The following is a 57,671-nucleotide window of genomic DNA, read 5'->3' as shown; positions in this document are numbered from 1 at the left end:
TATATTTAATCTTGTAATTATTGGGTTAGTGTCTATACTCATAGAGTCTCGCCCCATATTTCTCCCTGTACCATTTGGTCTTGGTAGATCATAGGAATATTTAAGTACATTTTCATGTTTCTCTGTTAACATGAAGCCTCCCTCAAAGGATATTTGATTAGGTACATTTTCTACATAGTTATAGTCCTTAGTCTTATTATAGGAAGCTTCTACTATAGCAGTACCTTCCCAGGTATTATCCTCTTCTAGTTTGTTTTCATATTCTATTATATGTTCTAGGGTCTGGGTTTGGGTTGCAGACCAAGGGCTATCATAGCCTACTAAATTCCCTTTAGTTTGAACCGTTACCCTTTCTACTCCCCTATCTACATTATAGGTCTTCCTTGCAGACCAGTCTCCTGCATAATATTCTAATAATCCTGTTTCATGGAGTATATGTCCTTGGTTCCATTGGTAGTCTTCCGTTTTTACCTGATAGGTTTTCCCATCTATCCTAAGGGTCTCGTTATAATTATCTAAGGTCTTTTGAGAGGTAGTCTGCTTCCCGTTGGTATCAAAGGTTTCTGTAAGCCTAATGGTTCGCTTTAAGGTAGCTCCTAGTTTAAAATTGTTTAGATTATAGGTATAGGTATAGTTCTTTTCCTGAACGCCTTTCCTATTTCTTTCCTTTATATTTATCTTTAAGGTTCCTTCTAATTCTATGGGTTCGCCGGTGATAAATATTACTTCTTTATAATTGTTTTCGTTATTTATTCCTCCTTCATAGCCTGGTAGTTCTACTGCTAAAGAAGAGGAGGATGCTAAGACTAGTGTTAGGATTATTATTAATGATGTTATTTTAATTTTCATTAGTTAATACCTCCAATGCGTGTTACGCAAATTTTTTCGTATCCTAATATTCTATCAATAGTATATAGGGTATATTTATTGATGAATCATTGTGTTTTACTATATAGGCTTGACTGCCTTTTCTTAGTTTGTATAGTTCATCTGGGTTTAATGGTTTGTCGTTAACTAGGATTACTGCTTTATTTAAGTTTAATTCTTCATCTTTTCCATAATCCCATCGCCCTGTTAGGTTGTTGTAGGTTCTTGTTTTAGTTAAGGTTAAAGTGTTTTCATCAATATTCATATCCCCTATTTCTCCTACAGCGCTATGGTCTAAGGTTACAGTTTGGTTATACTTGTTTAGGTCTTGAGGTATTAGGTTAATAGCCAATACTTCTTTTCCATCAGGAGTTTCCTTGGCTATTAAGTATGCCGGTTTGTTTTTATAGTATTCTTTTTCTATTCTATTCCTTAAATCCCTATCCTTTATATCTATTAAATCTATAAATCTAGAATCTAGGAAGGATTTAGTTGGGATTAATTTTTCCAATTGGCTATCGTATATCAATGTATCTAAGGTTAAGGTAAATTCTTCAGAACCTGAATTGGATTTAAATCCTGAGGAAGTCAGTACTTCCTTGTCCATTCTATAATTATACCTACCTAAGGTCAATCTATAGTCGAATATATCCTCTATCTTCCCTTTATAAACCCATAGCCTTGTACCATCTATTCTATCGTCTATTATACCTGAATCCTCTATGGAGATAACGCTGGCCCCTCGACTGCCATATCTATAATCGGAAACCAGGTATATGTTTTGGTTAAGGTTTAAATTTAATGGATCTACCAGTCTATTGTCTTTAATGACTATGGTGCCTTCATGATAATTAAAAGAATTAGTATCTACTACCATCTGGCCAGTACCATAGTCTATATCCTGGATTTTATCCTTATATTCCATAGATGAGCCGGATTTCAATAACATTTTAGATATGTTCATAGTTCCATAGGAGTTTTCATAGGCAATATAGGCTTCCTCTCCCCTTCGCTTGTTAAGGCTTTGAAGGGTGGTCTTCCGTCCTCCTTCATATATGCTGCCAGTACCTAGTTTAATCTTTTGATTAGATTTAGATGATGGTACCCATTGGCCTTGGTATAGTTCATAGGGTTCCGATATGAGGATTTCCTTATTCCTCTCATCTACCAATTGGATTTTACCCTTTATTACTCCCCCTATATGTTTTTCTTCGTCTTCCACCTTTATTTCCCCTACTTGGGGAGAATATATATCGTCAAAGGTTAGGAGCACCCTATCCCCTTCCTTTACCTGGAATAACTCTATCCTCTGGTTTCTTCTATATATGGTGGTATACATTGGATCTATTTGGAACCTTTCCCTACCGTTTTGGGTTTGGATTTGGATTTCATCCTTGGATATGGATAATAGGGTACCTACCCTAAATCTAGAACCAGGAATTATATATCCGTCCCTTGCTGGATCTATGTCATTAAAGGAGGTAATTTTAATTACCTGCCCTCCCTTAGTGGTAATGGCTACTTCCTGTTCAAAATATAGTTCATCCATATCTATGTAAGGGTCTAATTTAAATCTATGGAGTTTATTATTAAAATCCCATACTGTAATCTCTCTATCCTTTAGATTTATTTCTCGAATGGTGCCTTCTAGGGTACTTTCCTTTTTAGTATTTATTTCCCCGTATAGGGCCTTTCCATTAGAGTCTATATAATAGGTAATAAAATCTCCAGATTTTATTATATTTGCATTATAGATTTTTTTGTCCTTCTGTACTGGGAAAGTATTTTCTCCTTTATAGCCTATTATTTTGCTGGTACCATCGGTATTATATATGGTTATATTTCCCAATTCCATATTGGATACTTGTCCCGTTTTTTTAGTTATACTCCTATGATGGATTAGATCATCATTGGCATTGGAGAGGATTTTAGCAAATTCTCCCCTAGTAATATAGCCTTTTGGGTCTAGTATATTGGCATTTCTACCCTTCATATAGCCTTTTTGTAGGATTAGCTCTACATAGGGTAATCGGTGATGGGCTATTTTATTATAATCCTTAAATTTTTTAGCTTCCTTTATATTATGGCCTAAAGGGGGTTCAAGGCCTAAGGCTCTCCCCAATATATTGGCTGCCTCTTCCCTAGTTACTTTGGTATTTGGTGAAGGGATTAGTTGGTCTTTATCTTCTCCTTCTATTAGCTCCAAATCATAGGCTAATTGGTATATGCCCTTTAAATGGTTCTTTGGTTCTAATTTTTGGGCTTCCCCTTCTTTCCCTAGGGCTCTAATGGCTATGGTGAGAATTTCTCCATAGTTTAGATTCCGGTTAGGGTAAAACTTTCCTCCACTGCCTTCCATATAGTCTAGGGCAGATACTTCTAATATTTCTCCTTTTGCCCAATGTTTGTTTATATCGGAATAGTTTAGGTTTTGGCCTTGGGCTAAGGTAAGGGGCATCATAATATTTAATAGGAATATAAATGATAGTAAGATTGCAGTTTTTCGCTTCATTGGCTTTTCTCCTTCTTTTTCAATTTACAATTGGGCGACCAAAGGCCGCCCAGATTCCTCGACTTCGCTCGGAATAACAATTGCATGTCATCCTATCTATCTGACAATAATATATATTTTCCTTTACTATTAAAGGAAGTAGTCCTATTATTGGATATTTTAACATATTTTCCGGTGGGTATGTCAAATTTATATAGGGCTACATTTTTAGCATTGTTATAGGTTATGGTATCTAGGTTTAAGGTTAGCTTACCAGATCTTAGTAGTTTATCTATATCCATAATATCTTTACCCCTTTGGAATCCAAAATGGAAATCATAGGCTCTGGAAGCAATCCTCTTCCCTCTTGGGATATGGGATTCCCCTTGTCTCTTTATATGGACTTGAAGGTTTGAATCCTTATCCCCTTTGTCGGCAGATGAAACCCTATAGGTATATAGATCCTTTGGATTTATGGTCATCTGTAGTTCTCCATATTTTATATTCAATGTAGAGTCGGTTCTTGCCAAGGCTAATGGTATATTTATTACAAGTTCTGTAGTGTTCTTATATTTGGATTGGTTAAAGTCTAAATTCCCCACCTTGTTTTTAATATCTTCAGTTCCTAAGGTTTTGATTGTTCTATTCCCTATTATTTCTTCCTTACCCTTTTCTATTAGTTTCTTCTGTTCTTCTTTAAGCCTTTCTTCCTTCTCCCTTTGTTTATAATCTTCCTGTAGACTTAAAGTCCTTACCTTAACTTCTGCAAAGTCTAGAGCTGCACCGTGCTCGTTTAAAGCTCTTACTAGAAATACATATTCTGTATTTGGTTCTAAACCTTTTATCAGATACTCTGCATCGGTGGTAGTGCCTATGAAGGTATTAGTGCTTTCAGTAGCCTTTCTACCATATATCTCATATTTAGTAGCTCTATTTAATAGATCTGGATCCGATTCATTCCAGATTAACATTACAGTTGATTCATAGCCTGGAATGGCCTCTAATACCATTGGTTTTAGCGGTACTGGTTTCTCATATTTAAAATCATTATAGGGATCGGAGATTCCTCCATCTGGGTTGATTATTATTATACTGCTATTTTCCAGATCTGTAGCTTGATTAAACCTTACCTTTATTTCATTATCGCTTACCACAGTAACACTAGCTGCTTCCATTCCATCTATGACGGCAACTTCCCTATTGTTCCCTTGAGGATCTACTCCTGTAATCCCTTGTCCCTTTACATCCATTCCAGATTTCAAATCCCTAATAGGTATTATCCTTCCTCCTACAATTACCTTAGCCCCCGACATGAATTGGCTTCCTGTAATGGTTACCTCTGTTTCTGTATCGTTGGTGAATAGTTTTTTAGGATTTATATCGTCTATTCGTGGTTTGGATATATAGGTAAACCTAATATCTCCTTGAGACATAGAACCATCGGGATTCTCTATCCTTACCTGTACTGGGCCTAGAGTGTTGGATGGTGGTGCTATTACTTCTAAGGTTTTGTAGTCGATGAATGTGATATTATTGTCATCTACTTTAGCATCTCCGAAATATACTTTTAGCTTCCCATTTGGATGTTTTTCCATTTCCTTCCTGAAATCTGCTCCTGTTATTTTAATCTTAGTACCTCCTGTTGCCGGTCCCTTGTCTGGTTCTATAGTATATACTTCCGGATTAGATTCTCCTACAACAAACTCTATATAAATTGGTGGATCATTCCTATCAGATGAAGCAGTACCCCCATCCTTGTTTTCAACTACAACTCTGTGAAGTTTATTAGCCTCTCCTGCTGGAACTGAAGGCATTGTAAAGGTTAATTCGTTAGGTAGTCTATATTCTATATCCTTTTCTGTTATGGTTAACAAATCAGCTATTTTAATAATTGCATTTTCTCTAAAATCAGTACCATGAATAGTTACTCTATTGCCGCCTTTGTAATCTACTTTCAGAACTTTAGCCTTTCCATTTATCTCTTCTCTATCCTCCAGTATTGGTTCCTGGTCACCTTCCTTTGTAATATTTGTAATTTTAGGATTGCTGTCTGGATATTTATACTCAAATTCTCCTTCACCTTTGCCCTTATCTGGATTTATTATAAATATAGGCGTTCTACCTATTTTATAATATGCTGGTGTAGTAATAACTACATGAGTATTGTTCCTAAACTGGGAATTAGGAGCATAGTTTCCAGATACAAGGAGTCTGTTATTTGCTACCACTAACCTTATTAATTGCTCGTAAGGATAATTTTCATCTCCATTTTTTAAGTCTTTAGTATTAATAAATATTTCTTCACCATTATAGTCTTCGTAAGTATTGGTGTATTTTATCTCATTTTCTTCCAAGGTAACGGTTACTGTCTTTCCTAAGGCATCATATGTTATTTCTATACCACCATCGAGTTTTACTCTTGTCCTATTGGAACGTATAACTCCACTATTAGAATGTTCTCTTGGCAAATCTTCGTTTAAATTATTCCCAAATCTAACTAATGGCATATGTTTAACTTCTTTTATTGAATTATTTGTATTATCCTTTTTGACTAGAGTAATTTTATTGTTTTCAAGATTTTCTCCATGAATATCTACTTTTTCTCCACCTCTAACGTTTCCTACATTGGGTACTACACTGTTTATTCTTGGGTCTGAAGAAAGATAGTTAAACCTTACTTTATTGGATATACCTGAGTCGTTGTTTACTACGTATAAATCTACTGGGCCTGGATCGTTTGGTGGAACTATTACTTGTAGATACCCAGTTCCAAATTCTACTATCTCAGATTCCTTATTGCCAAAATATACTTTTGGTAATATGGGAGATGTTAAGTATTCATATTCTGGATTATATTTTGATTTAGCTCTAGTATCGGGGGCTTTACGGGTATATCTTCCATTTCCGTCTATATCATCATAGGGTTCACCCTCACTGTATTCTCCATTTCCATCAAGGTCTACAAAAGGTTCAAAATCTCTAAAATCTGAACCAAATATTTCTAATATATATCCTCCAGCTGCCGAGCCTTCCCTCGGATGGATTTCAGTGATCCTAGGATTACTAGTAGGTACTATATAGGTATATCCTCTTATGGTTTTCTTTATTGTATCTTCTCCCCTCTGTCTATCTACTTCTAAAGGATTTTCGTAGGATATACTAAAGGTCCCACCATCAGGGTTTACCAATACTAGAGATACTGTTATTCTATCGGTACCCTTTTCTTTAATATTCTCTATGGTAGGAGGAACTTTTACCTCCATCATCCTGCCACCTGGCAGTATGGTTACATCTCCATCTGGTACTTTTTGTCCTCCAATAAACACTTGAGTCTTTGTCACCCCTGTGTCTACAAAGCCTATTCTATCATTATGCTCATCCTCCGGGTCTGGTTCTGGCCCTATTATATGGATTATATTGCCTCCCTTTTCTGGTCCTCTGTCGGGGATTACATCTACAATAACTGGTCTAGTACTAGATGATGCATAGAAATAAAATCCATCTTTTATAGTCTGTTTCTTAGTATCCGGATTTACTACTGACACATCATATCTACCTTCTCCTGTCCAAGGAGACATGTTTAAATTTGGCACCTTAAAGGTTAAAGTATTGGAATCAATGAACTGTACTCTATTTCCTATTATCTTATTCCCCTGAATTTTAAATGGAGTATAAGCTTTTAGCTCTAGACCATTAAATTTCAAAATTCCATCTTCGGTCATGTCTATATCATAGTCATTGGCTTTAAAATTACCATCAACATAGGAAATCTTGTATCGTATGCCTTCCCCACCTTCAATATAGTAGTCGTTTCTTACATCTCTGACTATACTATAGAACTTATTATTAGTTTCATCATATAATATGGTAGAATCATAACTTTCTCCTAAAGTAACTTTTTTATCTGTAGAGCCATATTTAAATATTTTCCCTACAGCAAATTGCTCCAGCTTTATCCTGTTTTGTTCTCCTTTATTGTATTCATTTATATCATGACCATCCATAAATATTCTGGTGCCTATAAGCCTATATATTAAAGACTCATCTACATTTTCAATACTACTAATTACTATAGTAGGGTCAGGAGCTAAAAAGTTCTCACCCTTTACCGTCACTAAAGTATTTGTAGTTCCTTCTTTAGGATTTATATAAGTTAACTTTGGTTCTGTATAGGTCTGAGTATAGGTAAATACATGAGTTGCTATTCCCCCCTCTGGATTAATTACCTGAAGTAATGTCTCTCCCGGTCTAGAACCTGCTGGTGCTTTAAAGGTTATAACCTTACCATCCCCAGAAATATTTACACTTGGAACCAATCTATTTTCTATATATACCCTAGCTCCTGGTCTAAAGTTTGAACCTGTAACCGTTACATCTTCACCACCATCAATAGACACTAAGCTAGGTCTAACATTGTCTATAACTGGAAAGTCATTTTTATTTATCAATTCAAATCTAACTTTATCTTCAAATATCCATTCCGTAGCAAAATCTTTACTTTGTCTATTAGGGTTACTAATATTTACATTTCTACTATCCTTATTTATAAGTTTAAAGCCTTCCTTACCGGCTTTTAATTCAATCAGTATCCTATTACCTATTTCATTACCCAAGGTTCCATCTACAACAATGCCATTATTTAATACTTCATATTTTAGTGGTTTATGTTCTCCTTCGGCTTTATTCTCATTTGGATTTATAACTACCCCACCTATGGTAATCTTTGGGAAATTCATCCTTTCTACCCCATTTTCGTCAATATAGCGGGTAACTAAGAAGTTTTCCCCCTCTATGGACAATAAGAGTCTTCCCATACTGCTATCTAAGTAGAATGAACCATCTATTTCTTCAATAGGTATTACATTTGGTACTACTTCTTTTATATTAGGTATTTCTGTGGCAGGATAATAGGTAAATCCATTCCTAACTGTAAACTCCTGCACCATCTCAGCACTAAATCCACCTTCCGTAGTACCTATAATGTTAGTAGTGACCCTTATGATTACATCTTCTACCTGGGCTTCTGTTAAAGGGACATTTTCTGTTTTAACTACAAAAGTATTTGGATCTCTATTATCAGTCAAATTATAATCAAAACCTTCTATCCCTAACACCCGTCCTATATCTACTTCAATTTTTCTTTCTACATTCACATCATGTTTTACAGGTTTTCCAGTTTCATCTGGTAATTCTAGCTCACCGGAACCATAGTTAATAGTTATTACTTTATCCCCTATATCTATGTTATCTGATATTAAATTTTCATTAGGATTAAATCCTGGAATATTATGTTTTGTAAAAAAGTTTCCATTTATTTCAACTAAGGTCGGTGTCATTGCAGGTGCTCTATTAGGCTGAACACTATCTATAGTAGGCTTTTGAGATATTGTGACTACTTGATATTGTTGAGGTAAAACATAGGTACTGTCTATTCCATATTTTTGAGATTCTTTATTAGTAAACACTACATAATAAGGACTAGATCCTAAATTCGGTACTTCTACAGTTATTACAGTTTCTTTAGTATTATCATGGGGTAAACTTATACTCTGATTTTTTGCCATATTTTCTTCGGTAAATTCTGGATTATCTATATCCTTAATAAAATAAATATCATATCCTTCTTGGCTAGGGAAGGTACTTCTTCTAAATGTAACTTTAGAACCAGGTTCTCCCATTGTAGGAAACATGGTTACGCCTTCTATACCAAGTTCACCAGTTATACGGATAGCATTTTTATATACTGACGTGGTTCCCAAATCATATTCCCCTGAAGTATCCGTACTTCTTATTACTATATCCCTAACCCCACCGGGAAACTGACCTTGACCAGCCTTTGGATATAATTCAACTTGGTTTTTCCCAACTACCTCTTTTACATCAGCTTCTACTCCACCTACTGTTATAGTATATTTACTATCTTTTAATTCCTTTATATTATCTTTCCCGTTTAAAATAATGGGTTCGTTAATTTTAACTATAGATTCATTTACATTCAATATTTCAGGTATTCCCTTTTCATTTATGTTCGAATACCTAGTCTCTACGTCTTTATACACTGGCGGATCTCCATCTAGGATCCTTCCCCATACTAGCGCCTCCATTATTATTAACTGGGGGTCTAATTCAGCTTGTATTATGGATTGCCCTACTAAGTTAATATTCCTAGGTTCATGCCACTCGTCGTCATGAGTTTGAACTTTTAACTTTTTATTTTCATAGTCTTTTATGGATTCATCATCTATAGTAATTCGTTTTTCTGTCCTTCTAAAATTTGTATATACATTAGTTATAGTAACTTTTCCTCTTGATTGTGCATAGCTAATTGACATATTAAATGCTAATCCATTTAATAATAAACAAAATAATAGCATATATGAAATGATCTTTTTCAGCTTGATACCTCTATAATTCACACAGTCCACCCCTTGTCCTATTTATTAAGTCTAATTATATTTATCGGCAAAAAACTGTTTTTCTTGAACTTATTATACATTATAATCTAAGTTTTTTCACTGATATGCCGATAGATATAATAGATTATATCTTTTGTATTAAAGAGGGGGAATGGTTTTGAAGAATAGATTTATTATATTTACATTGATCATACTCATTTTACTTCCATCCCTTCCTAGGCCTAGTCATGGAAAAGGCCAGGTGATGGAAATTGATGCTTTGTTTGGAGATTTTAAACTTCAGGTGGAAGGAAAGTATTTCCCCCATAAGGAAACCTTTATATATGATGGAGAACTTTGGGTACCTATGAAGGAAATAGCCAAGGCTTTAGATATGGGATATGCTTTCGACCCCAATAAGAGGAGTCTAAAGTTGAATTCCCATGGGAAGTTGAATATAGATGATATTTCTAAAGAGCCTGTGGCTTATCAAAGAGGATACGAGATACAAGCAAAGGAAAAAAATATTGCCGAGTTAGATAGACAGATTCGAACATTTGAAGGTAGATGGACTAGTAACCCTAGTGAAGTAGAGGGTGTAATTCGAAATATTAAAGTGGGGTTTTCTGATATAGATGTACTATTAGATGGTAAGAAAATCTCTTTAGATAGGGACCCTTTGTTATATAAGGATGATGTATATATTTCTCTAGTAGCCCTATCACCTATATTATACATAACTCCAGATCTTGAAGGGAATATAGTTAATATAGATGGTAATGGTATATTAGCTAAAAAACCAGGATTTAATAATGTGGCAAATTTGACTAATTTTAGAGACTCCCTTAGTTTAAGGCGAGATAGAGAGTTGGCTGAATTAGAGAAAAAGAAAAAAATCCTTATGGACGTGAAAATACCCTATGAAGAAGTAGATAGTATAGGGGATATGGAAAGGTATTTAAATAGACATTTAGGATATATAGGAAAATTACCAGTAGATATTGGTCTTAGATCTGGAGGAGGTTCTTGGTACTATCTAGATATAGAGTTTGGAACTAGGAATATTTCTAGATGGAGAAACCTAACTAGACGGGATGTAGAAGCTTATGTATGGGATATATTTGTGGCTATAACCAGCTTATATGATGAGGAAGCTAAGATTCAAGGCCAAATAATAAATCCTTATAGATCTAGATATAATTATGTAGAATTTGATACTAGAATAAGGAATATAGTCTTTAAGTTTATAGATAGTAAACTGGATATGACAGAGAAGGTAGATCCTCAGTTTATAACAGATCTGCTTGAAAAAAGGCTGGGTAGATATTATAAAGAGTATTTTGATTTTACGGCTAGAATATCTGGCTATGATTTAGAGCTTATAATCTATCCTGACAGTAGATATTTTATGGATAGATGGAATGTCCATAATAAGCTTAGTTTCTTAAAGGAGATAGATTATATAATAAAAGAATATTATCCAGGGTTACGTATAAATGGAGTTATTGAATATCCGGGCAAGGATAGTATCCAATTCCTTATAGATGATGGAAAGGTCCGTTCCCCCGATTTGGAAAGGGAGACGGAGGAATTTCTAAATGATAGATATGGATTATTTAAATCTGGAACCCTTAGAATTCCAATGGAATATAAATTACATCCTACCAATTTGGATGATTATAAACTATTGGTATATATGGATTTTGATATAAATGATGATAGATGGAATAAAACTGTAGAGGGTGCTTTAGAAGCCTTTTTACAAGATGTAATATCTGAAGTAATCGGCCTATGGGATATGAATATATTCCTTCAAGCCTATGACAAGAATCAATATATTGTAAAAGAGGTAATAAAGACACCATAATCCGAGCCTATGCCACAAAGGCAGGCATGAATGATAGCCCTATCTCTACCTTTGAATATAGGGGCATAGATGAATAAAAAATGTCATCCTGAGCAAAGTGGAGGATCTATAAAATCAGGATCCTTCACAGTGTTCAGGATGACAGTTCTGCTCATTCACTAATATTAACTGTCTCCTATTTAATTTTAATCTGTTCTACTGTTCTAAACTATATTCAACTCCCTCACAATAATGCTTTCAATATCATTTATATCTATTAATTCTCCAAAAATTACGGTGTTTACAAAGTCCTCTTCGCCACCTCCATGAAACAATTAGAAAGTTTTATTGCAGAGGTTGATTCCTCAATTTCTATTTTTTAATCCCAAAGTTCCTCATGTTTTATTATTTCACCGTTTTTAATTTCAGTATCTGCCTGCCCTATCAAAATGAAAATTCCAATTATCTTTTAAATTTAATTTCCACATTTTTTCTATACATATATCTTCATATATAAGTGAAAATGCAGTAGGACAAGGGGTCTGACCCGGTGTCCTAATTACATCTTTATCTCAGATATAAGGGTTTGAAGCCCTTCTGCAAGTATTGCCAAGCTTTCACTGGCAGATGCTATTTCTTCCATGGAGGCTGTTTGTTCTTCTGTTGATGCTGAAACGTTTTGTACGCTTTCCGATATTTCTCTTGACATCTGTTCAATGGAGTTTACAGAACCTACTACATCTTCAGTACCTTCAGCTACTTGTGCTATGGCTTGAGATATGCTTTCTATCTGTTTGGATATTTCGTCTATTGAATTTATAATGGCCATAAAGGTCTCTTTGGTTTCATCTATTGACACTAACCCTTTGTCCACCTCTTCTTTGCTTAGATTCATGTTTTTATTTGCCTTATCAATTATATCTTGATTTTTCTTTATTATTTCATATATATCTTCTGTGGAGTTGTGGACTTCTTCTGCCAATTTTCTAATCTCCTCTGCTACTACTGCAAATCCACTTCCGTATTCACCTGCCCTCGCTGCCTCTATAGCTGCATTTAATGCAAGTAAATTAGTTTGTTCCGCAACTTCCTGAATTACCTGTATTATATTGTCCATCTCCTGGGAGCTATTGTCTACATCTACTAGGGATATTTGTACCTTTTCTGTACTTTCAACTATATTGTTCATCTGGGATATGACTTGTTCAATCTTGTTTCTTCCCTCATCTGAACTGTTAGAAATACTTTGACTTAAGTTGCCTATACCTTCTGCATTTGCTGATATCTCTTGAATCTGTGCTGATATTTCCTCTATTGCAGATACGGCATTTAGTATGTCTCTTTGTTGATTTTCTGAATCTACAGCAATCCCGCCAGCTGATTCAGCTACGCTATTGGAAGCAGAAGCAGCTTCTTGGGAGACAGATGTCAGTTCTTCCGAAGATGATGCCACCTGCTCTGATGATTGGCTTACTTTTTTTGCAAAGTCCTTGAAATGATCTATTATAGATTGAAGAGATGCTGTCATCTGACCAATTTCATCTTTCCTCCTTAAAGTCTTTTCATCTACGTCCTCTGTCAAGTCTAAGTTTTCTATTTTGGCTGCTAGTTTTACAGATTCTCCTATGGGTTTGGATATTGAATTCCCAATGATAATGGAAACTACTACTGCTATAATAACTATTATTGCAGTAGTTATAATAGTCATCTTTATGGAGTTTCTAAATGGCCTTTGTATTTCATCAGTAGGTATTGCCACCCCAATCTTCCAATTGGTTTCATTCATATCCTCAATAAAAAAGGTCCTTTCCACCTTATCATAATCCTTTAACTCCCCATCTAATATTTCAGCTATATTTACATATCCCTTTTCCGCATCAGGGTTAAACTCTTCATCTTTATGAGTTATAATATCCCCTTCTCCATCTAATAGAAATCCATAGGAGTCTTCGCCTAATTCTAAGTTTGAAACTATTTCCACTAGATGGTCAATGAATATATCTGAGCCTAAAACCCCAATTAACCTATCGCCTTCTTTAATAGCCTTGGAAAGAGTAACTGTGATATCACCAGTTCTAAAGTCTATATAAGGCGAAGACACGACTACATCATCAGTAGTTTGTGCATCTATGTACCAATCCCTCTCAGTACAATCAAAATCATCTGGTGGTATATAGTCAATTCCAAATATTGCAGATCCATTAGGAAATCCAAGATAGTATACATTCTCTCCATTGGTTTCTCCTTGCTTTTCTAGATATTTATGTACATAATCAAATTCAAATTCATCATTATATATTAGTGCATCACCTATTTCTTTCAGAGAACTTTTTTGGATGCTTAGCCACTGATCCATTTCTCTTGCTGTAATCTTAGCGGTATTCCTAGCATTCTCTTCTATCTCATTTAAAAGTTCTTTTGCTGTAAAATTATAATTAACTAAAGATACGAGGAAAATGCTTAGAATGCATAAGATACATGTGAATAACACTATTCTTGTTTTAATCTTCATATGAACTCCTCCTCGGTATATAATTACCCCTCTAAAGATATTACCGTCTGAATTTTCTCAATCTAAATATATATTTCTGCAAAATCTAACACATTCCTCTAATTTCTTTGAAGTTTTTATATAAAAAGGATCTATTTCATCTACTATGGCCTTCAGTCTTGCAGTTTCTCGAGATGTTACTATACAATATATAACCTCTGGTTGCAGTTAATAATAATGAATATAGGAATATTGATTAAGAATAGAGATATACCAGTCTGCACCTAAAAATTTTAGGGACGGTTTTCACCGTCCCCATTGTACTACTATTTCCCAAAAAAGTCAGTTTTCAATATATAATCGGATTTGTTTATTTCTTCTATTACCATTTTATGTTCTTCTATATAATCCTCTGGATTGAGGGCTGCTCTTGTTTTTATATTGTAGACTCGGCTGTTTTCAAATACTCCGTCTCTGGACATTTCTAGTAGTATTTCATCGGTTATGATAGAGCCTTTCAAAGCGTAGGTTTGGGGGGCTACGAAGTTTTGTCCTTCATAATTGATTAAATCCCTGCCAAACATGAGGCCTTTTTCGTTTTCATAACCCATAATGTTCAATATAGTTGGCATAAAGTCCAACATACTGCCTACCCTATTTATGGTTTCATTGGTCTCTAAGGCTGGTATATGGATTATTAATGGCACTTTCATCATCTCGTCTAAATCGTAAGTATATCCTAAATAATCCGTCATTAATTTTTGGTCCTCTTTGTTTAAACTATTTATGGCAAAATGGTCGCCGTATATTACCAATAGGGATTCCTCATATAGTCCTTCCTTCTTTAGTTCTTCTATAAACTCACCTAAAACCTTATCTAAATATTGGACAGACTGAAGGTAGTTTCCTAATAAAGTATCCTTATGCTCTTTCTTTATATCTAAATACTCGTACTTTTCCGGCATCTTAAAGGGATTATGGCTAGTTAAAGTAATCATAAAGGCGTAGAAAGGATTATCATCTATACTATCCAATTCCTTTAGATAATCCATAGATTGTTTAAAAAACTCTCCATCGGTAATTCCAAAACCTATGGTCTCCACCAGTTCATAGTCATCTTGGGATATGAATCTTTGGAAGCCTTGATTTACATATGCCTTATCCCTATTCCAAAACTCCTTTTCATACCCGTGTAAAGCCCAAGCCGTATAGCCTTGGTCTCTAAGGATCCAAGGTAGTCCATAAAAGGTATTGTCCACATATTGGGTATAGGTAGGTTCTTCCATAGAAGGATATAGGGAGTTATGGGTGACGAATTCTGCATCGGAAGTATTTCCCCTACCTATTAATTGATAGTAATTGTTAAAATAGAGGCTACCCTGTTCTTTAATTAATCCATTTAGATTTGGAGTTACCTCCTGGCCTTCATAGTAATGATTTATAACGAAGTTTTGTAAAGATTCCACCTGGATTACTATTAGATTCTTCCCTTTTCCTAGGCCTGTATATTTTCCTTCTACCAATTTAGTTCGCTGTTTCAATTCATCTAAATCCTTACCAGTTAAAGATACAGTCTCCGTTATGTCTTCCTTCATTATAGTCTTCTTAATATCCTTAGCATGGTAGGTGAATATTTCCTGATTGGTTACTGGCCCAAATAAGCTGATCTTACTCAGGATTATTAAGGTAATAATTAAAATCAAGGCTAAACCCCCAGGAATTCCCCATCTTATATATTTATTATAGTTCTTGGTTCTTTTTCTTTTTCTTGAATATATATAGGTTAAAGGTAGGTCAAGTAAAAACAATAGATTTCTAATGGATAGTAATGTTTTAACGCTATCCCCTACTGCTGTTACCTGTCCCATCTGTTTTATCATCCTTATGGAGGGCAAGGTGTTAAAATAGGTATAGTAGACCACATCTGCAAACATGATCGCAGATACTACCGCATAAAATTTAAAACCTCGTCGGTATTTTTTCTTATTATTGCTTAGATATATGAAGGTGAAGCAAAATAGTATTACTAATAAACTTATTAGGAATACTAGTCCTCTATTGTATTTCACCCTAGTAATATTCATAAACAATAGGATTTTTAGTATTAGTAATAGTGGTAACATAAATATTCCTCCATCTATGTTTTGACTTCTATTGAATTTTTTTAGATAGGAAGAGGGTGTTAGAACGACTATCGAAGGGTCTCTTTCCCTCTACTGCCCTATAAAAAAACCGTCTATATTCTTGTATCTTCTTGTATTTAATCCTTTATCTACTCCATCTAAATATACGGGTATGTTTAGATTTTTCAATCCTTTTATAAAGGATTTTTTGGCTGATTTTTTATCCATTATGACTCCAGCTAAAGGATGTCTCTTTAGAAAATCCATTATCTCTTTTCTACTATAGTTTCCTTTAGATATATTGAGCATTATATTTTTAAAGGCTTTGTTGGATAATTTATTATATTGTTCAAATTTGGTCATCTCCACTATAAATCTGTCCTTTAAAGTTGGGCAATCCTCTTTCACCTTTAAAAAGATGGATTCATCTTCTTCATTAGATCGAAGGATTACATAGGCTTCCTCATGTTTTTCCATCCAATTGACCAAATCCTCCATATCCTGTTGGCCTTTTAATAGTATTTCTTCATTTCCTCTAAAATGGAGTTCGACTGCCAATAGGCGACTTCCCTTTTCATAGCTTTTCCTTAGCTGTTCTAGTGGATTATCATAACATTTAATTATTAGTTTGTCATCAGGTATATTTTCCCCCTCTAGTTGAGCTAAATCTATCTGGCCTTGGTTTTCCATTAGAAGTTTTATCAAATCCCTTTTCAGTATATAATCGGATTTATTTATTTCAGATATTATATTCTCATATCTTTCTTTAAAATTTTTCACATCTAAAGGTTCTCTGGTCTTCCTATCCAAGGCTTTGCTATTTTCAAACAATCCATCGTTAGACATATAGAATAAGGTATCATCGTCTATATAGGAACCTTTTAATACATAGGTTTGAGCTGCAACAAAGTTTTCCCCTTCGTAATTTGCTAAATCCCTGCCAAACATTAGGCCTTTCCCATTTTCATAGCCCATAATATTCAATATGGTAGGTAGAAAATCCAATTGGCTACCTATTCTAGATATGGTTTCATTGACTTCCTCACCTGGTATATGGATTATCAATGGAATTTTAAACATTTCATTTACATCATATTCTATGTTTAGAAAGTCCTCCATTAATTCTACCCCAGAAGGATTGAAACCAGTGATAGCAAAATGGTCTCCATAAAAGGCTATTACAGAATTATCATAGAAGCCTTCCTCTTTTAAATCCTCTAAAAATTCTCCTAAGGCCTTGTCCGCATAATGGATAGACTGTAGATAATCCCCTAATATAGTGCCTTCATGTTCTTCTTTTATGTCCAGATATTGATATTCTTCCGGCATTTTAAAAGGGGTATGGCTGGTTAGAGAGATTATAAAGGCGTAGAAGGGATTATCATCTATACTGTCTAATTCCTTTAGATAATCCATAGATTGGCTATAGAATTCTTCATCGGTAATTCCAAAACCTATGGTCTCTATTAAATCAAAATCCTCTTCTGATATAAACCTTTGGAAGCCTTGATTTACATAGGCCTTATCCCTATTCCAAAACTCTTTTTCATATCCATGGAATACCCAAGCAGTATAACCCTGGTCTCTAAGAATCCAGGGCAGTCCATAGAAAGTATTTCCTTCATATTGACTGTAGGTTGGTTCTTCCATAGATGGATATAGGGAGTTATTGGTTACGAATTCTGCATCGGAAGTATTCCCTCTGCCTATTTGTTGATAATAGTTGTCAAAATAAAGGCTACCTTTTTCCCTTATCAATCTATTTAAATTAGGAGTTATCTCCTGTCCTTCATAGAAACAATTTATGACAAAATTTTGTAAAGCTTCTACTTGTATTACTATTAAATTTTTATCTTTCCCGATTCCCGTATATTCACCTTCTTTTAACTTACTCCGCTCTATTAATTCTTCCAAATCCTCTTGGGTAAATATGCCCCTTCCCTCAGCTATTTCATCTTCTGCTAAAGTAGTTTTAAAATCCTTTATATGATAGGTAAATAGTTCTTGATTGCTAATTGGTTCCATTAGTCCCTTAAAGTTTAAAAGGGATAAGACTATTACAAGTATTAACCCTATACTAGCAGGGACTCCGAACCTTATATATTTATTATAGGTTTTACTTTCTCCTACCTCTGGATTTTTCCTATGATTTATCATATGGAAGGGTATGTCCAATAGAAACATTAAATTTTTTATATCCAATAATGCTCTGACGCTATCTCCTACTGCCCCTAATTGATGAAACTGTTTCATCATCCTTATAGATGGCAATGAATTGAAATAGCTATAGTACATCACATCTGCAAACATAAAGGCAGATACTATATTATATAGAGAAAACTCTATGGTTCTCTTCCTTTTAAAATTGCTGAAATGGATTAAGGCGAAAAGGAATAAGATTATCAATGTACTAGTAAATAGTACTAAAGATTCATTATGTTCAACTTTGGTTATATCCATAAATAATAAAATTTTCCATATCAATAATGCTGCAAACCACATTTTTATTCCCCCAACTAATCATTAAACTTTTATATAATATTAATTTACACCAATATGGATTCCCTTGCAAGTTTTTGAGAAATATATGGCTAAAATGTTGGAAAAATCCTAAAAAGATTGTATAATGTATAGGCATACTTCTATTTTTTTGAGAAAGGAGATCGACTATGAGATTTAGGACAAAAGATTTAGTAACTGCTGCTGTGTTGATAGCTATTGGTATTATCCTTCCTATGATAATACATATATCTGGTATTAATGGAGCTGTTTTTCTCCCTATGCATATACCGGTATTACTTTCTGGATTAATATTAGGTTCTTCATTAGGACTTATTGTAGGAATTATATCACCTATGCTTAATCATATTCTAACTGGTATGCCACCAGTACCAATTATTTGGATCATGTTGGTTGAATTGGCAGTATATGGTCTCGTATCCGGCTATCTTTATAGAAAGGTTAAAATGACCTTAATGCCTTCTTTAATCTTTAGTATGATCCTTGGCCGAATAAGCGCTGCCTTGACAGTCTTAGTTTTAGGGGCAGTTTTATCACTTCCAATGCCTCCTTTAGGCTTGTATATAAAAGGAATAACTATTACAGCCTTACCTGGAATAATAATTCAAATTCTATTAATACCATCTATTGTGAGAGCTTATGAAAAGAATAGATAGGGTAATAAGTTCCCATTTCGGTGCCTGGCACCGATAATGGGAACTTATTTTATTTTTTTGTATTTTTTAATAGAATTAGCACATAATATAGGTAGGAAAGGAGGATATTTTTATGAGAAGAATGGGATTATTGCCCAAGTTGATTATTGCTATTATACTTGGGATAATTATAGGAAATTTTGCCCCTGCCTGGGTAGTTAGGATATTGGCTACTTTTAATAGTCTATTTGGGAATTTCCTTGGATTTGCTATACCTCTTATCATAATAGGGTTTGTAGCTCCTGGAATTGGAGATTTAGGAGAGGAAGCTGGTAAGCTACTGGCAATAACTGCTGGTATCGCTTATGGATCCACTATTATTTCTGGTGCTTTAGCCTATTTTACATCTTCCATAGTACTACCTATGTTTTTAACTCCTGGGGTTTTAAATGTGGCTGCAACTAACCCTGAGGAAGCCCTTTTACAGGCTTATTTTGAGGTAGATATGCCTCCCATTTTTGGGGTAATGACGGCTCTGTTAATAGCTTTTACTTTAGGTCTTGGGATTGCAGCTATTAAAGGAGATACAATAAAGAGATTTATGAGTGAGTTTCAATCTATTATAGAAAAGCTTATATCTAGTATAATAATTCCTCTGCTACCCTTCCATATATTAGGTATATTTGCTAATATGACCTATGCTGGACAGGTGGCTACTATATTGTCCGTATTTGCTAGAGTATTTGTAATGGTAATTTTGCTTCATATTACGGTTTTGATAATACAGTTTATAATTGGCGGGGCTGTTGCAGGAGGAAATCCTTTTAGATTGTTGAAAAATATGGTGCCTGCTTATTTTACAGCTGTAGGTACCCAGTCTTCTGCAGCCACTATTCCCGTTACTTTAGAGCAGACTAAGAAGAATGGAGTTCAAGATGGAATAGCGGATTTTGTAATTCCCCTATGTGCTACTATCCACCTATCGGGAAGTACTATTACCTTGGTCAGTTGTTCTATGGCCATTATGATGTTAAATGGCATGACTACTAGCTTCAGGGTGATGTTTCCCTTTATATTGATGTTGGGAGTCACCATGGTGGCTGCTCCCGGAGTACCTGGTGGTGCTGTTATTGCAGCTTTAGGCCTATTGGAAACCATGTTAGGCTTTCCTTCTGCCATGCTTTCCTTAATGATTGCTCTATACGTAGCCCAGGATAGTTTTGGTACAGCGACCAATGTTACTGGAGATGGGGCGATTGCATTAATGGTAAATAGGATTTCTGGATACAGATTAAAGTATTAATATAGTTCTATAAAAAAGAAGGAACTATGGTTGATATATAGTTCCTTTTAATATTTTAATCATATTCTATATTCAGATATGGTTTTCCGCAATTCAATTTGCTTTCTAAATAATTGCCTATATATGGCATCCCTTTTTGAATCTGGTATATTGGTATAATGAAGGTCGAAATATTTATAGGGCCCAAAATCATAGCTTTTTAATATGCTACCAGTAATATCTATATCATATTCTTCGAATAAAATTTTTACCTTTAAAGGCTTACCAATAGGTATACCTATTGCCCAATTATCATGTAATGAGAAAGATAGTGCATCTCCACCTATTCTTATAATTTCTATGGGAGTTTTTCTATTTCCATCCCCCCAATATAATATGCCTTCCAAATTCCAAAGGAGATTGAAAGTATTAGGTGATGGAATTAATTTTATGGATGAAATATAGAAGGTATTGTCTATCAGATCCTCCAGTTTGATTTCATAATAATTAAGGTTGTTTAATTTTTTTACTACCATTTCTACATTGGCTATCTTAGATAGGTCTATTCCATCTACCTTAGACTCTTCATCAGGATTAAATATATAATAGTTTCCCATATTAAATAATGCACCTTCAATGATGATAACTTTTTCTTCATAGCTGATTATCAAAGAACTTAGGCCAACGGTGTGATAATGGGTTTCCTTTAGTTGGTTTTGAGCTTTAGTCAATCTATCCACCATTATATCTACTAATTGGGGGTGAAACTGTTTCCCCTTCTCCCTGTACAATTCCCTTATGACTGCATTTATTGGCATGGCTTTTTTATAGGGTTTGTTGGTTAACATGGCGTCTACTGAATCAGATATGCCGATTATATAGCTTTCAAAGGGTACCTCATCACCTTTCAAGCCTGAAGGATATCCCTTCCCATCGTATCTTTCATGGTGGTATTTGATTATCCTTGGAATATCGTCTAATCCTTCAATATGACCTAATAGGTTTTTAGAGATTTTATAACTGTATAGAATATGGTATTTAATTATTGCATATTCCTCTTCTGTCAATGTTTCAGGTTTATTCAATACCTTAGAATCTATCATACATTTGCCTAAATCATGTAATAGGCCTGCAAATGCTAATTGGTTTAATTCCTCACGAGAAAATCCTAATTCCATTCCAATTTCCCTACACCAATTGGCCACATTATAGCTATGATTAGATAGGTAGGGGTCCTTTTGTTCCAAAATATCAATGAAAATATCTATCATATTGATGGCGTCGGATATTTGTTCAAATCTTGCTAGACATAATGTAAGCAATTTGGATATGTCAGAAACTTTTTCATTTATCTCTTTATCTTCTGAAAAAAATCCGGAAGGAAATTCTTTATATATATTGGAACCTAGGTATAAACAACCAATTAGTTTCATAGATAAATTATCAATATTATCATATTTAAATATGGGAATTAGAACTTCAGATTTAATATTCTCTAATAGAAGAGGCAAACTACTATGGTAGTGATTTTCTACTTTATCCTTTTTATCTATTAATTCTTTTATAGAATTGTATTGCCTTTTATTTAAAAATAGTGTACTTGGAATCATGTCTTGGCAGGAATGATTATCTTTGCTACTTACTCCCCTTACAAAAGCTAAATTTCTAGAATCATTAAACAAAAAAGATATACATATGTCATAATCCAGTAGTTCAATTATCCTATTTTGTTTCCGTATTAATTTGCGTTCGGTAGTATTAAATTGGCTTTTTATCCATCTGCTAGAATTTAAGTCAATTCTTACAGACATGTGATCACCCTTCCTTGTTTTGGTGCTTTTGTACTATGTTCTATAGGACTATTATACTATATTCTTCTTTTTATTTCAATATTCGACCTTTTACTACTAACAAATTAAAAAAAGCCTCTTAATTTATTCCTAAAAGGAAATAAACTAAGAGGCTTATTTTACATAAACTCTATAAATTTATTATTTTTCAATATATTGATATATTGGATAAGCCTTTCATATAGGGGTTCTGCTTCTTCTTTGAATTCATCTTTTACTAATTGGGATATCTGGTGTATATTTTTTTGTCCATCTATATGGTTCCATATGAAAGAGCCCATTTTATCTAAATCAATCCTATATTTATCTGGGGTGAAAAATAGTTTCCTAACTATCTTTTCGAATAATGAATCCCTATATATTATTATTTGGACTAATCCATCTTCTTTTTCTACCCAATGGATTTTATCCGATTTTTTCGGTATATAGTCTAGATAGTTTTCCTCATTTTTGTTCTTATTAAACATATTTCTCCCCTATTATTCTTCTACTTTAGCAAAGAAGGATTTCTTTATCAATAGGTATGCCAGTCCTGCAAAGAACGCCAAGGATCCCCATTGACCTAGAACATTGTTGCCAAAGGCAATTTTATCTGCAACGGTTGCTCCTCCTGCTGGTATTATAGCCAATATTGCTAATAGTATTCCTATTAGGCCTTCTCCTGCTATAAGACCGGAAGAGAATAATACTCCTCCTTCGATTTTTTCTTTAAGGATGCCTTCTTCTTCTTTTCTCTTTTCAAGTATTCCTCTAATAATTCCACCAACCATAATTGGAGTACTTAAGTGGATTGGTAGATATAGTCCTACTGCAAAGGGTAGGATTTGAATACCTAGTAGTTCAACGACTATACCTATACCTACACCTGTAAATACTAATGCCCAAGGAAGATTACCACCCATTACTCCTTCAATAACCAATTTCATCAATGTAGCTTGTGGTGCTGGCAGTTCTTGTGAGCCAAAGCCCCAAGCTTTATTTAATAGTAATAATACTAACCCAATTACTAGACCGGAAGCTATTGCTCCTATTAATTCTCCATATTGTTGTTTCCTTGGAGTAGCTCCAACTAAGAAACCAGTCTTTAAGTCTTGGGACATATCTCCTGCCATAGCTGCTATGATACAGATTACTGAACCTACAGCTAAGGCTCCTATCATACCTTCTTCCCCATCGAAGCCTATGGCTTTGAATATGATGGAGGTAATTAATAGAGTTGCTATGGTCATTCCTGATACTGGGTTATTACTACTACCTACTAGACCTACAAGTCTTGCTGATACTGTTGCAAAGAAGAAACCGAATATAGCGATTATCAATGCGCCTGGAATCCCTACAGGTATGAAATCTGTAGCTCCTATAAATATTACTATAGCTACTACTCCTATTAAAGCCCCTTTGATGGACATATCTTCATCTGTTCTAAGGGTTGAAGTAGAGCCTGCTGTGCTCTTTAAGCCTCCTAAAGCTTCTTTGAAGGTCCTAAATATTAATGGTAAGGATTTAACCAAACTTAATATTCCTCCAAAGGCTACGGCTCCTGCTCCAATATATCTAATATAATTACCCCATATGCCCCAGTAGTCCAATTCACTTAAAGGTACTGCAGCTGGATAGATTATATCTGGTATATACTGTCCTAAATGGGTTATAAGAGGTATAAGGACTAACCAACCTAATACAGCTCCTGATAACATATAGGCAGATATTTGTGGGCCTACTATAAAGCCTACCCCTAATAGAGCTGGTAGAGTGTCCATACCTATGGCTGCCCCTTTATATCCTGGTAAAGCCCATTCAATTTCTGAAGGGAATAATTTAATTCCATCGGTAATAAATTTAAATACTGATCCAATACCAAGACCTTTGAATACAGTTTCAGCTTTTGCCCCGCCTGTTTCTCCTGCTATTAATACTTCAGCACAAGCAGTTCCCTCAGGATAAGGAAGAACTCCATGTTCGTTTACGATTAACGCTTTCCTTAGGGGAAGCATTAACAAGGCGCCTAATATACCTCCTGCTAAAGCTATAATTACTATCCTTATTAAACTAGGCTCTGCCATGCCAAGTTCCTGAGACCATATGAATAAGGCTGGCATAGTAAAGATTGCTCCTGCTGCTAAGGATTCACCAGCTGAACCTATGGTTTGTACCATATTGTTTTCCAAAATAGATTCCCTTTTCATAATTCCACGGATGATACCCATAGAGATTACCGCTGCTGGTATGGAAGCACTGATTGTCATACCAACCCTAAGGCCAATGTAGGCGTTAGCGGCACCAAATACTATAGCCATAATAATACCAATTATAATTGCTGTGGGTGTAAACTCCGGCATTACCTTATCCGCTGGAATATAGGGCTTGAATTCTTGTAACTGTTTTTCCACTTTGATAACTCTCCTTTCTTGTTTTGATTTAATTTTGTATATGATTTAATTTTGTATATTTTAATTATAATTTTTTTAATCATAATTGTCAAATAAATTCAAATTTTGTAATTTATTGCATTAAATTGGTGAAACAATATAGTGTTAAATTATTAAATTGTTGAATATAAATAGCAACCCAATATTGGATTGCTATTTATTCTTTACACCATATTCCTTTTTACCATCTCCGTCACTATAAAGCTAGCTACGTCTTCGGCAAAAGTTCCTGTTCCAAAGCCTGCATCATATCCCAGTTCTTTTGCCAGTTCGTGGGAGATCCTTGGGCCACCACAGGTTAGAACTACCTTATCCCTTATTCCCTCTGCTTCCAATAATTCTACTAATTGGGTTAAATTTGGTATATGAACATCTTTTTGGGTTACTACTTGGGATACCAAAATAGCATCAGCATCTAACTCTATGGCTTTGGCTACTAATTCTTCGTTGGGTACTTGGCTGCCTAGGTTATAGGCCTGAATACCTTCATACCTTTCTAATCCAAAATGGCCTGCATAGCCTTTCATATTCATAATGGCATCTATTCCTACGGTATGGGCATCGGTGCCAGTACAAGCTCCTACTACCACTATATCCCTTTTTATATTATCCTTTATAAATTCTTCTACTTCTTCTTTACTCATTACATCTAAATCTACTTTTGGAACTTCTATTTTAGTATAATCTACTGTATGGACGGACTTCCCATATAATATAAAATAGGTATATCCTACTAAATCCTTAGAATAAACTACGGAAGGCTCTTCTAAGCCCATCTTCTTAGCCAATTGGCGGGCTGCCTCGTTGGCTTCATCGCCATAGGGTACTGGTAAGGTAAAACTTAATTGAACCATTCCATCGTTTAGTGTATCTCCATAGGGTTTAACCCTTGTCAAATCTACCATTACTTTCCACCTCCAACCATTAGTTGAATAAATGGATTAAAGTATCCTGAATCCTTTTTAGCTACTCCATCTAAACCTTTGCCACCGGTTCTAGATCTTTTTACTCCTCCAAATTTTCCTTGTTCTATAGTTGAGAATAATCCATTATTGGCTATTTCATTTAATAATTCCTCAGCATCCGTTAGAACTTTATGGGCTCTAGTTTGAATAATACCACCATCTTTAAAGCTAATCTCATTGCCTAAATCCTTCACATTGTTGAAAATATATTGGGCGTTCTCAATGGATAGGTATCTATCCTGTAGATGAGGGGTGTGGATGGCTTCCGTTAACATTCCCAGTAGCTGGATTCCTTGGTTGGTCATTATGGATACTAGGTTGAATAAGGCGTCTTGTATATGACCTTTAAAAATATTTCCAGTCATATATTTAGTAGGGGGCATATATTTTAATGGTGCATTTGGGAATATTTCTCTTGCCATTTGAGCCTGGGCTAATTCGTATAAAAATCCATTTTCTAAATCAGGATCCATTTCAAAGGCATGACCTAAACCCATTTGTTCTTCTGGAATTCCTGCTTTTAATGCAAATTGTTCGTTTATAAATTGGGAGGCCAATACGGTATGGGCTGCTTCTACTGCGTCGTCTGTTGTAAGGTAGTTATCTTCTCCCGTATTTATTATTATACCTGCATATCCATTAATTACCCTAGAGAAATATTGATCTATCAAGGTCCTTTGCATATTTATATCCCTAAACAGTATTCCATATAGGGCGTCATTTAACATCATATCCAATCTTTCCAAGGCCCCCATAGCTGCTATTTCTGGCATACATAGACCAGAACAATAATTACAAAGTCTAATATATCTACCTACTTCTTCTCCTACTTCGTCTAAGGCTTTTCTCATCAATTTAAAGTTTTCTTGAGTAGCATAGGTTCCTCCGAATCCTTCAGTAGTAGGACCATAGGGTACATAGTCTAATAGACTTTGACCTGTAGTTCTAATTACTGCTATTACGTCAGCTCCTTGACGAGCTGCTGATTTAGCTTGTTCTATATCTTCATATATATTTCCTGTAGCAACTATTACATATAGATAGGGTTTTTTCCCTTCTCCTAAGGTGTTTATTAATTCTTCCCTTTTATTTCTATTGGTCTTGATCTTCTCTACCCTTTCCTCTGCCATTTCAAATACGGTTCCTTGAATTTTTTCCTCATTAGCTGCGGGTAATCGAGTAATGTCCAATTCTCCCCTAGCTATTTTTTCTGCTATTTCTTGAGGTTGGTCTCCTGTCTGAACTACAGCATTACCTAACCAATAGGCTATTCCCCTTTCTAAACCACCACCTTCTTTAATATTGTCAATAAGTACATTTGGTAGAGGTTTGTCTATTTCATCTACGCCATCTACTCCCAATAGTCTGGCAATAGTTCTTTCTGTGGAAGTGGTAGTATGTTCATCTATAAATTTTTGCACATCGTCAGCTATTACCTTAGCTGCATTTCTAGAACTGTGGATTAATTTTTGATCAAGATTTAATTTACTCAAATACATCACACCCTTTCTTTCAATGCACAATTCACAATTTTCTCGAAATCTGGACCCCAAAATTGTATATTGTTAAAGTTAGTCTTCTAAACTTTTTTCCGCTCTATGGATTATCCGTTGATCTAAGCCCATTATTCTAGCTATATTTAGGGCGTCTTTGGGGACTGGTTTTGTTTTATCTACGGTTCTTAGGCGATAGTCCATAAGCCTGTTTATTAAATCTATCTTCTCAAGTTGAATATTTTCTAATTCTTTTTTTAATTCTTCTAATTCCATATGGGATAGGCCTATTACTTGTAAATGGACTACTCTATCCATACTTCCAATATTATCATAATGGGTAGTAAGTAATGTTATGGAGTCTTTGTCCAATAGATATTCTACTACTGCTTTTGATATGGCATAGCCTTCTTCTGGGTTGGTGCCACTAGCTAATTCATCTATTAAAATCAATCCTTTATTCTCTGCCATTTCTATAGCCTCTTGGATCAATTTGATTTCCCCTCCAAAGGTACTCAATCCCTTGTCCGTAGATTGGAGGTCTCCTATGGAAGCTTTGATAAAATTGTTTAGCCCTAATATCATCTCCTTAGCTGGTACCAATAGGCCATATTGGGCCATGGCAGTCAATAGACCTACTAATTTTAGGCTGACGGTTTTCCCACCCATATTGGCTCCTGTAATACAGGTAACTCCTTCCTTAAGTTCTAAGGTTATGGGAGTATATTTTAAACCTATTTCCTTTAAGGATTCTTCTACCTTAGGATGTCTTCCTTCTACTAAAGCTATGGAATGGTCTTTAATAATTCTTGGTTTAACTCCATCTATTTCTACCCCAAAACTAGCCTTTCCCAGAATAAAATCTATCTTTCCAATGCTGGATATGTTTTTATAAAGGGCTTTGCTCTTTTTGCCTATTTCCTTAGAAAGATATTTCCTTATCTCCATTTCTTCTTTTTCTTCTTTATCTTTAAGAATTAAAACCTTTCTTTCCAATAGGTTTATTGTATCCGTTGGTTTTAGAGAATATTTAATATTCATATAGGTTTCCGATATATAGTTTAAATGGGGATAATCCTCCAGTTTTTCAATTAGTTCTACTCTATCCTTTGGAATGATTATAGAACCGTCTGGATTCAATTTTATATCCAATTCCTTTTGAATCTTTTCCTTTAAATTCTTTTTCTCCCTTTTTATTGCCCTTTCCCCTTCTCTCTTTTCTTCTCTAATGGATTTTAATTCTTCCGAATAGGCATCATATATATAGAAGGTGGAAATACCCGTAGATTCTGGGTCTAATAGTTTTTCTAAACTTTCTATTGGCTCTATTACCATATCTCCCCATAAAGGTGTCTGATTCGTAGTCAGGAATTCCTTTAAAGCTCTAATTAAAAAGAGGAAGTTCTTTATTTCAAACAATTCCACTTCTGAAAGAATTCCTCCTTCTCTAGCTCTATTTATAGAATTTCTTAGATCCTTTATGCCATGGAATATATTGTTTAACTCTCTCATAAAATTTTGATCCTTAGCATAGTTAGTATAGGTTTCTATCTTTTCTAATTCCTCTATTAATTTTTCTTCTTCGCCTATTAAAAAGGGTCTCATCCTATCTTTGTAGATTTTACCATAAGGGGTTTTTATATTTATCCTATTTAAAATATATTGAAAGTCTAAAGATTCCTCTGTGAATCCATCCATAAACTCCATTTATTCACCCCCTAGTACTAGATCTACCACAGGAATATCCTTTATATAGTATTTCGTTTTGTCTAATAGTTCTCTGGCTTCAAAATAATATCCTTGTGGTGCATAAGGGTTCAATGTAATTGCCACCAGATTTATTGGATTTACTACCTTTACCCTTACACCATATCTCATAAATCTTAGCCAATCCTTTGGTGGAATAAATATCTTAGTTCCATCGGCTACTACTATGTCTACCTTCTTATACTTATTGGTGGATCTAATAATATCCTCTATGGTGTTTTTTACCAAAGAGCCGGGGATCAATATATATTTTGAATTATCCTCTATATGATCCCCAATAATATGTCCACAATTTAATGCTGTTTTTATCCCAATGGGATGGGTCTTTGAATCCTTATCTATTATAGCAATGTCTCCCTTATTTAAAACCTCTTTCAGAATTTCCCTTTCCTTAGAATCTTCAATTTGTGGCAGATTGAAAAGGTTAACTATATGGATAGTTTCTTCTATAACCTTGTTCATGTCCCTACTTAATACGGCTCCAGTAGATAATATGGTGGCATCAGTTATAGAGGGGGCAGCGGAAGATCTTCGATCTATGGCTCCATCTATAATGACCATTTCCGCTCCTAATTTTAACATTAAACTTGCCACTTCTTTTATTTCAGCCGTAGTCTGAGGTCCTGATATTTGAATGTATCCGCTGTCCTTCACTCTACCTATGAGTATTTCTCCTAAGGGGGTCCTATATTCGGTTATATTCATTATTTCTACAGTAGCATCGCCTAAGGATAATAATTCGGTTGTGGTAGCGATTATGGTTCCTTCTTCTGCAAATATTTTAGGCTTTTCCGTTTCTGTAACTAAATCTAAGGATTCTCCATCCCTTCCAGTGGAAACAATGCCTAATTTTATATCTTCATCTATAGCCTCGTGAATTAAATGGTTTAATGCTACGGTTTTACCGCTATTTTTAGCCATGCCGACTATGGATATTATTTTGTATTTGTTGTAGATATGTTTTAACAGCAATTGATCCACTCCTTTATTTAATTGGCAATTATCAATCCTCAATTGTTACGCTGTTTTCTCTCTAAATTACTTGGTGCCATAGATTTTACTTCTGGGCCTTGGAGTAGTTCTGCTACGCCAGTTATATGGCCTTCTCTTTCTCCTTTGCATACGGGGCAATTACATGGTTCTTCTACCATTTGGGGTTCTGTATAGGTGGTAATAACACCTTCATAGTTTCTTAATACTACTTTGGTTGGGGACTGACTTATAACGTATTGAGGCATGATTGGAGTCTTTCCACCGCCACCTGGTGCATCTAGTACAAAGGTTGGAACTGCAAAGCCTGAAGTATGGCCCCTTAAAGCTTCTATTATCTCTATACCCTTAGATACCTTAGTTCTAAAATGTTCTATTCCCATAGATAGGTCACATTGGTAGATATAATATGGTCTAATTCTCATCATAACCAATTTATGGACTAATTCCTTCATTATATTAGGACAATCATTGACTCCCCTCAATAGTACCGATTGATTTCCTAGTGGAATACCTGCATCTGCCATTTTATTGGCTGCTTCTATTGAAGTTTCTGTGACCTCCTTTGGATGATTGAAATGGGTATTTAACCAGATTGGATGATATTTTTTAAGCATATTGACTAAATTATCGGTAATTCTCATAGGCATAACTACAGGGGCTCTAGTACCTATTCTAATTATTTCTACATGGGGAATTGCCCTTAATTCCTTTATAATATATTCTAACCTTTCGTCAGATACCAATAATGCATCTCCACCGGATAATAGAACGTCTCTTACTTGAGGAGTGTTTCTAATATATTCTATACCTTTGTCTATTCTATCTTTTGGTGCTCCGGAATCCTTTTGTCCTGCAAATCTCCTTCTAGTACAATGTCTACAGTACATAGAACATTGGTCTGTTATTAGGAACAATACTCTATCTGGATACCTATGAGTAATGCCTGGTACTGGAGAATCTTCGTCTTCTGCCAATGGGTCTTCCATATCTGCTATACTTTCGTGAGTTTCCATTATGGTAGGTACTGCTTGTTTTCGGATAGGACAATCAGGGTCCTTTGGGTCCATTAAAGAAGCATAATATGGTGTAATACCCATTCTAAACTTATTCAATACTTCCCCTATTTCCTTCTCTTCTTTTTCAGTAATATTGATTATCTTCTTCAAAGTTTCCACATCGGTAATCCTATTTCTAACCTGCCACTGCCAATCATGCCATTCCTCTTCAGTAACATCTTTCCATAATTCAATATCTTTAAAAGATCTCACAATAAAACCTCCCTCTTTTTATCAATGGACTAAGCGTATAACTCTTCGAAGATCCTTCTTAACTCTTTAGACTCTCTCATCAGTTCTAAGGATATGGCTGCGTGGTCTTTGGTATAGCCGTTTCCTATTATCATGGTTATGTCTTTTCCTACTCCTTCTGCTCCTAGGGCAGCTTTTGTAAAGCTGGTTGCCATACTAAAGAAATATACAATACCTCCGTCTTTTGCCAGCAATATACTGGACATTTCTGTGTTTGGAATGTTTACTGAGTTTATGACTATATCTGCCATTTCCCCATTAGTTACTTCACTAACCTTTTCCATCAATTCTACCGCATTAGTAGCGTTTGCCTTTATGTAGACATCGGCTAAGTTGGCATTTTTAACTCTTTCTATGGTTTTATCTCTAGAACCTATACATATTACCTTTCCTGTTACTCCAGCTCTTTTCTTGGCTTCATATAAGCAGAGCATTCCAGATTTTCCTGTTCCACCTATCACTACTACTGTGTCCCCTGGTTTTACCAATTTAGCTGTTTGAGCTGGTGCCCCTGCTACATCTAGTACGGATAATGCTAAGTTTTCTGGTAGATCGTCAGGCAATACTGCATATATTCCAGATTCAAATAATATGGCCTTTCCCTTAATATCTACTTGATCGACTTCAGGCCTTATTTCTAAGAATTCATCTATTCTAAGTGGAGTTAATGATAAAGATACTAAAGTGGCAATTTTATCTCCTACCTTTAAATCAGTCTTTCCTTCTAATGCAGGACCAATCTTTTCTATAGTGCCTATTAACATACCACCAGAGCCAGTAACTGGATTTTGATGTTTGCCTCTTTCAGCTACTATGCCTTTCATAATCTTTTTTATCTCTTCAGTATCTCCCTTTGCTTGTTCCTTTATTTGAGTAAAACTAGCTGAATCTACGTTTAAAGTTTGTACATCAATTAATATTTCGTTGTCATAAATTGCCATATCATTATCAATTTTTAATGCAGGTTGTGGTAGCACTCCTTTTGGTTCAATAACCCTATGGGTACCATATGGACATCCTTTTTTCATACAATCCCTCCTTAAAATTTTATCGCCATCTATTATATAATGCAAAATTTGTGCCAATTTTCACAATGATTAGAATGGGTAAATTTGAAGGTTATATGATGAGGATTAATTAGGTTTGAAAGGTTTGTGCCGAATATTGGGCAAAAAGGTTCTCTTATCGGTAGCTCTCCAGACACTCCCAACCTATGCCGCCACTTTGTTATGGCAGAAATTAAGGTTGCCTGGCACCGATAAGGGAGCTTATTATTATTATTTTAGATTATATTTGGATATTTTGTATTGGAGAGTCTGTCGAGGAATGTTGAGTAATTCCGCAGTATAGCTAATATTGTATTCTGCTTCTTCTAAGGCTTCTTCTATTAATTCTTTTTCTATTTCCTCTAAGGTGTCTTTTAAGGATAAGCTTTCTTCTCGTTGTCTACTCTTTTTGAATTTTGTCGGCAAATATTCTACATCTATAATCTCTATATCGTATATGCTTATAATGCCCTCTATTAGATTTTCCAATTCCCTTACATTTCCTTCCCAAGGATTGGACATGAATATTTCCATTACCTCTTTGGATACTCCTTTTACCGATTTACCTAATTTTTTATTCATTTTATCTATAAAATGTTGAGTCAATATGGGAATATCATCTCTTCTTTCTTTTAATGGAGGGATATTTAAGCCTATTACGTTTAGCCTATAATATAGATCTTTTCTCAATAATTTCTGTTTTACCGCTTCTTCTGGAGGTATATTGGTGGCGGTAATTATCCTTACATCTACATTGATACTTCTAGTTTCACCTACGGGCCTAAAACTGCCATCTTGTAAAACTCGCAATAGTTTAGATTGTAATTCTAAAGGCATGGAATTTATCTCATCTAGGAATAATGTGCCTTCATGGGCTAGTTCGAATAACCCTTGTCTATCCTCCGCCCCAGTAAATCCTCCCTTTACCGTTCCAAAGAGGATCCCTTCTAATAGATTGGCGGGTAAAGCAGCACAGTTTTGGGTAATAAATGGTTTATTTCTCCTTTTACTTGCATTGTGTATAGCATGGACAAACAATTCTTTTCCCGTACCTGTATCCCCATATATTAGGACTGGTGCATAGCTGTCAGCTGCCTTTAAAGCTATCTGTTTAAGCTTTAGCATATTTTTATTTTGACCTATAATATCTAGAAAGGTATATTTGGCAGTTTCTTCTTTTTTGTTATTCCCTTTAGAATTGCTATATAGTTTACTCTGAAGGTCTACGATCTTTTCAGACATCCTTCTTACTTGGGTTATATCTTTGGATATTTCTAAAGCTCCTAATATTTTTCCATTGGTCTTTATAGGTATGGAAGAGTTGATAGTAGTTATCTTCTCTCCCTTATAGTTTATAAAGGTCTGCTCTTTTTTAAGTATGGGTTTCCCAGTTTTTATTACCGTCAAAAGGGTAGAGGTTTCATAGCTTAAGGATGGATATACTTCCAGCAGATGGCGTCCTACTGCCTTGTCCCTATCTATGCCATCTATCTTTTGAGCAAATAGGTTATAATAAACTATTTTGCCGTTTTTGTCTATAATATGGATACCTTCCTCTATATGGTCTAATATTTCCAAAATATTTTCTCTAAAAAATAGGTCTTTCATGAGAATCCCCTTCCTGCTGAATTTTAGGCATACGAAGCCAAATTATAGGCACTAAATGTGCCTATAGATTTTCAATATTTACCTTCTGAACTGAAGCAATTTCCCTTCTCAGTATATTGCCTCCAATTCTTTTAAACTTTTCAGGATCATCACTTACGTAATAATCACATTTTCCTCCATCTAATCTATTGGATAATAGTTTTTTCTCCTTTAGCATTATCTTACCGGCCTTAGCCGTTTCATAGGCTGGATTGACCATGGTCACCTTATCTCCTAATACCTTGTTAATGGTATAACGAAGGGCTGGATAATGGGTGCAACCAAGAACTAAAGAATCTATATTATGTTCTTTTAATTCTAGCAGGTATTTTTTTGCTGTAATAAATGCCACATCTGTATTTTCCCATCCTTCTTCCACTATGGGAACAAATAAGGGGCAGGGTATACCTATAATTTCTGCTGAAGGTAACATCTTTCTTATTTTCCTTTGATAGGATTGACTGTTAATAGTCCCTTCTGTACCTATTACTCCAATTACCGAATTCTTAGTAGCGGAAACGGCAGCTTTAGCTCCCGGTTCAATAACTCCTAATATGGGGATATCGAAAACCTTTTGGGCTTCTTCCATAGCTAAGGCGGAAGCCGTGTTACAAGCCACTACTATAGCCTTTATTTCTTTTGTAAGTAAAAATCTTACGGATTGGAAAAAATATTTTATTACCGTTTCCTTTGAACGGGTTCCATAGGGAATTCTAGCTGTATCTCCAAAATATACTATATCTTCTCCTGGCAATTGTTCCATTATTTCTTTCAATACTGTTAAACCACCAATTCCTGAGTCAAATACTCCAATTGGTCTGTCATCCATAAAAAAACCCCCTTCTATTATATTTTATTAATATTAGGGGGTTTTTTCAATCTTTTTTTTAATTTAGAAAATTACCTAAAACACTAAATACAATCTAAGTTATTCCTTCATTATATCACCAAATAGTTCTTCATCAGTAGGTTGAGTATTTGCTATTGGATAAGATACCCAAGTAGTATTTAGTAGATGTTTCCAAGTTATATTTTCATTTGAGATATTTCCTCCCCATACTCCACAGCCAAGGCTTAAGGTCATTGGCATTCCATTGGTCCAAGCTCCACTATTAGCTAAGCATTGGGGTTGTCTTACCATTACACGACTTGTATAAGTTTTTAGTGCGAAGTCTACTATATGGTCTTCATTGGTTGAGTGAATTCCACAGGAATGTCCTTTCCCTTGGTACTCTGTAATTTCGTTTACTTTATTTATGGCGTCTTCAAATCCTTTATATTTAAATAGGGTTACTACCATAGAAAGTTTCTCTCCTGAGAATGGATATTCAGGTCCTACTTTTGTTTCCTCTACCATTATAAATTTCTTATCTTTTGGTAACTCGATTCCACCTACTTTTGCTATTTTTTCTACAGGCTGAGCTACTATTTCTCTATTTAATACTCCATCTATCCACATTTTGGACTGTAATTTTTCTTTTTCTTCACTGTCTAATAGATATCCACCTTCATCTTCTAATGCTTTGACTAACTCATCGTATATATCTTCTTGAATTACTAATGAGTTTTCTGCTGAACAGCTTGTTGCAAAATCAAAGGTTTTACTTCTCATTATCTTGTTGGCTGCGTCTTTTATATCTGCAGTTTCATCTACTACAACTACTGCGTTTCCTACTCCCACTCCATAGGCTGGGGTTCCTGATGAGTAGGCTGCTTTAACCATTCCGCCTCCACCTGTTGCTAATACTAAGTCTGATTGTCTCATCAATTCTTGTGTTATTCCTAATGTTGGATCTTCTATTCCTATTATCAAATCTTCTGGTACATTATATCTTTTTAGTACTTCTCTCATTATATTGACTATCATAGTATTTGTCTTTTTTGCTCTTGGATGAGGTGACATTACTACAGCATTTCTAGTTTTTATTGCCATTATAGCTTTAAGTACTGGAGTTGCTTCAGGGTTAGTGGTTGGAATTACTGCCCCTATTACTCCAACTGGTTTAGCTATTTTCATTAATCCTTTTTCTTCATCTCTTTCAATTATGCCCATGCTTTTTTTGCCCTTCATATCTCTTAAGGCACCTTTAAGTTTTGTCATTAGTTTTGTATACTTGGAATCATAATTTCCAAGTTCTGTTTCTTCTACAGCTAGTTTTGATATCTCTTCAATAGTTCCCGGTTTAACTATATTCCATACAATGGCTGTTACCAAATGATCTACTCTCTCTTGATCGTAACTTTCAGCAATCTTTTGAGCCTTTCTTGCCCTTTCAATTAATCCATTTACATATTTTTGTTCTTCTAATGTTGCCATTTATATCAACTCCCTAATTTATTATTGTCTTATTTTTCTGGCCAAATCTTTACATCAGGATCTAATAACCATTTATGTTCTTCTTCATCAATCCTATCCGTCCAAGGATCTCCATCCAAATGCCTAATCATCCAACAGTAATACATTCCATAACCGGGGGCTGTTACCTGTGGATGAGATAATCCACCTGGTATTGCTGCCATACTATTATGAGTTACTTTAAATACATCGTCTCCTATGAAACAAGCTCCAAAACCTTGAGGTTTTGTAAATCGGTAGAAATATATTTCTGGTTGTGGGTGGTGATGTGGTATATAGCTAGACCATTTTCCGGGAGTGTTTATAACCTCACCCATTACTAAATTTGAATATGGAGCATTGTTATAATCAAATATAGTTCTTACCATTCTTCTAGATGTATTTCCCCATACACCATCTCCAAAGATTTCAGTTCCACAATCCTTTGGAGTATATAATTTTGATTGAAAATCCTTATCGTTGTCAGTTTTTTGTATTAAAATCTCTGATTCAGTTTCTCCCTTAATTTTTACTTTTATTTGTCTTGGTACATGTAAGCACCAAGGTTCTTCATCGAATAGAGATTTTCTCTTCATAGTTTCTTTATTATTTAGCCACTCCATAGTAACTTTGCCATCTAAAAGTAAAATGGCTGTTTCCTTATTATTATCTTCTAAATCTATCTGTTCTCCCTTTTTCAATTTATAAATTCCCACATCCATTAACATATTGCTATGTTTCCCATCCATTTCAGCTAAGCTATTGTAGCCAAAACCAATACTTTCAAATCTTGCGAACATAACTTATTCCTCCTAATACTTTAACCTTGTATAACTACCAACCAAGTAGTTTAATCTTGTATAACTTACCAACCAAGTAGCTTGACCTTGTTAATTGCAGCTTTTTTTACTTCTTCCATAGGTCTTTTGAACAGTTTTATTCTGTCAAATACTTCTGGATTGTTTTCCATTTCTTTTCGTAAAGTGTTTGCAAAAGCCATTCTAAGGGCTGTACCAATATTTACTTTGCCTACTCTGTATTTCGTAAGCTTCTGTAAGTCTTCATCTTTTACCCCTGTAGAACCATGGATGACTATAGGAGTATCTATTAGTTTTGTAATTTTTTCTAATCTATCATACTGTATTTTAGCTTCTTGAACTTGCATACGATGTATGGTTCCAATAGCCACTGCCAATGCATGGACTTTAGTTTCCTTGGCGAAGTATTCTGCCTCATTCGGTTCAGTATATATACTTTTTACATCTAAATTTTTATCACTATATGCTACTGAGCCTATTTCTGCTTCTACGGAAATGTCACAGGCATTAGCTAATTTAACTACTTCTTTCGTATTCTTTATGTTTTCCTCTAATGGTAATTGAGAACCATCATACATTACAGAGGTATATCCTGCCTTTATAGCCCTAGCTATTAAATAGTAATCCTTGGCATGATCTAAATGGATGCATACAGGAACTGTAGCATTTTTAGCCATTGCTCCAAATAGTTTTGCATAATATTCAACATCCATAAACTCTCTCGCATCTTTATTAGTCATAAGTATAACTGGAGCGTTGCATTCTTCTGCTGCTTCTATTACCGCCTTAGCATCTTCGTATCCAAATACGTTGAAGGCTGCCACTGATCTATTATTCTTAACGGCGTCTTTTAAAATCTCCTTCATATTTACTAACATAGAAACACCTCTTTTTTTATTTACCATAATTTTTAATAAAGCTCTTGATTTCATCTATTGTAGGCATAGCATCTGAACAGCTATGGCTTGATACTACTATTGCTGCAGAAGCTGCTCCTAATTCCATAGATTCTTCTATACTAAGTCCATGCATAAGCCCATAGATAAATGCTCCTGCATAGGAATCTCCTGCACCAAATGTCTTTACCGGAATTACTGGAAATACTGCACCGGTTATTGCTTCTCCTTCTTTTGTATAGGCAATGGAGCCTTCTTTTCCATGTTTTATTACTACTATCTTTGCATTATAATCAAACCATTTTTTAGCCGTAACGTAATCATCTTTATTTTCTGGATTAGTTAGCATCTCCATCATATCGAACTCTTCCCTTGTACCGATTATTACATCACATTTTTCTGCTGCTAAATTATAATATATGGAAGTCTCCTCTATTGATTTCCATGTGTAGGGCCTATAATCTATATCGAAAAACACCATGGTATTATGCTTTCTTGCAAATTCTAAACAAGCAAATACGGCTTCTCTTGAGGGGCTAGCTGCTAAAGCTGTTCCAGATATTAGTAATACTTTTGAATTTTTAATATATTCTTCATTTATGTCATTAACTTCTACTTTTAAGTCCACTGCATTATCTCGATACATAGTTATACTACAGTCTCCTGGTGATTTCACCTCTAAAAATGCTAGTCCAGTTTTTGCTCCTGATTTATCTACTACCACATTAGAAGTATCTATATTTCTACTTTTCAGATAGTTTGTGACAAATCTACCTAAGGGATCATCTGCTACCCGCCCTATGAAACCAGTCTTCATCCCTAAAGCTGCTAAAGCAACTGTAATATTTGCTGGTGAACCTCCTAAATACTTAGTAAAAGTTGTTGATTCTTCCATAGGCATATTTATTTCATTTGGGTTTAAATCCACTGCTGCTCTACCTATGGCTACAAAATCCATATCTCCATTTTCTTTAAATTTTAAGTTATTCATTTTTACTCCTTTCTATCACATTTTGAATTTATAAAACCTTTAATATCTTCTAATATGCTATCTTCATCTAATCTATAATGCCTGAATAATTCTTCTGGTTTTCCAGATTGACCGAATTTATCCTGTATTCCAAGTTTTTTAATTGGATGAGATCCATATTTTATTAATACTTCTGCTACTGCATCTCCTAGCCCACCTATTACTGAATGTTCTTCAAGGGTAACTATTGCTTTACAGTTATTGGCATATTTTTTAATTATATTCTTGTCTATAGGCTTAATAGTATGAAGATTAACCACTGCTACGCTAATATTATCTTCTTTTAATCTTTCAGCTACATTCAAAGCTTTATGAACCATTAAACCACAGGTAAAGATCACCAGATCATCACCATCTTTTAAAACATTCCCTTTTCCTATTTCAAAAGGCATATCTTTTAGTACTGGTGAAGGCATTCTTGCTAACCTTATATAAACGGGTCCATCAAAGGATGCTGCTGCAAATACCGCCTTATAAGTTTCGATGAAATCACTTGGACATATGATTGTCATGCCTGGGATTACTCTCATAAGGGCAATATCTTCTATAGCTTGATGGCTTCCTCCATCTTCACCTAAGTTTATGCCAGAGTGGGACATAGCTAGTTTTACATTGGAATGAGGATACCCTATTGAGTTTCTTACCTGTTCATAGGCTCTACCCGTTCCGAAAATTGCAAAAGTGCTAACAAATGGTATGAATCCCATTTCTGACAACCCTACTGCCATTCCTGTCATATTTGCTTCAGCAATTCCTGCATTAAAAAACCTGCCTGGAAATTTCTTTTCAAAGATATTCGTCATGGTAGCACCAGATAAATCAGCGTTCAATGCAACAACTTTGTCATTAACTTCGCCTAATTTAGCCAAAGCTTCTCCAAAAGCTACCCTAGTAGCTACTAGTTTAGACATACTAACCCTCCCATCCTAATTCATCCAAAGCCATTTTTAATTCCTCATCATTTAAAGCTTTTCCGTGCCAGCCAACTTGGTTTTCCATAAAAGATACTCCTTTACCCTTTATGGTATGGGCTATAATGCATTTTGGTTTTCCTTTCACTTCTACATCTAGCGCCTCTAATATTTCCCTTATATCGTTTCCATCTTCTACTTCAATTACTTCAAACCCAAAAGCTTTGTATTTAGATGCTATATTCCCTACATCCATTACTTCTTCTGTTGAACCATCTATTTGTAAACGATTATTGTCTATTATTACTGTTAAGTTATCTAACTTATAATGTGCTGCAGCCATAGCTGCCTCCCACACTTGTCCTTCTTGTAGCTCTCCGTCTCCAAGAACCGTATATACTTTAACATCGTTATTTAATATCTTTGCCCCTAGAGCCATGCCTGTTGCAATTGAAACTCCTTGTCCAAGGGACCCAGTAGATGCATCAACTCCTTTAAGTTTCTTTTTATCAGGGTGTCCTTGAAGAGGACTGTTAAAAGCCCTAAAGGTATCTAATATGTCTTTTGAAAAATATCCTTTATCGGCAAGAACTGCATAGAGAGCTGGAGCAGCATGTCCTTTGGATAATACAAATCTATCCCTTGAGTTGTCATAGGGGTTTTCGGGATTAATCCTCATCTTTTGATAGTATAAGGCTATAATAATCTCCATCATGGATAAGGAACCTCCAGGATGACCAGAGCTAGCTTTATTTATCATCTTTAAAACAGTTCCTCTTAATTCTTTGCATTTTCCCTCCAAAATTTTTATCTCCATTAAACTACCTCCTACCTTTTATGATGCTCCGAGATAACTGTCTTTTATCTTCTCGTTCCTCATCAAGTTTTGGGCTGAATCCTTTAATACTATTTCTCCTGTTTCGATTACGTATCCCCTATCTGCTATTTGAAGAGCAGCATGCGAATTTTGTTCAACAAGTAAAACTGGCGTACCATCTTTGTTGATCTGTTTTATTATTTCAAAAATCCCTTGAATTATTATAGGGGCTAGCCCTAAAGATGGTTCATCCATCATGATTAACTTAGGCCTTTGCATTAAAGCACGACCTACTGCTAACATCTGCTGTTCTCCACCTGAAAGGGTACCTGCTCTCTGTTTTTCTCTTTCTAAAAGTCTAGGGAACAAATTATATACATAATCTAAATCTTCTTTAACTTTTGAGTCTTTTCTTAAATAACTGCCCATGTCTAGGTTTTCCCTAACAGTTAAATTTCCAAATATATGTCTCCCTTCTAAACATTGAGCAATACCTAAAGATGCTATTTTATGTGGTTTAAGTCCATCAATTCTTTCTCCCATAAACCTAATTTCTCCCGATGTTATATTGCCAATTAATCCAGATATAGATCTAAGTGTCGTAGTTTTTCCTGCACCATTACCACCTATTAAAGTTACTATCTCGCCTTCATAAACATCTAAGGATATTCCTTTTAGAGCATGGATTTCACCATAGTGAAAATTAAGATCTTTAACTTCTAAAAGTTTAGTCATTTAAGTCACCTCCTAAATAGGCTTCTATAACGTCTGGATGAGATTGTATATATGCCGGTTCTCCCAAAGCAATTTTCTTACCATAGTTTAATACACATATAATATCAGTTACATTCATAACTAATTTCATATCATGTTCTACTAAAAGCACAGTTATGCCTCTTTCATTTATTTTCCTTATGGTTTCACTTAACTCTTCCTTTTCCCTTCCATTCATACCAGCTGCTGGCTCATCTAGTAGAATTAGTTGAGGATCCGATGCTAAGGCACGAGATATTTCAAGTCTTCTTTGTTCACCATAAGAAAGGTTACTGGCTTTATAGTAAGCTTTATCTTTTAAATCCATAAATTCTAAAATCTCAAGACTTTTTTCTTCTATTAGTTTTTCTTCCTTTTTCTGATTTTTAGTTCTAAGGATTGCATCAAAAAGTCCTGCATTACTAATTGAGTGACATCCTACCTTTACATTTTCCAGAACACTCATTTTCTTGAATAGATTAATATTTTGATAGGTGCGTGAAATACCAAGTTGATTTATCTTATAGGGAGCAGTACCTTGAATTTCTTTCCCATTAAATATTACACTTCCACTAGTAGGTGCATATACTCCACTTATTATATTAAATAATGTAGTCTTACCAGCACCATTAGGTCCAATAAGCCCAAAGATAGAACCTTTGGCTATTTCTGCACTTACTTGATTTACTGCTGTAAGACCCCCGAATTTAATTGTTACATCATTCAATTTCAGCATACTAATCTACCTTCTTTCTAAATCGTCTTGCTACAATTTGCTTAATATTATCAAAAATTCCTACTACACCATTTGGTAGATAGAATAATACTGCTAATATAAACAATGCATAAATAAGCATTTGATAACTTACAAAACTTTGCATAATTTCTGTTATTACTACTAGGATAGCTGCTCCTATAGTTGGTCCAACTAATGAAGCAATACCCCCAAACAATAGCATTGTCATAAATATATTAGATTGGGCATTTGTAAAACTATCAGGACTTATAAACCCTACTAAGTGTGCATAAAAAGCTCCCGCCAATCCTGTTAAAAATGCACTAATTGCAAAAGCCATAATTTTATAATATCTGACATTTATCCCCATACCTGCTGCTGCGTGTGGATTTTCTCTAATAGCAATAAAAGCCCTTCCAACCCTTGAATTTATAAGTCTCTTTTTCCCAAGTAGTACAAGAAGTACTATTGCTAAAAATAGAAAAAAATAACTTTGATTGCTGCTAAAGGTATAACCAAATATTTTTAAATTAGGAATTCCTATAATTCCAGAAAATCCGTTAGTTAGCTTGTCTGTTACAGATATAAACATATATACCATTTGTCCAAAAGCTATGGTTAAAAGCGATAAAAAATGTTTCACTAATTTAGAGGCTGGAAATGCTATTATTATCCCAAATAACATAGCCAATAAAGCACCTAGGATGATTGTAAAAAAGACTGGTATTCCAACCTTTAAGGATAAAAGAGTGGATGTATAGGCTCCTATGGCGTAATATGCAGCATGTCCAAAGGATACTTGTCCAGTATAGCCAAATAATATATCTAATCCACTAACAGCAATAGAATTTATACAAATAAAACATAATATCAATGCAAGATACCTTTCACGAAGCATATAGGCTATTATTGCAGATATTATAAAAAGTGTTATAATTAAAAACCTTTTTTCTTTAATAGTATTTATAATAGTTTTTCGTCTATTAACGTTAATGCTTTCCATTTCTATTCCATTACCTCCTCTCTAAACAATCCCGTTGGCATAAATATCATTACGATTATTAAAATTCCAAAGGATATAAAGTCTTTATAGCTAGATGTCAAATATGCCGATACAAAAGTTTCAACAAAGCCAAAAAACATTCCACCAATTATTGCACCATACATATTTCCATATCCACCAACAACAGCTCCTGCAAAGGCCTTCTGCCCTATCATTGCTCCCATAGATGTATATACGCCAAAAATAGGTCCTATCACAACTCCAATACCTCCTGCAAGCATAGATGCAATTCCCCAAGCAGCTCCTTTAGTTGCTGGAACGTTTATACCTAAAGCGCTAGCAGCTAATTCATCTTGAGCAGCTGCTCTCATGGAAGTACCAAATTTCGATTTAGTCATAAATAGGTGTAGTGCTAACATACAGAATATGCCTACCCCAAGAGCTAGCAAGTTTTCAGGTATAATTTCATATCCAAATATATTAACAGTATTAGTTTTAAATACCGATGGAAATTGCATAACATTACTTCCCCATGTAAGCATTGCTCCATTTTGAAGTATCATAGAAATAGATATGGTACATAGAATTACATAAACTGTTTGTGCACCCTTCGCAAGTAATTTTGTAACTAGTATTCTTTCTATAAACATTCCTAGCATGAACATAATAAACATAGTTAATAACAGGGATACAATGAAGGGTAACCCTAAATATTTATAAAAGGTCATCCCTAGGAATGCCCCTATCATCAACATATCACCTTGTGCCAATGACATGAGACCTGATGCTTTATATATTAATCCATAGCCAAGACCCACTAAGCCATAAACACTTCCTATCATCAATGCCCCAATTATTAATTGAATAAGCATGTCTTTACCTCCATTCCTTTCAAAATTTCCACTCCAATTAATTAAGTTATTCAAATCAAAGATTGTATTGCCTTATTTTAAGAAGATTAATCTAGGGAAATTCCCTGATTAATCTTCTCCTAAAAAACTATTTATCTTTATTATTGGCTCTCCACTCACTAAACAAAACATGTTTCCCATCTTGTATAATATAAGAACGTGCCGATTTTAACCCGTCTCCAGATTCATCTGAAAAATCATAGGAGCCAGCTACACCTTCAAATCCTTTAATATTAATAAATGCTTCCCTTATTGATTCAGGATCCTCAATATCCTTTGCATTTTTAAGGGCTTCAGCAATTAATTTGACTCCATCATAACCTCTATATACAACGTCTGATACTGGTAATCCACCATATTCTTCAACAAAGGCTTCTAACATAGTTTTCTCAACTGTGCTTGAAGCATCTTCTACTGAAGCTGGAATTATAGCACCTGTACCGAAGATTGTATCGTTTGCATCTTCTCCAGCAACTTGCAATAAATCCGGTACTCCTAAGCCTTCAGGTCCATAAATATAACCTTTATAGCCATTTCTTCTAAATTGTTTTATTGCTAATGCAGATTCATTAGTCATGCCATAGATTAATATTCCATCTGGTTTTGCATTTAATATTTTAGCAATTTGTCCAGTATAGTCTGTATCTGTTGATTGGTAAATTTCTTCTGCCACTACTTCTATATCCGGTTCCATATGTTCCTTAAAACTTTCAATGCCTGATTTACCATATTCTGAAGCTACACTTAGAATTCCAATAGTTTTTACACCCATTTCCTTCATAGCATCTACTGCCGCTGCATTTGGAAGGTTGCCATTTGCAACTCCTCTAAATAAGTATTTAAATCCTGCATTTGTATAAGCTGGACTTGTACCACTACCTACTTGGATAGTTTTTGATTCTTCTGTAATCTGTGTGGTAGCTAGGATATTAGGTGACGAGTTTGAACCTACCATTGCAACAACCTTATCCACATCAACTAACCTTGTAACTGCTTTCACTGCACCTTCTGGTGATGATTTATCATCATATACTATTAGCTTTAGTGGTCTTCCGTTAATACCACCTGCAGCATTTATTTCTTTAACTGCTAATTGACCACCCTTTTCTAACATTTCTCCTGCTAAAGCATTAGATCCTGTTATGGTTCCATAAAGACCGATTTTAATTTCATCTTTTGATTCTACTTTTGCTTCTATATTTTCTTCGCCTTTTTCTACAGGAGCATCTTGTTTACATGCTACTAAAGAAAAAACCATTACAATTACTAGTAAAAATAATACACTCTTTTTAAACATATATTTTCCTCCTTCACTTATTGGCTTTATCTCGGGAGTGAAACGTTTTCATTTGATAAAAACGAAAATCCTGAGATTAAGTAGATTATACAACAATAGTTGATTATACGACATTTACTTTGATTAGGTTTTTATATACTTTATTAATACTTTTTTGAATAGTTAAATTCAAGTTTGCAATTTTTTTAGTTTGTTGGTAAGATTTTTATATATGTTACATTGAAATTATAATTCATAAACATAGAATTAAAACCAGATATAACCTTTCTGTAAATTTTTTAGACGACTTTCTAAAACATATAGCCATTTTCTTAGAAAGGAGTAAGAATTTTAAATGATGTTTTATAAAAAACGTATTTCAATACGAAGAAGGCTGGTTTATATTTTTATATCAACTATAGTTATTCCTTTAATTATTTTTGGCTTCTTATTATTTAAAAGTCAAAATAAAATGATTGAAGAAAAAACTATAGATTCAGTTAATAGGGAGATTACCCAGATATCTGATTTGATGAGTAATGATTTTCTTAACGCAAAGTCTATTACCAACCTATTCTATTTAGATCAGGAACTTAATAATCTATTGAAATCTTATAATATCGGCAAAATAAAAGATCTAGAAGAATACAATATTGATAAGCTAATGAGCAGATATAATGCAGGTTTAAATAGAATAAATTTTCAAAGCATCGTTATTACAAACGATGGTAAAATATACGGCAATGCAATGTTTAAGGATGACAAAAAAAGATTGCATCTCGATTCGGCAATTTGGTACGAAAATTTAGAAAAAAATCCGTCTAATATATATTGGATTCAAGACGATACTCTTGACAGTTTATTTACTGCTCCAGGATATCCTTATGTTTATATTGTAAGAAAGCTTCATGATAGATCGTCTTGGAATCCAATAGGTACACTAGTTTTAGGGATTTCAGAAAATGAAATTAGAAAAATGTACTCAGGTTATGTTTCAGAAACCAGTAGTGTCTTTATAATTGATGAAGATAATAATATAATTTCTAGTGTAGATAATTTAAATCTTGCTATAGAACCAGCTATTACTAAAGACTATTTACATCAGCATTCAGGTAGCTTTAAACATAATATTGGTGGACAAAACTTGTTGGTAAACTACTATACTATAAATGCTACTCGCTGGAAAGTGTTTTCTTTTTCAGACTTAAATTTTTTGCTTTCTGCTTTTGATAGTATTAACAATAGATTTATCTCTTTAATTATTCTATATTTAATCGTGGCTATTCTTATCGCTTTAATATCTTTAAGAAAATTTACACAATCCATAAATCTCCTCTACCATAATATGGAGAAGGTTAAGGGTGGAGACTTAAATGTAAATGTTCCTGTAATTTCTAATGATGAAATCGGAGATTTATCACAACAATTCAATTTAATGATTAAGAATATCAAACAATTAATGAATACTCTTGTAAATGAACAAAAAGCAAAGAGGGAAGCTGAATTATTAGCTCTTCAAACCCAAATAAATCCTCACTTTTTATATAATACCTTTGCTTCTATCAGGTATTTAATCTATACTGAAAACAAAGAAGATGCAGACGCCATTATTCTATCTTTTATTAGACTGATGAAAAATATTCTTTCCGATACAAAAGAATTTATTACCATAGAAAAAGAGATTACTCTCCTGAAAGATTATATTTACATTCAAAAGTTAGCTCTTTCTAATGAAGTGGAGGTAAATATTAATATTGAAGAAAAAATTAAAGATACAAAAATGATAAAGTTACTACTACAACCTATTGTTGAAAATGCATTCCTACATGGTCTTAAGCCAAAAAAGGCCAAGGGACATCTTGTAATTAATGGTTATGAAGTGGATGGCATTATAATATTTGAAATAATAGATAATGGTGTAGGTTTTAATGTAGAAAATTTACACGACATCAAGGATAAAAATTCAACTCGAATAGGATTAAAAAATATAAACGATCGAATTATACTCACATATGGTAAAGAATATGGAGTAAATATAGATAGCAGTCCACAGAAGGGTACGACTGTTGTATTAAGATTCCCTAAACTCAATACTAAGGAGGAGTATAAAGCTTATGAATATATTAATAGTTGATGACGATTTACTTATAAGAAATTGGCTTTCATTGTTTCTTAATCAATTAAAAGAATATGAAATTAATTTATACGAAGCTTCCGATGGTGTTGAAGCCTTAGAAATATGCAATGCTAATCCCATTGATTTAGTTATTACAGATATTAAAATGCCTAGACTAAATGGTATAGAGTTAATTAATTTATTAAAGAAAGATTTTCCTAAGATAAGATATTGTGTTTTAAGCTCTTATGATGATTTTGATTATGTAAAAGTAGCATTAAAAGCAGGAGCTTTAGATTATATTTTAAAGGCAGAGATGAAAGTTGAAGACTTATCTCAATTGCTTGCAAAAACTGTTAACGATTTTAAATTTGAAAAAATAGTTAACAGAGGAGAAAGTGGCCAATTACAAAAAATTAATTCATATAAAAATTTGTTCAATGATTATATAGCAGGTAAAAACAACTTAACTCAACAAGAATTGTTGGAAAAACTGGATAAAGGACTACGGCTAAATAATCTATGTATTGTTGTTTTTAAAATAAAATCTAATAAAAATATCAATATAAGCAAAGTTTCAGATATTTGTATAAATACCTTTGTCGGAGAAAATATTAGTGCAATTTGTTTTCCTTTAGATTATAAACATTTCGTACTTATGTATAATTGCAGTTCTAATATTTTAGAAGATCAAAATGAAGAGTATGTCAAACTTATTTCAATCTTCAACAACAATTTAATCAAATATTTAAATACTTCTTTAGCTGAATCTATAAATATTATTTGTAAAGATTACGATAATTTGAAAGATAAATTTAATGAAGTTCTCAAAGTTATAGAATTTAAAAATTATTATGGTATTTCATTCAGTGAATCAAATACTAATTGCAATCAACAACCAAATAGAGCCAAACTAATTCGCTCTATTCAAAACTCCTTAGATTTTGCCTACTATGAAAAAGCAGTAAATACATTACTTCATTATTTAGATACTGCTCATAGTAATTACCTTCCTCCTTCAAAAATAAAGTCTAGTATTGTGGCTGCTATGAATCTTTTCTTAATGAGTGATATTGTTATAGAATATGATTCTAAAAAGCTATATGAAGAATTAGATAATATTATTAACACTTTATTAGGTTCAGTTACTAGGGAGGAAGTCAGATATACTACTAGACTTTTTTGTAATAGATATTTAAACTATGTAAATTCAATAGCATCAAAAATCTCTCCTTCAATCCAAGAGGCAGTAGATTTTATTAATGCCAACTATACAAATAAAATTACTCTTGAAGATGTTGCTAATCATGTTTATTTAAATAGTTCTTATTTATCCCAGCTATTTAAAAAAGAAATGGATATATCTTTTGGAGATTATCTTAAAGATTTAAGGATTAAAAAAGCAAAGATTTTAATCAAAGAAACTGATAAAACAATGAATGACATAGCAGAAGAATTAGGATTTTCAAGTCAAAACTATTTTACGAAAGTCTTTAAAAAATCTACAGGATTAAGTCCATCAGAATATAAAAATGCCATTAAAAGATAGAATATCCTTTTCCAAAGGAAAAGGATATTCTACTAGAACGTTAATGTACCATTTTCATTTTTAATTATCTGGAGTATCTGTTCTTCATTGCCAGTTAAGGCATTGATATAGACTATATAGTCTGCTCCTTTATAGCTTCCCTTAAATTCATAACATAATACTTCGTTCTTCCCTTTAGGGATTAGAGCTAGTCTAGAAGAATTTATGTCAAAATCGGTTCTCACTTCTTTTCTTGCTTCTTCTAAGGTTATCTTCGGTTCTTCAATTTTTCTATTATGGTGATTTAGATAGTAAGCTGAGGCATCGAAGCCTACTATTTCTCCATTGTCTAATGCTACCTTTACCTTTATTAAATCTGGATATATGGTTACATTTTGTTCCTTATAGACGAAATTGAATAATACGGTTCCATCATATCTTAAATAGTAATTGGGCTCCATGTTTTCAAAGCCTTTTTGTCTTAAATAATTCAAGGCTTTCTCTTGGGCATCCTTTATGGATAGGTTCCCTTTAGGTACTGGTCTTGGATTAGCCATCCATAATACATGACCACCTTTTTTAGAGACCCCCATATATACAGCTAATTCTTTTGAGGTATTTTTAGGATGTAGATTAAATGTATAAGAAGGTATTCTAATTTCTGATGAATCCTTTCCTTCCTCAAAGGATGTTACATCCTGAACCCTATTAGCCCCAAAGAATTCTACTGCTATCTTTTGTGCTTCATTTTTAGATACACTCCTATTTTCTAATCCTAAAGGTTTCCTATTTATCATCTGATCGGCAAAAGGTCCATCGTAGATTAATTCCGGCGTTTTAGCCATATTTTTCTCTATATTGGTCAAAGATGTTTGGAATACCTTCTCATTTCCCTCTTGAACTTTCTTGTTCTGGCGGGCATTAAGGGAACCAAATAAAAAGTTCCTATCTGACAATTCAGATTGAAGTTTGGCCAATTCTTCGTTAAAAGTAGCGGAATTTTGCTGAAGATTGGCTAATGAAGCCATTTGTTCATTGCTTATAGGTTTTCCTTGTAAATGGGTTTGAATTAAATAATAACTATAATCGGCAACCTGGTTTAAAAATTTCTCAGTTTTAGCCGTCTCTGCATGGGTTATGGGCATTTGCCCTAGTTTGTCTTGGGCAAAATAGGCTTCATTCATTATCTGAGAGAGCAATAATACATTTTGATCCCTAGATTTAGATAGCATAGCCTTAGATAGATTTACCTGAACATTTTCCACATGTTTCTTTACATCAAAAAATAACCTTTGGTAGTGATTTTCCAATGCTACTCCTAATTCATTTTTAGTCGTATATTCGTTATAACCCCAAACAAGGGCGATTATAAGGGCTAGGCCTAATATGCTTGGAGCTATCCACCATCTTCTATTTCTGTCCATTTTTTCACCTCCTATAGTCCAAACCAGTGTTTGCCAATTTTCAATGTTACCTTCCTAGACCAAATCCACCTACTGGTAGCTGTAGCTGGATTCCAATAATAGAGACAGCCATAGGTAGGATCCCAGCCATTTAAGGCATCCCTTGCTGCTTTAATTGAATCCTTGTCTGGAGTTAAGTTTATTTGGCCATCGGCTACTGCTGTAAATGCTAAAGGCTGATATACTACTCCTGCTACTGTATTGGGAAATTTAGGGCTTCTAACCCTATTTAATACTACTGCTCCTACTGCTACCTTCCCTATATAGGGTTCACCTCTAGCTTCTCCATGGATAGTTCTAGCTAACAGGTATTCATCTCCTCGTCTATTTATACCTTGTGCGGAAGCAGGTGCTGCGCCAGTTAATGTAATTCCTAAAGCTGCTGCTGTCTGAGGTCCTACTACCCCATCTACCCTAAGTCCATTTTTAGCTTGGAACCTCCGTACTGCCCTATAGGTGTCTGCTCCATATATGCCATCTACTCTTCCAATTAAATATTTCCATTTTACTAATTGCCATTGAACATTTTTTACATCTTGCCCTTGAGTCCCCCAATAGAGTATCCGGGGTGCAAAGAAGGCATTATATCTATTTGTTGCTTCTTGCAATACATTATTGGGTTCATAAAACATAAGTATCGATAGGAATACTAATACTAAAATCAAAGTGGTTATAGTAAATCTTTTCAAAGTTATTTACCTCCTTTCATATTTGCCAGGTTTCTATATTTTTTGTAATAATATAAAATTTATACAGTAAAATGAAAAAAGCTATCATTGGTTTCATTTACCAATAATAGCTTTTTGTTTTTTAAAAATTAAATTTTCAACAGTTTTACCAATAGACAATATATTACCTGAGCAGTCTTAACTAAGCTGTCAATTGAAACCCATTCATCGGGAGAGTGATGATTTTGTCCATAGGCCCCAAATATGAATGTGGGAGCCCCAGTCCTAGTTCCTAGATAATTAAAATCTCCCATACTGGAAAAATAGGCTATGGTTCCATAGGTACCAGTTACTTCCTTAATGGTTTCTTGAAGTAATTTTGTAAATTGGTTGTCCTCATCTACCGTATAGGGCCTAAAACCATCTATCCCTTCATGAGGCGCTTCCCTAAATTCTATTTTATATTCACTTTTAATATTAGCCCTTTTGGCTGCTTCATCCACTTCCTTGATTAAATAATCTTTATCTTCTCCCCTGACTACATGTCTAAACACTGTAAAACTAGATTTTTCCGCTACACTGCAAGCTGCTCCTCCACCTGAAGTTTCAATGACTACTAAAGAACCTTTACCTAGTTGAGGGTCCTCTCTTAATTCTAATTCATTTAATTGGCATATTAATTTAGCTCCATCCAAAATAGCATCTATTCCTAATTCTGGAGATGCAGCATGGCTAGCTTTACCATTAAGCTTTACGCTATAATTGTAACCACCTCTAGCACCTAAACAAAGGCATGGGAATTCAATGTCTGTAAATCCACTACTGGGTTCTGTTACTATTGAAAAGTCAATATCCTCCGTTATCCCATCTAAGATTATAGCATCCGTCCCTAGGCCATAGGGACCTTCTTCATCGGAGACTAAAGTGTAGACTATTTCGCCTTTAAAGTCCTTAACATTCCTTAAGAAAGCTTCTAAAGCAACCATTATTGCCGCTGAACCACCCTTCATGTCTAAAGCACCTAGTCCATATAATCTATCCCCTTCTATGGTTGCCTTAAAAGGATCCTTTGTCCAACCTTGGCTTAAAGTGACTGTATCCAAGTGGCCATTAAGTAATATTTTCAACCCTTCTTCTTTCCCCTTAATATTTCCTACTACATTTACTCCCTGAAATTTTGTAATCTTATCTTCACTATACCTGTGATAATCAACGGGTATATTATTATCCTTTAACCAGTTATACGCATATTCCATTATTTCTTCTTCTTTAAAATAGGGACTGTAAATTCCTATAAGTTCTGATGTTAGCTTAATAATCTTTTCTCGAAAATTTTCCAATCTAATCCCTCCTTCAAAATTTACTAAATTATATCATAAATATTGGAACTTTTTTGAATCTTTTTAATTTCTTTTATGTCTAAAATTGACAATGGTATCATTAAGATGATAGAATATCCTATAAATGTTAAGGAGTGGCAAACATAATGCTTAAAAAATCCCTTGAAAATCTACCTAAATTATTCAATTATGCTGATTTTTTTGTAGTTACCGATAAAGATGGATATATAGAGTTTTATAAGGTATATAGAAGTCTAGGAAGTAAAATAGTGGAAAATCCAGTAGGCCTTCATATATTGGAACTGCACCAACATTTAAATGAAGAAACTTCTACCATAATGAGAGTATTAAGAACCGGCGAGCCAATAATTAACGAAAAACAATATCTGAATATTTTTAAGGAAAGAACTGTAACTGTATTAACTACTACTTTACCTATAATGGCAGGAAATGAAGTAATAGGAGCTATTGATATCAATAGGTACTTTGATGTAGATTTAAGGAAAGTTGATGAACACGATATTAAAGACAATTTCAATTATAGTGATCTTTTCTTTACTATAGATGATATATTGACTAGTAATCCTGCTATGATAGAAGTAAAAAACAAAACATTAAAGGCTGCTAAAACTAATTCTCCTGTTATGATATATGGAGAAACAGGTACCGGAAAAGATTTAATAGCTCAGGCAATACATAATCATAGTTTTAGAAAGCATAATCCATTTATAGTCCAAAACTGTTCAGCTATACCCTTAACCTTAGGCGAGGGCATCTTTTTTGGAACAACTAGGGGAAGTTTTACAGGTGCAGAGAATAAAATGGGACTTTTTGAAATGGCAGATGGAGGTACTCTAGTATTAGACGAGTTAAATTCTATGGATATCAATCTCCAATCTAAATTATTAAGAGCTACGGAAAGTAGTGTTATTAGACGGATAGGTGGTGCTGGATTAATATATGTAGATGTAAGGCTAATTTCTATATTAAATGAAGACCCCTATTTCGTTATAAAGCAGAATAAAATGAGACGAGATTTATTCTATAGAATGGGAGTAGTATTAATCCATGTTCCCCCTTTAAGGGAAAGGAAGGAGGATATTCCTTTACTGGTCAATAGTTTTATAGAGGAATACAATTTAAAAATGGATAAAAATATAAAAGGGGTAAATAAACAGGTCATGGATTTGTTTATGGAATATAGTTGGCCAGGTAATGTTAGAGAATTGAAGCATGTTATTGAATCTGCATTTAATTTTGCAGAAGAGGAAATAATAGATGGTGATCAATTACCAGACCATATAAAATATCAGTCGAAAACGAAAGAAAGTGCTATTGATATAGATGACAAGTTCTGTTTAAATACAGCCCTTAAGGATTTTGAAATCAAATATATTAAATTAGCCCTTGAAAGTAGCGATACTTTAAATGAAGCAGCTAAGTTACTAAAAATATCTAGACAGACATTGAAGTACAAGATGGATACTTATGGAATTGAAATCGAATAGGATTTTATTAATATATGGAGGGATAGGCAAAAATTTTTTTGCCTATCTCTCTTTTATTATCGTAGAATAAGCAAATAATGGAACGAATAAATCTATTAGTTAAAAATTAAAAGAAATATTCATGTGATTATAACACGGATATAGGATTTAAAAAATATTTTTTCAAAATTTCCATATAGTTGGCACAATTGTTGCTATATTTTATATCTAAGGAATATTCTGATAATGATTTAAAAAATAATTGGGAGGTGATAATTAAATATATAGTTAGGATATTGGTTTTATTATCTAAACTAAAAATTTAAGGAGGGTTCTTATGGAGGGTTTTGTAAATGCTATTATTAATTTTTCCAACTGGCTTTGGGGAATACCCATGCTGGTTATCTTAGTCGGTGGAAGTCTTTTCTTAACTATCAAATTAGGTTTTTTTCAATTTAAATATTTTCCCTATGCTATGAGGGAAACTTTTGGGAAGATGTTTAAAAAACCTGAAGGAGAAGGTACCATATCTCCTTTCCAAGCGGCAACAGCAGCTTTAGCTTCAACTATTGGGGCTTCTAATATAGTGGGAGTACCCGTAGCTATTGCTTTTGGTGGTCCAGGGGCTGTGTTTTGGATGTGGATTGTAGCCTTAATAGCTAGTGCAGCTAAATTTTCAGAAATAGTGCTGGGCATTAGATATAGAGAAAAGAATGAAGAAGGCGAGTATGTAGGTGGCCCTATGTATTTCTTAAAAAATGGTATTAAGTCTGGTTTAGGAAAGGCCTTAAGTGTTATATTTTCATTTTTCTTAATGATTGAAATAATTCCTTCTATTGCAACCCAAGCTGCTTCTGCAGTGCAAACTGCCGGAACTATTAATATACCAAATTGGGTAACGGGTTCCCTTCTCGTTGTTTTAGTTGGCCTAGTAGTATTTGGTGGTATCAAAAGAATTGCAAGCTTTACCGAAAAATTAGTTCCATTTATGGCATTGCTATATATAATAGGTGGTATAATCATTATAATCGTAAATATTACAGAACTACCAAGGGCTATTGGTCTTATATTTAAACATGCCTTCACCCCAATTGCTGCTACAGGCGGAATTGCTGGTGCAGGAATAGCTCAGGCCATTAGATGGGGTACTGCTAGAGGGGTATATTCAAATGAAGCAGGTATGGGTACCGCTCCAATAGCCCACTCTTCAGCTGTTACTGATCATCCTGTCCGTCAAGCTATGTGGGGTATATTTGAAATAGTGGTAGATACTTTAATAGTATGTACTGTAACTGCGTTGATTGTATTGGTTTCTGGAGTATATGAATTAGTTCCTGCTGATCAGGCTGCAAGTATGCCAGCAGTGGCTTTTCAACAATTATTGGGTAATAATTTAGGAGGAGGTATTGTTACCGTTAGCATATTATTATTCGTATTATCCACTATTATAGTTATCGCCTATTATGGGAAAACACAAGCCGAGTTTTTATTCGGTGCTACATTTTCAAATATAATGGTCATCGTGTATTTAATTGCTATAGTTTTAGGGGTTTATGGCGGAATCGAATTTCTATATAATTTCTTAGATATTTTATTGGCTACTATAATAATTCCAAATATGATAGGATTGTTGTTGTTAAGTAATGAAGTTAAAGATTTGAAAAATGAATTCTTCAGTAATTCAAAATATTATAATCCTGCAAAATAATATGGACTTTACAAAATTTCTTATCATCTTAGGAGGTTAGAATATGAACAAAAATTGGAGTAAAAAAATTGAAGCCCTTACATTGGAATTGGCGGAAATTCCTAGTGTAGTAGGAACAAAAGAAGAAAATAATGTAGTAGAAAGGGTTTATGAGAAGTTTAAGGAGATGGAATATTTTAAAAAACATCCTGGAATGGTAAAGTATATTCCTGTGAAAAATGATCCCTTGGGAAGAAAGAGTGTCATGGCCATGGTGAAGGGTCAAAAAGGGAATAGTAAAAAAACTTTGGTGTTAATTGGCCATACGGATACAGTAGGAGTTTCAGATTATGGAGTTTTAAAGGATTATGCAACTAAGCCTTTAGAATTAACAGAAAAATTAAAAGAGGTATCTCTTCCTGAAGAGGCTTTAAAGGATTTAGAATCTGGTGAATATCTATTCGGTAGAGGAATATTCGATATGAAATGTGGGGTAGCCACTTTAATGACTATAGTGGAATCCATCTCAGATAATGTAGAAGATTTTGAAGGAAATATTGTATTTGCTGCTGTATGCGATGAAGAGGGTAATTCGGGTGGTATGCTTTCGGTAGTGCCTGAATTAATAAAACTTCAAGAAACAGAGGATTTTGAATATTTGGCAGTAATTGATATGGATTATAGTGCTCCTAGATATGACGGGGATAATACAAGGTATGTATATGTGGGAACTGTGGGAAAATTGATGCCTAGCTTCTATATAGTCGGATCTGAAGCTCATGGTGGAGATCCATTTAAAGGATTAGACCCTAACCATATATCCTCAGCTATAGTAGAAGAAATCGATTTTAACACTAAATACTGTGATGAGGCAGAAGGAGAAGTTACGGTTCCTCCTATATCCTTGAGACAGCAGGATCTGAAACCTGAGTATTCGGTACAAACTGCTAAAACTAGCTATCTATACTTTAATTCCGGTACCCATAGTAGTACTCCAGATCAAATGATGGAGAGGGTAATAGATGGGGCTACCCTGGCATTCCAGAAGGTAGTAGATAATTTAAATACAGAGTATAGAAAGTATTGTCAAGCTAATGGATTCCCTTATGAAAAATTACCTTGGGAACCAAGGGTTATGGCCTATGAAGAGCTGTATGAGAAGGTAAAGGAAGAAAAAGGCCAGGAAGTAGATAGGATGATGGATGAGTTAAGCAATAATCTATTAGAGGATCCTAATATAGATGAAAGGCTACTTGCTCTGAAAATGGTAGAAACCCTACACAATATGTGGTCTGACAAAAATCCAGTAGTAATAGTATATTTTTCACCACCTTATTATCCACATATCTATGTAAAAGGGGAATCTCCATTGGAGAAAAAGCTATTAAATGTAGTAACTGAAGTAATAGAAGGAATGGATTCCGATTATGATATTGAAATGAAAAAATTCTATCCTTATATCTCCGATTTAAGTTATGCTGCAGCACCTAGGGAGGAAAATGCAGTAGATTCATTGAAAAACAATATGCCTGGATTTGGAATTAAGTATAATCTACCTATTGAAGAGATGCAGAAATTAAATCTTCCTGTAGTGAATATAGGCCCCTTTGGAAAGGATGCTCATAAGTTTACAGAAAGGTTGGAGAAAGATTATTCTTTCAATATTGCACCGAAATTGATTTATGAAACTATAATTAATCTATTGAGGTAAGAATATAATATGATAAAAAATTGNCACACTACTATACG

40 protein-coding genes (1 of these 40 cut by a window edge) are annotated in these 57,671 nt (G+C 34.2%); 8 read left to right on the top strand and 32 right to left on the bottom strand.

From position 1 onward, the window contains the following. From CUL_RS0104000 to CUL_RS0103990, 3 genes are all read right to left on the bottom strand, one after another. On the bottom strand, positions 1-849 hold the 5' portion of the coding sequence (locus tag CUL_RS0104000; RefSeq protein WP_025640568.1) for an S-layer homology domain-containing protein. 618 nt of this gene lie to the left of the window's left edge; only the first 849 of its 1,467 coding nucleotides appear in the window; it begins with the start codon at positions 847-849; the stop codon falls past the left edge of the window. A gap of 43 nt (positions 850-892) precedes the next feature. Beyond that, entirely contained in the window at positions 893-3,379 is a 2,487-nt protein-coding gene (locus CUL_RS0103995) for an S-layer homology domain-containing protein (protein ID WP_025640567.1), read from the bottom strand. 92 nt (positions 3,380-3,471) lie between these two features. Further along, positions 3,472-9,774 carry an IPT/TIG domain-containing protein gene (locus CUL_RS0103990; RefSeq protein WP_025640566.1) on the bottom strand — a complete coding sequence of 2,101 codons (6,303 nt, stop codon included), beginning with the start codon at positions 9,772-9,774 and terminating at the stop codon, positions 3,472-3,474. Positions 9,775-9,931: 157 nt separating this feature from the next. Between CUL_RS0103990 and CUL_RS0103985 the strand changes: the two genes are divergently transcribed. Next, positions 9,932-11,620, top strand: a complete 1,689-nt coding sequence (locus CUL_RS0103985) for a hypothetical protein (protein ID WP_025640565.1) — start codon at positions 9,932-9,934, stop codon at positions 11,618-11,620. Positions 11,621-12,158: 538 nt separating this feature from the next. Here CUL_RS0103985 and CUL_RS0103975 read toward each other — a convergent pair. The 4 genes from CUL_RS0103975 to CUL_RS16605 form a co-directional block, all read right to left on the bottom strand. Continuing rightward, the gene (locus CUL_RS0103975; RefSeq protein WP_025640564.1) at positions 12,159-14,111 is read right to left on the bottom strand and encodes a methyl-accepting chemotaxis protein; all 1,953 of its coding nucleotides are present in this window, start codon (positions 14,109-14,111) and stop codon (positions 12,159-12,161) included. A gap of 57 nt (positions 14,112-14,168) precedes the next feature. Further along, positions 14,169-14,303 (bottom strand): DUF2179 domain-containing protein, encoded by a 135-nt coding sequence (locus tag CUL_RS20115; protein WP_408065617.1) that lies wholly within the window; start codon positions 14,301-14,303, stop codon positions 14,169-14,171. A gap of 113 nt (positions 14,304-14,416) precedes the next feature. Next, positions 14,417-16,213, bottom strand: coding sequence for an LTA synthase family protein (locus CUL_RS17885; protein WP_025640563.1), 1,797 nt, complete (start codon positions 16,211-16,213; stop codon positions 14,417-14,419). A 90-nt stretch (positions 16,214-16,303) separates the two neighbouring features. After that, positions 16,304-18,715 (bottom strand): sulfatase-like hydrolase/transferase, encoded by a 2,412-nt coding sequence (locus CUL_RS16605; RefSeq protein WP_025640562.1) that lies wholly within the window; start codon positions 18,713-18,715, stop codon positions 16,304-16,306. Between the two features lie 167 nt (positions 18,716-18,882). On the opposite strand from CUL_RS16605, the gene CUL_RS0103960 reads away from it, so the two are divergent. Together CUL_RS0103960 and CUL_RS0103955 are read left to right on the top strand one after the other, a co-directional pair. Further along, entirely contained in the window at positions 18,883-19,389 is a 507-nt protein-coding gene (locus tag CUL_RS0103960) for an ECF transporter S component (protein WP_025640561.1), read from the top strand. 112 nt (positions 19,390-19,501) lie between these two features. Next, complete coding sequence (locus CUL_RS0103955) at positions 19,502-20,671, top strand: dicarboxylate/amino acid:cation symporter (protein ID WP_025640560.1); 1,170 nt, start codon at positions 19,502-19,504, stop codon at positions 20,669-20,671. A gap of 59 nt (positions 20,672-20,730) precedes the next feature. Here CUL_RS0103955 and CUL_RS17880 read toward each other — a convergent pair whose 3' ends face one another. The 22 genes from CUL_RS17880 to CUL_RS0103845 all read right to left on the bottom strand — a co-directional run bounded on the left by CUL_RS17880 (position 20,731) and on the right by CUL_RS0103845 (position 45,654). Next, a complete protein-coding gene (locus CUL_RS17880; protein WP_025640559.1) occupies positions 20,731-22,461 on the bottom strand; it encodes an HD-GYP domain-containing protein in 1,731 nt (576 codons plus the stop codon). Positions 22,462-22,619: 158 nt separating this feature from the next. Continuing rightward, complete coding sequence (locus tag CUL_RS0103945) at positions 22,620-22,967, bottom strand: PqqD family protein (RefSeq protein WP_005582283.1); 348 nt, start codon at positions 22,965-22,967, stop codon at positions 22,620-22,622. A 12-nt stretch (positions 22,968-22,979) separates the two neighbouring features. Continuing rightward, positions 22,980-24,839, bottom strand: a complete 1,860-nt coding sequence (locus CUL_RS0103940; RefSeq protein ID WP_269077318.1) for an OPT family oligopeptide transporter — start codon at positions 24,837-24,839, stop codon at positions 22,980-22,982. Between the two features lie 254 nt (positions 24,840-25,093). Beyond that, positions 25,094-25,834 (bottom strand): lysine 5,6-aminomutase subunit beta, encoded by a 741-nt coding sequence (kamE, locus tag CUL_RS0103935; protein ID WP_025640557.1) that lies wholly within the window; start codon positions 25,832-25,834, stop codon positions 25,094-25,096. Then, entirely contained in the window at positions 25,834-27,393 is a 1,560-nt protein-coding gene (kamD, locus tag CUL_RS0103930) for a lysine 5,6-aminomutase subunit alpha (RefSeq protein WP_005582279.1), read from the bottom strand. Before kamD ends, kamE begins: the two co-directional genes overlap by 1 nt. A gap of 72 nt (positions 27,394-27,465) precedes the next feature. Further along, the gene (gene kamC / locus CUL_RS0103925) at positions 27,466-29,094 is read right to left on the bottom strand and encodes a lysine 5,6-aminomutase reactivase ATPase KamC (RefSeq protein WP_025640555.1); all 1,629 of its coding nucleotides are present in this window, start codon (positions 29,092-29,094) and stop codon (positions 27,466-27,468) included. Continuing rightward, positions 29,095-30,135, bottom strand: coding sequence for a lysine 5,6-aminomutase reactivase subunit KamB (gene kamB, locus CUL_RS0103920; protein WP_236616442.1), 1,041 nt, complete (start codon positions 30,133-30,135; stop codon positions 29,095-29,097). Between the two features lie 29 nt (positions 30,136-30,164). After that, positions 30,165-31,415, bottom strand: a complete 1,251-nt coding sequence (gene kamA, locus CUL_RS0103915; RefSeq protein ID WP_005582276.1) for a lysine 2,3-aminomutase — start codon at positions 31,413-31,415, stop codon at positions 30,165-30,167. Between the two features lie 29 nt (positions 31,416-31,444). Next, complete coding sequence (gene kdd / locus CUL_RS0103910; protein WP_005582275.1) at positions 31,445-32,482, bottom strand: L-erythro-3,5-diaminohexanoate dehydrogenase; 1,038 nt, start codon at positions 32,480-32,482, stop codon at positions 31,445-31,447. Positions 32,483-32,731: 249 nt separating this feature from the next. Next, entirely contained in the window at positions 32,732-34,108 is a 1,377-nt protein-coding gene (locus CUL_RS0103905) for a sigma-54 interaction domain-containing protein (RefSeq protein ID WP_025640553.1), read from the bottom strand. Positions 34,109-34,169: 61 nt separating this feature from the next. Beyond that, the gene (gene murI, locus CUL_RS0103900; RefSeq protein WP_025640552.1) at positions 34,170-34,976 is read right to left on the bottom strand and encodes a glutamate racemase; all 807 of its coding nucleotides are present in this window, start codon (positions 34,974-34,976) and stop codon (positions 34,170-34,172) included. 99 nt (positions 34,977-35,075) lie between these two features. Then, positions 35,076-36,464 carry an aldehyde dehydrogenase family protein gene (locus CUL_RS0103895; RefSeq protein ID WP_025640551.1) on the bottom strand — a complete coding sequence of 463 codons (1,389 nt, stop codon included), beginning with the start codon at positions 36,462-36,464 and terminating at the stop codon, positions 35,076-35,078. A gap of 29 nt (positions 36,465-36,493) precedes the next feature. Then, complete coding sequence (locus tag CUL_RS0103890; protein ID WP_025640550.1) at positions 36,494-37,282, bottom strand: 5-deoxy-glucuronate isomerase; 789 nt, start codon at positions 37,280-37,282, stop codon at positions 36,494-36,496. A 65-nt stretch (positions 37,283-37,347) separates the two neighbouring features. Further along, on the bottom strand, positions 37,348-38,178 hold the full coding sequence (locus CUL_RS0103885) for a class II fructose-bisphosphate aldolase (protein WP_025640549.1): 831 nt from the start codon (positions 38,176-38,178) through the stop codon (positions 37,348-37,350). A gap of 16 nt (positions 38,179-38,194) precedes the next feature. Beyond that, positions 38,195-39,187, bottom strand: a complete 993-nt coding sequence (gene iolC, locus CUL_RS0103880) for a 5-dehydro-2-deoxygluconokinase (RefSeq protein ID WP_025640548.1) — start codon at positions 39,185-39,187, stop codon at positions 38,195-38,197. A gap of 2 nt (positions 39,188-39,189) precedes the next feature. Continuing rightward, the gene (locus tag CUL_RS0103875; RefSeq protein WP_025640547.1) at positions 39,190-40,137 is read right to left on the bottom strand and encodes a transketolase family protein; all 948 of its coding nucleotides are present in this window, start codon (positions 40,135-40,137) and stop codon (positions 39,190-39,192) included. A gap of 1 nt (position 40,138) precedes the next feature. Next, positions 40,139-40,954: a transketolase gene (locus CUL_RS0103870; RefSeq protein ID WP_025640546.1), complete on the bottom strand. Its 816-nt coding sequence runs from the start codon at positions 40,952-40,954 to the stop codon at positions 40,139-40,141. 18 nt (positions 40,955-40,972) lie between these two features. Beyond that, positions 40,973-41,689, bottom strand: coding sequence for an ABC transporter ATP-binding protein (locus tag CUL_RS0103865; RefSeq protein WP_025640545.1), 717 nt, complete (start codon positions 41,687-41,689; stop codon positions 40,973-40,975). After that, positions 41,682-42,443 carry an ABC transporter ATP-binding protein gene (locus CUL_RS0103860; protein ID WP_035142795.1) on the bottom strand — a complete coding sequence of 254 codons (762 nt, stop codon included), beginning with the start codon at positions 42,441-42,443 and terminating at the stop codon, positions 41,682-41,684. Before CUL_RS0103860 ends, CUL_RS0103865 begins: the two co-directional genes overlap by 8 nt. 1 nt (position 42,444) lies before the next feature. Next, positions 42,445-43,446 carry a branched-chain amino acid ABC transporter permease gene (locus tag CUL_RS0103855; RefSeq protein WP_025640543.1) on the bottom strand — a complete coding sequence of 334 codons (1,002 nt, stop codon included), beginning with the start codon at positions 43,444-43,446 and terminating at the stop codon, positions 42,445-42,447. Positions 43,447-43,448: 2 nt separating this feature from the next. Continuing rightward, positions 43,449-44,318, bottom strand: coding sequence for a branched-chain amino acid ABC transporter permease (locus CUL_RS0103850; protein ID WP_025640542.1), 870 nt, complete (start codon positions 44,316-44,318; stop codon positions 43,449-43,451). Positions 44,319-44,445: 127 nt separating this feature from the next. After that, positions 44,446-45,654, bottom strand: a complete 1,209-nt coding sequence (locus CUL_RS0103845) for an ABC transporter substrate-binding protein (protein WP_025640541.1) — start codon at positions 45,652-45,654, stop codon at positions 44,446-44,448. Between the two features lie 334 nt (positions 45,655-45,988). On the opposite strand from CUL_RS0103845, the gene CUL_RS0103840 reads away from it, so the two are divergent. Further along, on the top strand, positions 45,989-47,767 hold the full coding sequence (locus CUL_RS0103840) for a sensor histidine kinase (protein ID WP_025640540.1): 1,779 nt from the start codon (positions 45,989-45,991) through the stop codon (positions 47,765-47,767). Next, positions 47,748-49,298, top strand: a complete 1,551-nt coding sequence (locus CUL_RS0103835) for a response regulator transcription factor (RefSeq protein WP_025640539.1) — start codon at positions 47,748-47,750, stop codon at positions 49,296-49,298. The genes CUL_RS0103840 and CUL_RS0103835 overlap by 20 nt, the downstream gene beginning before the upstream one ends. 32 nt (positions 49,299-49,330) lie before the next feature. Here the strand turns inward: CUL_RS0103835 and ypeB are convergent, their stop codons facing one another. The 3 genes from ypeB to CUL_RS0103820 all read right to left on the bottom strand — a co-directional run bounded on the left by ypeB (position 49,331) and on the right by CUL_RS0103820 (position 52,748). Beyond that, entirely contained in the window at positions 49,331-50,701 is a 1,371-nt protein-coding gene (ypeB, locus tag CUL_RS0103830) for a germination protein YpeB (RefSeq protein ID WP_025640538.1), read from the bottom strand. Positions 50,702-50,712: 11 nt separating this feature from the next. After that, a complete protein-coding gene (sleB, locus tag CUL_RS0103825) occupies positions 50,713-51,429 on the bottom strand; it encodes a spore cortex-lytic enzyme (RefSeq protein ID WP_025640537.1) in 717 nt (238 codons plus the stop codon). 128 nt (positions 51,430-51,557) lie between these two features. Further along, complete coding sequence (locus CUL_RS0103820; protein WP_025640536.1) at positions 51,558-52,748, bottom strand: M20 family metallopeptidase; 1,191 nt, start codon at positions 52,746-52,748, stop codon at positions 51,558-51,560. A gap of 146 nt (positions 52,749-52,894) precedes the next feature. Here CUL_RS0103820 and CUL_RS0103815 point away from each other — a divergent pair, with 146 nt between their 5' ends. From CUL_RS0103815 to CUL_RS0103805, 3 genes are all read left to right on the top strand, one after another. Continuing rightward, positions 52,895-54,256, top strand: a complete 1,362-nt coding sequence (locus CUL_RS0103815) for a sigma-54 interaction domain-containing protein (RefSeq protein ID WP_035142794.1) — start codon at positions 52,895-52,897, stop codon at positions 54,254-54,256. A 316-nt stretch (positions 54,257-54,572) separates the two neighbouring features. Next, complete coding sequence (locus tag CUL_RS0103810) at positions 54,573-55,943, top strand: alanine/glycine:cation symporter family protein (RefSeq protein ID WP_025640534.1); 1,371 nt, start codon at positions 54,573-54,575, stop codon at positions 55,941-55,943. Between the two features lie 43 nt (positions 55,944-55,986). After that, on the top strand, positions 55,987-57,633 hold the full coding sequence (locus tag CUL_RS0103805) for a M20/M25/M40 family metallo-hydrolase (protein ID WP_025640533.1): 1,647 nt from the start codon (positions 55,987-55,989) through the stop codon (positions 57,631-57,633). Positions 57,634-57,671: the final 38 nt, after the last annotated feature.

This window comes from [Clostridium] ultunense DSM 10521 (genome assembly GCF_000511955.1).
GTDB lineage: Bacteria > Bacillota > Clostridia > Tissierellales > Tepidimicrobiaceae > Schnuerera > Schnuerera ultunensis.
The sequence above is the reverse complement of the archived record's forward strand: the minus strand, read 5'-3'. Positions and strand labels throughout refer to the sequence as shown.

Excerpts from the sequence above, each read along its gene's own strand:
- CUL_RS0103995 (WP_025640567.1), bottom strand. The coding sequence starts at position 3,379 with ATGAAGCGAAAAACTGCAATCTTACTATCATTTATATTCCTATTAAAT.
- CUL_RS0103975 (WP_025640564.1), bottom strand. The coding sequence starts at position 14,111 with ATGAAGATTAAAACAAGAATAGTGTTATTCACATGTATCTTATGCATT.
- CUL_RS17885 (WP_025640563.1), bottom strand. The coding sequence starts at position 16,213 with ATGTTACCACTATTACTAATACTAAAAATCCTATTGTTTATGAATATT.
- CUL_RS16605 (WP_025640562.1), bottom strand. The coding sequence starts at position 18,715 with ATGTGGTTTGCAGCATTATTGATATGGAAAATTTTATTATTTATGGAT.
- CUL_RS0103960 (WP_025640561.1), top strand. The coding sequence starts at position 18,883 with ATGAGATTTAGGACAAAAGATTTAGTAACTGCTGCTGTGTTGATAGCT.
- CUL_RS0103955 (WP_025640560.1), top strand. The coding sequence starts at position 19,502 with ATGAGAAGAATGGGATTATTGCCCAAGTTGATTATTGCTATTATACTT.
- CUL_RS17880 (WP_025640559.1), bottom strand. The coding sequence starts at position 22,461 with ATGTCTGTAAGAATTGACTTAAATTCTAGCAGATGGATAAAAAGCCAA.
- CUL_RS0103945 (WP_005582283.1), bottom strand. The coding sequence starts at position 22,967 with ATGTTTAATAAGAACAAAAATGAGGAAAACTATCTAGACTATATACCG.
- CUL_RS0103940 (WP_269077318.1), bottom strand. The coding sequence starts at position 24,839 with ATGCCGGAGTTTACACCCACAGCAATTATAATTGGTATTATTATGGCT.
- kamE (WP_025640557.1), bottom strand. The coding sequence starts at position 25,834 with ATGGTAGATTTGACAAGGGTTAAACCCTATGGAGATACACTAAACGAT.
- kamD (WP_005582279.1), bottom strand. The coding sequence starts at position 27,393 with ATGTATTTGAGTAAATTAAATCTTGATCAAAAATTAATCCACAGTTCT.
- kamC (WP_025640555.1), bottom strand. The coding sequence starts at position 29,094 with ATGGAGTTTATGGATGGATTCACAGAGGAATCTTTAGACTTTCAATAT.
- kdd (WP_005582275.1), bottom strand. The coding sequence starts at position 32,482 with ATGAAAAAAGGATGTCCATATGGTACCCATAGGGTTATTGAACCAAAA.
- CUL_RS0103905 (WP_025640553.1), bottom strand. The coding sequence starts at position 34,108 with ATGAAAGACCTATTTTTTAGAGAAAATATTTTGGAAATATTAGACCAT.
- murI (WP_025640552.1), bottom strand. The coding sequence starts at position 34,976 with ATGGATGACAGACCAATTGGAGTATTTGACTCAGGAATTGGTGGTTTA.
- CUL_RS0103895 (WP_025640551.1), bottom strand. The coding sequence starts at position 36,464 with ATGGCAACATTAGAAGAACAAAAATATGTAAATGGATTAATTGAAAGG.
- CUL_RS0103890 (WP_025640550.1), bottom strand. The coding sequence starts at position 37,282 with ATGTTCGCAAGATTTGAAAGTATTGGTTTTGGCTACAATAGCTTAGCT.
- CUL_RS0103885 (WP_025640549.1), bottom strand. The coding sequence starts at position 38,178 with ATGTTAGTAAATATGAAGGAGATTTTAAAAGACGCCGTTAAGAATAAT.
- iolC (WP_025640548.1), bottom strand. The coding sequence starts at position 39,187 with ATGAATAACTTAAAATTTAAAGAAAATGGAGATATGGATTTTGTAGCC.
- CUL_RS0103875 (WP_025640547.1), bottom strand. The coding sequence starts at position 40,137 with ATGTCTAAACTAGTAGCTACTAGGGTAGCTTTTGGAGAAGCTTTGGCT.
- CUL_RS0103870 (WP_025640546.1), bottom strand. The coding sequence starts at position 40,954 with ATGGAGATAAAAATTTTGGAGGGAAAATGCAAAGAATTAAGAGGAACT.
- CUL_RS0103865 (WP_025640545.1), bottom strand. The coding sequence starts at position 41,689 with ATGACTAAACTTTTAGAAGTTAAAGATCTTAATTTTCACTATGGTGAA.
- CUL_RS0103860 (WP_035142795.1), bottom strand. The coding sequence starts at position 42,443 with ATGCTGAAATTGAATGATGTAACAATTAAATTCGGGGGTCTTACAGCA.
- CUL_RS0103855 (WP_025640543.1), bottom strand. The coding sequence starts at position 43,446 with ATGGAAAGCATTAACGTTAATAGACGAAAAACTATTATAAATACTATT.
- CUL_RS0103850 (WP_025640542.1), bottom strand. The coding sequence starts at position 44,318 with ATGCTTATTCAATTAATAATTGGGGCATTGATGATAGGAAGTGTTTAT.
- CUL_RS0103845 (WP_025640541.1), bottom strand. The coding sequence starts at position 45,654 with ATGTTTAAAAAGAGTGTATTATTTTTACTAGTAATTGTAATGGTTTTT.
- CUL_RS0103840 (WP_025640540.1), top strand. The coding sequence starts at position 45,989 with ATGATGTTTTATAAAAAACGTATTTCAATACGAAGAAGGCTGGTTTAT.
- CUL_RS0103835 (WP_025640539.1), top strand. The coding sequence starts at position 47,748 with ATGAATATATTAATAGTTGATGACGATTTACTTATAAGAAATTGGCTT.
- ypeB (WP_025640538.1), bottom strand. The coding sequence starts at position 50,701 with ATGGACAGAAATAGAAGATGGTGGATAGCTCCAAGCATATTAGGCCTA.
- CUL_RS0103815 (WP_035142794.1), top strand. The coding sequence starts at position 52,895 with ATGCTTAAAAAATCCCTTGAAAATCTACCTAAATTATTCAATTATGCT.
- CUL_RS0103810 (WP_025640534.1), top strand. The coding sequence starts at position 54,573 with ATGGAGGGTTTTGTAAATGCTATTATTAATTTTTCCAACTGGCTTTGG.
- CUL_RS0103805 (WP_025640533.1), top strand. The coding sequence starts at position 55,987 with ATGAACAAAAATTGGAGTAAAAAAATTGAAGCCCTTACATTGGAATTG.